General features: G+C 70.0%; 50 protein-coding genes and 1 rRNA gene (1 of these 51 running past the window's edge). 27 read left to right on the top strand and 24 right to left on the bottom strand.

What is annotated here, in order from left to right:
* From WG212_RS18645 to WG212_RS18625, 5 genes are all read right to left on the bottom strand, one after another.
* Nucleotides 1-487, bottom strand: the 5' portion of a protein-coding gene (locus tag WG212_RS18645) for a PEPxxWA-CTERM sorting domain-containing protein (RefSeq protein WP_337188621.1). 149 nt of this gene lie to the left of the window's left edge; only the first 487 of its 636 coding nucleotides appear in the window; the start codon lies at nucleotides 485-487; its stop codon lies off the left edge, out of view.
* 102 nt (nucleotides 488-589) lie between these two features.
* On the bottom strand, nucleotides 590-2,053 hold the full coding sequence (locus WG212_RS18640; RefSeq protein WP_337188620.1) for an MFS transporter: 1,464 nt from the start codon (nucleotides 2,051-2,053) through the stop codon (nucleotides 590-592).
* 117 nt (nucleotides 2,054-2,170) lie between these two features.
* Nucleotides 2,171-3,598 (bottom strand): class I adenylate-forming enzyme family protein, encoded by a 1,428-nt coding sequence (locus WG212_RS18635; RefSeq protein WP_337188619.1) that lies wholly within the window; start codon nucleotides 3,596-3,598, stop codon nucleotides 2,171-2,173.
* Complete coding sequence (locus tag WG212_RS18630) at nucleotides 3,591-5,057, bottom strand: class I adenylate-forming enzyme family protein (protein ID WP_337188618.1); 1,467 nt, start codon at nucleotides 5,055-5,057, stop codon at nucleotides 3,591-3,593. Before WG212_RS18630 ends, WG212_RS18635 begins: the two co-directional genes overlap by 8 nt.
* Before the next feature lie 95 nt (nucleotides 5,058-5,152).
* Nucleotides 5,153-6,520 carry an MFS transporter gene (locus WG212_RS18625; RefSeq protein WP_337188617.1) on the bottom strand — a complete coding sequence of 456 codons (1,368 nt, stop codon included), beginning with the start codon at nucleotides 6,518-6,520 and terminating at the stop codon, nucleotides 5,153-5,155.
* A 111-nt stretch (nucleotides 6,521-6,631) separates the two neighbouring features.
* On the opposite strand from WG212_RS18625, the gene WG212_RS18620 reads away from it, so the two are divergent.
* Together WG212_RS18620 and WG212_RS18615 are read left to right on the top strand one after the other, a co-directional pair.
* Nucleotides 6,632-7,255: a glutathione S-transferase family protein gene (locus WG212_RS18620; protein WP_337188616.1), complete on the top strand. Its 624-nt coding sequence runs from the start codon at nucleotides 6,632-6,634 to the stop codon at nucleotides 7,253-7,255.
* Nucleotides 7,252-7,785, top strand: coding sequence for a DUF1697 domain-containing protein (locus tag WG212_RS18615; protein ID WP_337188615.1), 534 nt, complete (start codon nucleotides 7,252-7,254; stop codon nucleotides 7,783-7,785). Before WG212_RS18620 ends, WG212_RS18615 begins: the two co-directional genes overlap by 4 nt.
* A gap of 16 nt (nucleotides 7,786-7,801) precedes the next feature.
* Here WG212_RS18615 and WG212_RS18610 read toward each other — a convergent pair whose 3' ends face one another.
* Complete coding sequence (locus WG212_RS18610; protein WP_337188614.1) at nucleotides 7,802-8,242, bottom strand: helix-turn-helix domain-containing protein; 441 nt, start codon at nucleotides 8,240-8,242, stop codon at nucleotides 7,802-7,804.
* Between the two features lie 89 nt (nucleotides 8,243-8,331).
* Here WG212_RS18610 and WG212_RS18605 point away from each other — a divergent pair, with 89 nt between their 5' ends.
* The 8 genes from WG212_RS18605 to WG212_RS18570 all read left to right on the top strand — a co-directional run bounded on the left by WG212_RS18605 (nucleotide 8,332) and on the right by WG212_RS18570 (nucleotide 18,246).
* The gene (locus WG212_RS18605; RefSeq protein WP_337188613.1) at nucleotides 8,332-9,087 is read left to right on the top strand and encodes an SDR family oxidoreductase; all 756 of its coding nucleotides are present in this window, start codon (nucleotides 8,332-8,334) and stop codon (nucleotides 9,085-9,087) included.
* Between the two features lie 11 nt (nucleotides 9,088-9,098).
* Nucleotides 9,099-9,725, top strand: coding sequence for a 2-hydroxychromene-2-carboxylate isomerase (locus WG212_RS18600; protein WP_337188612.1), 627 nt, complete (start codon nucleotides 9,099-9,101; stop codon nucleotides 9,723-9,725).
* A complete protein-coding gene (locus WG212_RS18595; RefSeq protein ID WP_337188611.1) occupies nucleotides 9,718-10,503 on the top strand; it encodes a crotonase/enoyl-CoA hydratase family protein in 786 nt (261 codons plus the stop codon). Before WG212_RS18600 ends, WG212_RS18595 begins: the two co-directional genes overlap by 8 nt.
* Before the next feature lie 95 nt (nucleotides 10,504-10,598).
* Nucleotides 10,599-11,189 carry a gamma carbonic anhydrase family protein gene (locus WG212_RS18590; protein ID WP_337188610.1) on the top strand — a complete coding sequence of 197 codons (591 nt, stop codon included), beginning with the start codon at nucleotides 10,599-10,601 and terminating at the stop codon, nucleotides 11,187-11,189.
* Nucleotides 11,190-11,284: 95 nt separating this feature from the next.
* Nucleotides 11,285-12,121: a metalloregulator ArsR/SmtB family transcription factor gene (locus tag WG212_RS18585; RefSeq protein WP_337188609.1), complete on the top strand. Its 837-nt coding sequence runs from the start codon at nucleotides 11,285-11,287 to the stop codon at nucleotides 12,119-12,121.
* 115 nt (nucleotides 12,122-12,236) lie between these two features.
* On the top strand, nucleotides 12,237-12,974 hold the full coding sequence (locus tag WG212_RS18580) for a hypothetical protein (protein WP_337188608.1): 738 nt from the start codon (nucleotides 12,237-12,239) through the stop codon (nucleotides 12,972-12,974).
* Nucleotides 12,975-13,026: 52 nt separating this feature from the next.
* Nucleotides 13,027-14,643, top strand: a complete 1,617-nt coding sequence (locus WG212_RS18575; RefSeq protein ID WP_337188607.1) for a GMC family oxidoreductase — start codon at nucleotides 13,027-13,029, stop codon at nucleotides 14,641-14,643.
* A 120-nt stretch (nucleotides 14,644-14,763) separates the two neighbouring features.
* Complete coding sequence (locus WG212_RS18570; protein WP_337188606.1) at nucleotides 14,764-18,246, top strand: PAS domain S-box protein; 3,483 nt, start codon at nucleotides 14,764-14,766, stop codon at nucleotides 18,244-18,246.
* Between the two features lie 7 nt (nucleotides 18,247-18,253).
* On the opposite strand, the gene WG212_RS18565 is transcribed toward WG212_RS18570, so the two are convergent.
* Complete coding sequence (locus WG212_RS18565; protein WP_337188605.1) at nucleotides 18,254-19,297, bottom strand: HWE histidine kinase domain-containing protein; 1,044 nt, start codon at nucleotides 19,295-19,297, stop codon at nucleotides 18,254-18,256.
* A 53-nt stretch (nucleotides 19,298-19,350) separates the two neighbouring features.
* On the opposite strand from WG212_RS18565, the gene WG212_RS18560 reads away from it, so the two are divergent.
* Nucleotides 19,351-20,682 (top strand): HWE histidine kinase domain-containing protein, encoded by a 1,332-nt coding sequence (locus WG212_RS18560; RefSeq protein WP_337188604.1) that lies wholly within the window; start codon nucleotides 19,351-19,353, stop codon nucleotides 20,680-20,682.
* A 21-nt stretch (nucleotides 20,683-20,703) separates the two neighbouring features.
* Here the strand turns inward: WG212_RS18560 and WG212_RS18555 are convergent, their stop codons facing one another.
* Entirely contained in the window at nucleotides 20,704-21,690 is a 987-nt protein-coding gene (locus tag WG212_RS18555) for a hypothetical protein (RefSeq protein WP_337188603.1), read from the bottom strand.
* Nucleotides 21,691-22,043: 353 nt separating this feature from the next.
* Here WG212_RS18555 and WG212_RS18550 point away from each other — a divergent pair, with 353 nt between their 5' ends.
* From WG212_RS18550 to WG212_RS18540, 3 genes are all read left to right on the top strand, one after another.
* Nucleotides 22,044-22,997, top strand: a complete 954-nt coding sequence (locus tag WG212_RS18550; protein WP_337188602.1) for an SPOR domain-containing protein — start codon at nucleotides 22,044-22,046, stop codon at nucleotides 22,995-22,997.
* Nucleotides 22,998-23,255: 258 nt separating this feature from the next.
* The gene (locus WG212_RS18545; protein WP_337188601.1) at nucleotides 23,256-23,627 is read left to right on the top strand and encodes a hypothetical protein; all 372 of its coding nucleotides are present in this window, start codon (nucleotides 23,256-23,258) and stop codon (nucleotides 23,625-23,627) included.
* Nucleotides 23,627-23,977: a hypothetical protein gene (locus WG212_RS18540; protein WP_337188600.1), complete on the top strand. Its 351-nt coding sequence runs from the start codon at nucleotides 23,627-23,629 to the stop codon at nucleotides 23,975-23,977. Before WG212_RS18545 ends, WG212_RS18540 begins: the two co-directional genes overlap by 1 nt.
* A 157-nt stretch (nucleotides 23,978-24,134) precedes the next feature.
* On the opposite strand, the gene WG212_RS18535 is transcribed toward WG212_RS18540, so the two are convergent.
* A complete protein-coding gene (locus WG212_RS18535) occupies nucleotides 24,135-25,010 on the bottom strand; it encodes an intradiol ring-cleavage dioxygenase (RefSeq protein ID WP_337188599.1) in 876 nt (291 codons plus the stop codon).
* 174 nt (nucleotides 25,011-25,184) lie between these two features.
* On the opposite strand from WG212_RS18535, the gene WG212_RS18530 reads away from it, so the two are divergent.
* Together WG212_RS18530 and WG212_RS18525 are read left to right on the top strand one after the other, a co-directional pair.
* On the top strand, nucleotides 25,185-26,246 hold the full coding sequence (locus tag WG212_RS18530) for a DUF2157 domain-containing protein (protein ID WP_337188598.1): 1,062 nt from the start codon (nucleotides 25,185-25,187) through the stop codon (nucleotides 26,244-26,246).
* The gene (locus WG212_RS18525; protein ID WP_337188597.1) at nucleotides 26,243-26,860 is read left to right on the top strand and encodes a GDYXXLXY domain-containing protein; all 618 of its coding nucleotides are present in this window, start codon (nucleotides 26,243-26,245) and stop codon (nucleotides 26,858-26,860) included. Before WG212_RS18530 ends, WG212_RS18525 begins: the two co-directional genes overlap by 4 nt.
* Before the next feature lie 41 nt (nucleotides 26,861-26,901).
* Here the strand turns inward: WG212_RS18525 and WG212_RS18520 are convergent, their stop codons facing one another.
* A complete protein-coding gene (locus WG212_RS18520; RefSeq protein WP_337188596.1) occupies nucleotides 26,902-28,152 on the bottom strand; it encodes a serine hydrolase domain-containing protein in 1,251 nt (416 codons plus the stop codon).
* A 266-nt stretch (nucleotides 28,153-28,418) separates the two neighbouring features.
* On the opposite strand from WG212_RS18520, the gene WG212_RS18515 reads away from it, so the two are divergent.
* A complete protein-coding gene (locus WG212_RS18515; protein WP_337188595.1) occupies nucleotides 28,419-29,747 on the top strand; it encodes a dicarboxylate/amino acid:cation symporter in 1,329 nt (442 codons plus the stop codon).
* Here WG212_RS18515 and WG212_RS18510 read toward each other — a convergent pair whose 3' ends face one another.
* The 3 genes from WG212_RS18510 to WG212_RS18500 form a co-directional block, all read right to left on the bottom strand.
* Nucleotides 29,748-30,176: a response regulator gene (locus WG212_RS18510; RefSeq protein WP_337188594.1), complete on the bottom strand. Its 429-nt coding sequence runs from the start codon at nucleotides 30,174-30,176 to the stop codon at nucleotides 29,748-29,750.
* 563 nt (nucleotides 30,177-30,739) lie between these two features.
* On the bottom strand, nucleotides 30,740-32,197 hold the full coding sequence (locus WG212_RS18505) for an HWE histidine kinase domain-containing protein (protein ID WP_337188593.1): 1,458 nt from the start codon (nucleotides 32,195-32,197) through the stop codon (nucleotides 30,740-30,742).
* Nucleotides 32,198-32,303: 106 nt separating this feature from the next.
* A complete protein-coding gene (locus tag WG212_RS18500; protein WP_337188592.1) occupies nucleotides 32,304-32,678 on the bottom strand; it encodes a hypothetical protein in 375 nt (124 codons plus the stop codon).
* Nucleotides 32,679-32,933: 255 nt separating this feature from the next.
* Here WG212_RS18500 and WG212_RS18495 point away from each other — a divergent pair, with 255 nt between their 5' ends.
* The 4 genes from WG212_RS18495 (at nucleotide 32,934) to WG212_RS18480 (ending at nucleotide 35,171) form a co-directional block, all read left to right on the top strand.
* On the top strand, nucleotides 32,934-33,194 hold the full coding sequence (locus WG212_RS18495) for a hypothetical protein (protein WP_337188591.1): 261 nt from the start codon (nucleotides 32,934-32,936) through the stop codon (nucleotides 33,192-33,194).
* A 184-nt stretch (nucleotides 33,195-33,378) separates the two neighbouring features.
* Nucleotides 33,379-34,020: a hypothetical protein gene (locus tag WG212_RS18490; protein ID WP_337188590.1), complete on the top strand. Its 642-nt coding sequence runs from the start codon at nucleotides 33,379-33,381 to the stop codon at nucleotides 34,018-34,020.
* Entirely contained in the window at nucleotides 34,021-34,431 is a 411-nt protein-coding gene (locus tag WG212_RS18485) for a phage holin family protein (protein WP_337188589.1), read from the top strand.
* Nucleotides 34,428-35,171: a DUF3618 domain-containing protein gene (locus WG212_RS18480; protein ID WP_337188588.1), complete on the top strand. Its 744-nt coding sequence runs from the start codon at nucleotides 34,428-34,430 to the stop codon at nucleotides 35,169-35,171. Before WG212_RS18485 ends, WG212_RS18480 begins: the two co-directional genes overlap by 4 nt.
* Nucleotides 35,172-35,218: 47 nt before the next feature.
* Here the strand turns inward: WG212_RS18480 and WG212_RS18475 are convergent, their stop codons facing one another.
* Genes WG212_RS18475 through WG212_RS18465 form a run of 3 tightly spaced genes read right to left on the bottom strand, consistent with a single transcriptional unit; the run spans nucleotide 35,219 to nucleotide 38,255 of the window.
* Entirely contained in the window at nucleotides 35,219-36,211 is a 993-nt protein-coding gene (locus WG212_RS18475; protein ID WP_337188587.1) for a copper resistance protein B, read from the bottom strand.
* Nucleotides 36,208-37,983, bottom strand: coding sequence for a copper resistance system multicopper oxidase (locus tag WG212_RS18470; RefSeq protein ID WP_337188586.1), 1,776 nt, complete (start codon nucleotides 37,981-37,983; stop codon nucleotides 36,208-36,210). Before WG212_RS18470 ends, WG212_RS18475 begins: the two co-directional genes overlap by 4 nt.
* Nucleotides 37,980-38,255, bottom strand: coding sequence for a metal-sensitive transcriptional regulator (locus WG212_RS18465; RefSeq protein ID WP_337188585.1), 276 nt, complete (start codon nucleotides 38,253-38,255; stop codon nucleotides 37,980-37,982). Before WG212_RS18465 ends, WG212_RS18470 begins: the two co-directional genes overlap by 4 nt.
* Before the next feature lie 115 nt (nucleotides 38,256-38,370).
* On the opposite strand from WG212_RS18465, the gene WG212_RS18460 reads away from it, so the two are divergent.
* Nucleotides 38,371-40,728 (top strand): heavy metal translocating P-type ATPase, encoded by a 2,358-nt coding sequence (locus WG212_RS18460; protein ID WP_337188584.1) that lies wholly within the window; start codon nucleotides 38,371-38,373, stop codon nucleotides 40,726-40,728.
* Nucleotides 40,729-40,782: 54 nt separating this feature from the next.
* Here WG212_RS18460 and WG212_RS18455 read toward each other — a convergent pair whose 3' ends face one another.
* The 3 genes from WG212_RS18455 to WG212_RS18445 form a co-directional block, all read right to left on the bottom strand.
* Nucleotides 40,783-42,006: an MFS transporter gene (locus WG212_RS18455; protein WP_337188583.1), complete on the bottom strand. Its 1,224-nt coding sequence runs from the start codon at nucleotides 42,004-42,006 to the stop codon at nucleotides 40,783-40,785.
* A gap of 118 nt (nucleotides 42,007-42,124) precedes the next feature.
* Nucleotides 42,125-43,084 carry an aspartyl protease family protein gene (locus WG212_RS18450; protein ID WP_337188582.1) on the bottom strand — a complete coding sequence of 320 codons (960 nt, stop codon included), beginning with the start codon at nucleotides 43,082-43,084 and terminating at the stop codon, nucleotides 42,125-42,127.
* Nucleotides 43,084-44,151: a beta-N-acetylglucosaminidase domain-containing protein gene (locus tag WG212_RS18445; protein ID WP_337188581.1), complete on the bottom strand. Its 1,068-nt coding sequence runs from the start codon at nucleotides 44,149-44,151 to the stop codon at nucleotides 43,084-43,086. Before WG212_RS18445 ends, WG212_RS18450 begins: the two co-directional genes overlap by 1 nt.
* A gap of 85 nt (nucleotides 44,152-44,236) precedes the next feature.
* On the opposite strand from WG212_RS18445, the gene WG212_RS18440 reads away from it, so the two are divergent.
* Complete coding sequence (locus WG212_RS18440) at nucleotides 44,237-45,385, top strand: saccharopine dehydrogenase NADP-binding domain-containing protein (RefSeq protein ID WP_337188580.1); 1,149 nt, start codon at nucleotides 44,237-44,239, stop codon at nucleotides 45,383-45,385.
* Nucleotides 45,386-45,541: 156 nt separating this feature from the next.
* On the opposite strand, the gene radC is transcribed toward WG212_RS18440, so the two are convergent.
* The 3 genes from radC to WG212_RS18425 form a co-directional block, all read right to left on the bottom strand.
* Entirely contained in the window at nucleotides 45,542-46,288 is a 747-nt protein-coding gene (radC, locus tag WG212_RS18435) for a DNA repair protein RadC (protein ID WP_337188579.1), read from the bottom strand.
* A gap of 211 nt (nucleotides 46,289-46,499) precedes the next feature.
* Nucleotides 46,500-50,078 (bottom strand): M1 family aminopeptidase, encoded by a 3,579-nt coding sequence (locus WG212_RS18430; RefSeq protein WP_337188578.1) that lies wholly within the window; start codon nucleotides 50,076-50,078, stop codon nucleotides 46,500-46,502.
* Nucleotide 50,079: 1 nt separating this feature from the next.
* A complete protein-coding gene (locus WG212_RS18425) occupies nucleotides 50,080-50,958 on the bottom strand; it encodes an ABC transporter ATP-binding protein (protein ID WP_337188577.1) in 879 nt (292 codons plus the stop codon).
* Nucleotides 50,959-51,193: 235 nt separating this feature from the next.
* Between WG212_RS18425 and WG212_RS18420 the strand changes: the two genes are divergently transcribed.
* Nucleotides 51,194-51,793: a hypothetical protein gene (locus WG212_RS18420; RefSeq protein WP_337188576.1), complete on the top strand. Its 600-nt coding sequence runs from the start codon at nucleotides 51,194-51,196 to the stop codon at nucleotides 51,791-51,793.
* A gap of 37 nt (nucleotides 51,794-51,830) precedes the next feature.
* Here the strand turns inward: WG212_RS18420 and map are convergent, their stop codons facing one another.
* Nucleotides 51,831-52,649, bottom strand: a complete 819-nt coding sequence (map, locus tag WG212_RS18415) for a type I methionyl aminopeptidase (RefSeq protein ID WP_337188575.1) — start codon at nucleotides 52,647-52,649, stop codon at nucleotides 51,831-51,833.
* A 107-nt stretch (nucleotides 52,650-52,756) separates the two neighbouring features.
* Between map and WG212_RS18410 the strand changes: the two genes are divergently transcribed.
* The gene (locus WG212_RS18410) at nucleotides 52,757-53,470 is read left to right on the top strand and encodes a rhomboid family intramembrane serine protease (protein WP_337188574.1); all 714 of its coding nucleotides are present in this window, start codon (nucleotides 52,757-52,759) and stop codon (nucleotides 53,468-53,470) included.
* Between the two features lie 100 nt (nucleotides 53,471-53,570).
* Nucleotides 53,571-53,999 carry a CBS domain-containing protein gene (locus WG212_RS18405; RefSeq protein WP_337188573.1) on the top strand — a complete coding sequence of 143 codons (429 nt, stop codon included), beginning with the start codon at nucleotides 53,571-53,573 and terminating at the stop codon, nucleotides 53,997-53,999.
* A 323-nt stretch (nucleotides 54,000-54,322) separates the two neighbouring features.
* On the opposite strand, the gene WG212_RS18400 is transcribed toward WG212_RS18405, so the two are convergent.
* The gene (locus WG212_RS18400; RefSeq protein WP_337188722.1) at nucleotides 54,323-54,799 is read right to left on the bottom strand and encodes an Rrf2 family transcriptional regulator; all 477 of its coding nucleotides are present in this window, start codon (nucleotides 54,797-54,799) and stop codon (nucleotides 54,323-54,325) included.
* Nucleotides 54,800-55,954: 1,155 nt separating this feature from the next.
* Between WG212_RS18400 and WG212_RS18395 the strand changes: the two genes are divergently transcribed.
* Nucleotides 55,955-56,420 (top strand): 16S ribosomal RNA (locus tag WG212_RS18395); the annotation flags it as partial.

Below are 56,420 nucleotides of genomic sequence, written 5' to 3'. Positions count from 1 at the left end.
CCACCACGGAATCGGGAAGAGGGCTGAAGGCAGGCGGCGCCAACGAGACCGGGCTTCCGCCGAACCCGGCAAACCCGCCGCCCCCGCCCGCCTGGGGCAGGAGGAGTTCGACCCTGACGGTCAACTCGCCCAACGCGCCATCCCAGTCGAATGACTGGCCGCGCAGGGTGACGACGTCGCCGCCCAGGACGCCGACCACGAACTTGCCCCAGTCGATCACCGTTCCGTCAGCCAGCTCGAAACTGATGCGCACGGCATGGTGCTGCATGTCGCCCACGATGCCGCGACTGAACGCGAGGGCCGAGACGCCCTTCAACCCGCCGGTCCCGGGGGAGAAGGTCTGGCTGAAACTGCGCCGGCTTTCGGACAGGCAGCCGCCTGAACCGCACAGGCTGTCGGGTCCCACCGACAGGAAGGTGGCCGCGTCTGCGGACGACGCCACCGCGGTCATGACCGTGGCGAGCGCCAGCGCTCGGATTTTCTGCATGTCAGCCCCGCCGTGTCTTGAGGTTCCGGACATGCCTTCAACTTCGCAGGCGCAGCAAAGTTTCCGTCACCGTGCGACGACGGTGAAGTTTTTTTCAGCCTGTCACGCCTCTCCCCGGGCGCGGGCCATGTCGCGGGGCAGGGTGATCGCCGCCAGCAGGTAATGGACGCCCGCCCAGGCATAGATCAGCAGGTTCGAAACGATGCCCATCCGCGTGCCTTCGGCCATGGCGGCCGGACAGGCGGCGAGCAGCTCGGGCGACGAGCCGGCGGGCGCCATGCCGCCTTTGCAGACCTCCAGGAAGTCGCCCACCATCCCCTTGGCCGTGAATGCGGCGCGCGCGAACTGGTCGATGCACCAGCCGCAGAAGGGGGGGCCGAAGCCCAGCGCGATCAGGTTCAGCACGAAGAACAGGACGGCGACGGCGGTGGCCCGCATCCGCACGTCCATGACGTTCTGGACCACCCCGAACGTCGGTCCGAGGTAAGTGTAGTGCAGGATGCCCGGGATCAGCAGGATCGCCCAGGCGACCTGGTAGCTGTCACGGGTGAAGGCCAGGATGTAGATCGGCGTGGCCAGGATCAGGCCGATGGCCGGCACCAGGGCGTACCAGCGGGCGCTGCGCTTCGAGGCGAAGTCGGTGAGGAAGCCGCCCAACAGGGTGCCGGCGCCGTTCGAGATCCCCGAGATCAGGCCGATGGCCATGCCCACCAGCCCGAGCCCCAGCCCGAACTCGCGGATGAAATAGGCCGGGACGTAGTTGCCCGTGCCATAGCCCGCGAAGCTGGCCAGGGTGATTCCCGCCGCCATGTGGAACATGCCCCAGCTTCCGAACAGGCGCTTCGAGACCGCCATGATCGAGGGGGGCGGCTCGGCGGGCGCTTCCGCGGGCGCGCCGGCCACCGACGCCTCCTGTCCCAGGGCCGCGGGCGGCTCGTCGGCGAGCGCCTGCCGGTCCGCCCAACCCCGCGGCGGCTCCTTGATCACCAGCTTGATGGCGATGGCCACCAGGATGCCGGGCAGCCCCACCACCATGAACGCGGCCTGCCAGGAGAGGTTCTCGGCGATCCAGCCGCCGGCCATGGCCCCGAACATGGTCCCCAGCGGAATGCCGAAGGCGTAGATCGAGAGGGCGGAGGCGCGCTTCTTCGGCTCGAAATAGTCGCTGATGAGGCTGTGCGCCGGCGGCGATAGGCCGGCTTCGCCGACCCCGACCCCGACCCGGAACAGCAGGAGCTGCAGGTAGCTGGTCGCCGTGCCGCAGAGCGCCGTGAAGGCCGACCAGACCACGATCGCGATCGAAATGATGTTCACGCGGTTCGTACGCTCGGCCAGGCGCGCGATGGGGATGCCCAGGGTGGTGTAGAGGAGGGCGAAGGAAAGCCCGCCCAGCCAGCCCAACTGCTGGTCGGTCAGTTCGAGGTCGACCTTGATGGCCTGCCCGATGGTCGAGATGATCGTGCGGTCGATGAAGTTGAAGGTGTAGGCCACGACCAGCAGCCAGAGCACCGTGTTCCGGTAGGCCGGCGTGAACGTCGGCTGGGCCGGCTGAGCATTGGCGGTCATGTGCCATTCCCCCAGGCCGGTTCCCGCCGGCCCGCTGTCGGCGCGGACGTTAGGCTGAACCCGGGTCGCCGGATAGGGGGCCGTAGCGGCGCCCGGAGCTCTCCCTGCAGACGCTTTTCAGGGGTCTCCGCCGAGGAGGGCGGCCAGCAACTGGCCGCGCAGCAGGCCGCGTTCCACCTTGCCCATGGCGTTGCGCGGGATCGTGTCGATCCAGGCCAGATGGACAGGCGGCAGGTCGGCCCGAGCCGCCAGGAGGGCGGCCAGCCGGTCGCGCTCGCCGCCGGGGGCGGCCACGACCGCCAGCCAGCACTGCTCGACGCCGTCGGTCCCGGGCGCGGCGAAGGCGGCGCAATCCGCGACGCCGCCGGCGGCGTAGGCGGCCTGCTCCACCACTTGCGGCATCAGCTTGAGGCCGCCCAGGTTGAGGCGGTCGTCCACGCGCCCCTCCAGGATCAGCCGGCCGTCGGGCAGGCGGCGGCCGAGGTCGCGGGTGTGGAACCAGCCGTCGCGGAACCGCTCGGCCGAGGCCTCGGGATCGTCGAGGTAGCCCTGGCTCATCCGCTCGGACGTGATGCGGAACTCGCCCGTCTCGCCGTCGGGCAGGGGGCGGCCGTCGTCGTCCACGACCTCGAGGATCGCGCCGGCGGGCGTGCGGCCGACGAGGCCGGGATGTTCCTCGAGGTCGGCGGCGTGACCCACGGCGAGCAGGCTGGCCTCGGTGGAGCCGTAGATGATGCGCACGTCGGGTGTCAGGCGCAGCCGCGCCTCGTGCGCCAGCGGCGCCGGCAGGAGCGCCCCGGCCGCGCAGATCCGCCACTCGGGCCGGGCCAGGAAGCCGTCCGGCAGGACGGTCAGCAGCTCGCGGAGCTGGCGCGGTGTCAGGCCGATGATTCCCGGCTCGACCTGTTCCATCAGAGCCGGGATGTCGCGGATGCGGAAGCCCCAGGCGACCGCGCCGCCGACGCTCCACGCCGCGACCGACATGCTGAAGCCCAGCATGGAGTCCACGCCCGTCACCGGCGCCCAGGTCCCGGCCTTGCCGGCGGCGTAGCTGCGCAGGTTGGCGTGGTTGCCGGCCTCGAGCCGCCGCCAGGTGAGGCCGACGCGCCGCGGCGACCGGGTCGTGCCCGACGACAGCATCACATGCCCCAGCGCGTCCGGGTCCAGCTCGAGCTGGGGCAGGTCAAAACGGGGTTCGGCGGCCAGGATCGCGGTGACCTCGTCGGGGGTCAGCCGCAGGACGGGCGGCCCCTCGCCCAGGCCGTCACTGTCCGTCAGACGCAGGTCGGCGCCCGGGTCCGCGCCGGGCGCGCCGCAGATGCCCAGGCGGGCCAGGGCGGCCATCGTCAGAAGCTGGAGATAGGGGGAGGCGATGGCCACCGCCACGACCCCGCAGACCGGGCCGAGGCCTCGCTCCGCGAGCGCGCTTCCGAGACGGTCGATGTCGGCGTCGAAGGCGGCGTAGCTGTATCGCCGGCCGGGAAGGATCACCGCCGGCGCGCGCGGGGTCCAGGCGGCGTTGTCGCGGATGAAGCCGTCAAACATCAGGGGCCTTTCCGGCGGCCGGCGGGCGGGTCGCCGCCAGGACGGCCTCGCGCAGCGCGTTGCGGTCGACCTTGCCCATGGCGTTGCGGGGGATGTCCCGGGTCCAGGCGTAGCGGGGCGCCGGAAGGTCGCCGTGGCCGGCGAGGTGGCGGGTGAGCCTGCCCCCGTCGAACCCCGGCTCGGCCACCACAGCCAGCCAGCAGGCGTCGAGCCCGTCCGGCGTCGGCACGGCGAAGGCGGCGCAGTCGCGCACGCCCGGGCAGGAGAGGGCTGCGGCCTCCAGGACCGCCGGCATGATCTTCAGGCCGCCCAGGTTCATGCGGTCGTCCCGGCGGCCTTCCAGCACCAGACGGCCATCGGGCAGGCGGTGGCCGATGTCACCGGTCAAGTACCAGCCGTCCCGGAACCGCTCCGCGTCGGCCTCGGGATCACCGAGGTAGCCCTGGATGACCCGGGGGCCGCGGATGCGCACCTCGCCCGACTGGCCCTCCGGCACGGGGCGCCCGTCTTCGCCGACGATGGTCACGATCGCGCCGGAAGGGGTGATGCCGACCTGACCGGGCGCGTCGTCCAGACCGGAGGCGAGGCCCTGCCCGCCCGCGCCGCCTTCCGTGGAGCCGTACAGCGTGCGGATATCGGGGGTGATGCGCGCGCGGGCTTCCCGGGCAGTCTCGGGCGGCAGGACGGCGCCGCCCACCATCAGGCGCCACCTGGGCGTGGGCCGGAAGCCGGGTGGCAAGGCGTCCAGCACGCGGCGGAGCTGGATCGGCGTCATGGCGACGATTCCCGATTCCAGGCGTTCGAGCCACCGGGGCAGGTCGTCGGCCTCGAACGAGGCGGTCACCGCCGCGCCGACGGCCCAGCCGCACATGGCCATCGTCAGTCCCATCATGGCGTCGATGCTCACCAGCGGGATCCAGGCGCCCAGGCGGCCCCCGCCGTATGAGCGCAGGCTGAGATGGTTGCCATGTTCGATCCGCCGCCAGGTGTAGCCGACCCGTCGCGGCCGGCCGGTCGTGCCGGACGAGAGCATCACGCGGCCGAGATCCAGGGGGGCATATGCCCGGGATGGCCAGGGTCGGGGCTCCCGGGCGTACATCGCGCGTAGCCAGGCTTCGTCGATCCGATGGACAGAAGATCCTTCCGGAGATCCCCCGGGCGGAACGTGGCCGTCGCTCAGGTGGGCGTCGCTCAGGCGGGCGTCGGCGCCCCAGTCTCCGGCCGGCGAGGAGGCGACGCCCAGCCGGGCGAGCGCGGCCGTGGCCACGAGCTGGATGTAGGGGGCGGCCAGGGCGACCGAGACCACCTGGCCCGGTCGCAGCTCCAGTTCGGCCAGGGCGGCGGCGCAACGGTCCACGTCGGCGTTCACCTGGGCATAGGTGAACGTTCCGCCGGGTGTCACGATGGCGGTGGCGCGCGGCGTCCACCCGGCGTGGTCGCGGATCGGTCCGTCGAACATGTGGTGAAGCTAGCCAACCCATGCCGCCGGGGGGAAGCCTCTCCCGGCCGGATGCGGCCCGCCGGCTTGTCCAGCCCGCCTTCGAGCTCGGTTCCTCAGCTCACCGTGTCTTCCCGGATCGTCCTCCGCGCCAGCCAGAAGCAGGCGAAAGCGGCCAGCCCGAAGAGGGTCGAGATGATCAGCGCCCAGCGGACGCCCTCGGCCGGGCCCATGCCCAGGCCCGTGTTGAGGTAGTCGGACAGCATGCCCACCGCGAGCGGCCCGAGGCCAAGGCCGACGAGGTTGATGACGAAGAGAAGGATGGCCGAGGCGGTGGCGCGCATGTGCGGCGGCACGACCGACTGGCCCGTGCCGTAGACCGGGCCGTACCACAGAGTTCCAAGGAAGGCGTTGATCCCCAGGATGAAGAGGGCGGTCGTCGCCGAATCTATGGTCACCGCCAGGATGTAGATGGGGATCGTGATCAGGCTGGCCAGGGCCGGGGTCACCATGTAGGCGCGCAAGTCGTTGCGGCCGAAGCGGTCGGCGATCACGCCGCCCACCCAGGCGCCGAGGGCCCCGGCCGTTCCGCTGATGATGCCCAGAGCCAGCCCGAGGAAGCCGACGGGACCCAGGCCGAAGCCGTCCGCGAGCCGGCCGATCTCCTCGGCGTGGTTGCGCAGGAAGAACGAGGCCGTGAACGGCGCGTGGCCATAGCCGATGAACGCCTTCACGGCGGCGGCGAAGGCGATGAACCAGAAGGTGCGGCGCTTGGCCAGATAGGCCATCGTCTGCCCGAAGGTGGCCGAGGCGGCGGCGACCTGCTGGGCGTGCTGCGCCATGATCTTCCGGGGTTCCTTGAGCGTGAAGATCGCCAGGATCGCGAAGACCAGACCGGGGGCGCCGGCCACGAGGAAGGCGGCGCGCCAGCCGTAGGCGTCGGCGATCAGGCCGCCCATCACCAGGCCCAGGAGGCTGCCGATGGGCGTGCCCATGGAATAGAAGGCGAGGGCTGAGGCGCGCTTCTCCTTCGGGACGTAGTCGGCGATCAGCGAGTGGGCGGGCGGGGTGCAGCCGGCTTCCCCGACGCCGACCCCGATCCTGTAGATGATGAGCTGCCAGAAGTTGCCGGCGGTGGCGCAAAGCGCGGTGAAGCCGCTCCACACACCCACCGCCGTGCCGATGATGACCGCGCGGTTCTTGCGCTCGGCCATCCGCGCGATCGGGATGCCGAGGAAGGTGTAGAAGACCGCGAAGGCCAGGCCGCTCATCAGGCCGAGCTGGGTGTCCGAGAGGCCCAGATCGCGCTTGATCGGTTCGGCCAGGATGTTGATGACCTGCCGGTCGAGGAAGTTGACGACATAGATGCCCAGCAGCAGCCACATCGCATAGCGCGTGTAGCCCTTGGAGAAGGGCGTCGCCCCTTCGGCGGGAACGGCCGGCTTGGCGGTCGGTGTCACCTCGGGGGAGACGGCTTCGGTCATCTTGGACGCGTTCCTCGGAGTTTTTTCTTGTGGGCCGCCGCGACTAGATGGCGCCCGGCGGCGCGCTGCAACCGTTGAAGTGTTTCAGGTCAGCAGTATGGAGGCGAAGGAATGGAGCTGGTGATCGGGACCAAGAAATGGTCGACATGGTCGTTGCGACCCTGGCTCGTCCTCAAGCGCACAGGCCTGCCGTTCGACGAGACGCTGATCGCGCTCCGCCAGGAGGACAACCGCACCGAGTCGGCGATCCGGCCGCATTCCCCGTCGGGCCTCGTGCCCTGCCTGAAGGACGGCGACCTGACGATCGTGGATTCCCTGGCCATCTGCGAGTACCTGGCCGAGAAGGTCCCGGGCCTGTGGCCCGCCGACCCGGCGGCCCGCGCGCTGGCGCGGTCGGCGGCGGCCGAGATGCATTCCGGCTTCGCCTCGCTGCGCGGAGAGTGCCCGATGGCCCTGGAGACCGAGCCCCGGGTGGCGGCGATCTCGCCGGCCACGCAGAAGAACGTGCGCCGGATCGTCGAGCTGTGGCGGAGCATGCTGGCGCGCTTCGGCGGACCGTACCTGGGCGGGGACTGGTCGATCGCCGACGCCTTCTACACGCCGGTGGCCACGCGGTTCCGCACCTACGGGATCCATCCCAGCGACTACGGCGACGATGGCCGGGCCGGCGAATACATGCAGCGCCTGCTCTCGACGCCCGAGTTCCTGGAATGGGAAGCGGCCGCCCGGGCATGAGACGTGTCGCGGCGCTCCTGCGGGCGGTCAATGTGGGCGGGCAGGGGGCGATCCCCATGGCCGACCTGCGCGCCCTCCTCTCCGAGGCCGGCTTCGAGGGGCCCGAGACCCTGCTGGCCAGCGGCAACGCCCTGATCGGCACGTCCTGGGACGACGCCCGGACCGAGGCGCGGTTCGAGTCCGCCGTGGCCGAGCGGTTCGGGTTCAAGACCGATGTCCTGGTCCGCGGACGCGACCAGCTCGCCGCCACGATGGCGGCGAACGCCTTCCCGGAGATGGCGGCGGACAAGCCCAATCTCCTGATCGTGATGTTCCTGCGCGGCGAACCCCAGGAGCGCCTGGACGTGCTCGAGTCCTACTGCACCTCAGGCGAGCGGGTCGCCCTGGGGCCGGCCTGCCTCTATCTCGCCTATCCTGCCGGGTCGGGGACGTCGAAGCTGTCGGGCGCGGTGATCGAGCGCAAGCTGGGCGTGCGCGGCACGGGCCGCAACTGGAACACCGTGGGCAAGCTGTTGACCCGGCTCAGCTAGGACCGGCCCGGTCAGGTCAGGACGCGCGGACCTCGACCTCGCGGGCGGTCACGGACTCGCCACAGGCCGAGCAGGTCATGACCGGTGTGAAATCGCAGCCGCAGGCCCTGTGCCGGTGCAGAAGCGGCGGTCCTGCCTCGTCGGCGTAGTGGACATCGCCCCAGTGGACGATCGCCATGATCACGGGATGCAGGGCCAGGCCCTTGTCGGTCAGGCGGTACTCGTGGCGGACGGGGCGGTCCTGATAGGCCTCGCGGCGCAGGACGCCTTCCTCGACCAGATGCTTGAGGCGGTCGGCGATGATGCTGCGCGAGATGCCCAGCCGCGCCTCGAAGTCGTCGAAGCGGCGCACGCCCAGGAAGCAGTCGCGCAGGACCATCAGGGTCCAGCGGTCGCCGATCACGGCCACCGACCGGGCCACCGAGCAGCGCACCGAGCCGAGTTCATTCCACTTCATCGTGCGGGTTCCATGTCGCCCGGGATGATCCCATTGACTGGGTTCGGATTCAAGACGAACATGAGTTCTGTTTTCGAACGGAGGTGGCGATGGGTGATCCGCCAGGGGACGAACGACCCGGCGTGTGTCTCGTGGTCGGCGTGGGCGAAGGGCTGGGCTCGGCCCTGGTCCGGGCCTTCGCCGCCGAGGGCTATGCGGTGGCGATGACGCGGCGGCCGCGCAACGTCGAGGCGCTCGAACCGCTGGCCGGCGAGATCCGGGCGGCGGGCGGGTCGGCGTACCCGTTCGGTGTCGACGCCCGCTCGGAAGAGGAGATGGTCGCGTTGTTCGACACCATCGAGCGCGACGTCGGCCCCCTGGAGGTGGTGGTCTTCAACATCGGGGCGAACGTGCGCTTCGGCATCCGCGAGACGACGGCGCGGGTCTTCACCAAGGTCTGGGAGATGGCCTGTTTCGGCGGCTTCCTGGCCGGGCGGGAGGCGGCGAGGGTGATGGTCCCGCGCGGGCGGGGCACGATCCTGTTCACGGGCGCGACGGCCAGCGTCCGGGGCCGCGACGGCTTCGCGGCGTTCGCTTCGGCCAAGCACGGCCTGCGGGCGGTGGCCCAGAGCATGGCGCGCGAATTGGGGCCCCAGGGAATCCACGTGGCGCATGTGGTGGTGGACGGTCCGATCGACGGCGTCTTCATCCGCGGCCTGCGCGGCGGCGACGTGGACGAGGCGCTGGCCCGGGACGAGATCCTGAAGCCCGAGGAGATCGCCGCCAGCTTCGTGGCGGTCCACCGCCAGGGCCGTTCGGCGTGGACGCACGAGCTGGACCTGCGGCCCTGGAAAGAGACTTGGTGAGGAGACGCCCCGTGGCGACCATCGACTTCATCTTCGATTTCGGCAGCCCGAACGGCTACCTGTCCTGGAAGGTCCTGCCCGCGGCGGCGCAGCGGGCGGGCGCCGAGGTCAACCTGATCCCCTGCCTGCTGGGCGGCGTCTTCAAGGCGACCAACAATCGCTCGCCGATGGAGGCCTTCGGCGAGGTGAAGGGCAAGCTGGCCTACGAGGCTCTGGAGACCAGGCGCTTCGTCGAGAAGCACGGCCTTTCCGCCTACCGCCCGAACCCGCACTTCCCGGTGAATACGCTCCTGATCATGCGCGGCCTGGTCGCCGCCCGCCGGATGGGCGTGGGCGAGCCCTATCTGGACGCCGTCCTCAAGGCGATGTGGGAGGACGGCGAAAAGATGGACGACCCGCAGGTCGTCGCCCGGGTGCTGTCGGCCGCCGGCCTCGACGCCCCGGCCCTGTTGGCGGCGACCCAGGATCCCGAGGTCAAGGCCGAACTGGTCGCCAACACCGAGGCGGCGGTGGCCCGCGGCGTCTTTGGAATCCCGACCTTCTTCGTCGGCGACGAGATGTTCTTCGGCAAGGAGCGCCTGGAGCAGGTGGAGCAGGAAGCGGCGCGGCAAGGCGCCCGAGGAGGATCGCATGACTGAAGCCGCCGCGGGCCGGGTCCGCACCGAACGCCACGACCGCATCCTGCAGATCGTGATCGACAATCCGGCCAAGAAGAATTCGTTCAGCCCGGAGATGATGGCCGAACTCTCGGACGCCCTGACCCAGCTGGACCGTGATGAGGAACTGTGGGCCGGCGTGATCTGCGCCGTCGGCGACAACTTCACGGCCGGCCTCGACATGCCGAAGTTCTTCGGCCCGGGCGCGCGGCCCGCGCCGATCCCGGACGACAACATCGATCCGTTCGGCCTGCGCAACGTCTGCCGCAAGCCGGTGATCACGGCGGTCCAGGGCATATGCTTCACCGTGGGGATCGAGATGGCCCTGGCCGGCGACATCGTCGTGGCCGCCGAGGACACCCGGTTCTGCCAGATGGAGGCCAGGCGAGGCATCGCGCCGCTGGGCGGGGCGCACTTCCGCTATGTGACGCGCGCCGGGTGGGGGAACGCCATGTACCACCTGATGCTGTGCGACGAGTTCGACGCCGCCGAGGCCTATCGGATCGGGCTGGTTCAGGAGGTCGTGCCGGTGGGGGCGCAGACCGAGCGGGCCATGGAGATCGCGCGCCGGATCAACGCCAATGCGCCGCTGGGCGTCCAGGTCACGAAAGAGGCGGGCCGCATGTTCATCGCGGCGGGAGAGGCGGCGGCGGTCGCCGCGATCCCCGGCATCCGCGAGCGTGTCATGGGAACGGCCGACGCCGCCGAGGGCATCCGTTCGTTCGTCGAGCGCCGGGCCGCGGTCTTCCAGGGCCGATAGGCGGCCGTCCCCATTCACAGGGGCTCCGGCCACAGGGGCTTCGGCGCCGCTACGTCAGCCGGGTCACAGTCGCCCGAAACTCAGGGGAGGCTGGAATGGAGCGGGGATCGGCGCGGGCTTTCGGGCCGGAGGTGGCGGTGGATCCGGCCGCCTTCATCCACCCCACGGCCCAGCTCTATGGCCGGGTGACGATCGCCGACGGGGCGTCGATCTGGCCCAACGTGGTCGTTCGCGCCGAGTCGCAGGAGGTGATGATCGGCGCGCGGACAAACATCCAGGACTTCGTGATGATCCACGTGGGCGCGGGGACGGGCACGATCGTTGGCGAGGACTGTTCGATCACCCACCACGTGACCCTGCACGGTTGCCGTATCGGTGACCGGGTGCTGGTGGGAATCGGGGCGACGGTGATGGACGGCTGCGAGATCGGCGACAATTCGATCATCGCCGGCCACGCGTTCCTGAAGGAGGGGACGGTGATTCCGCCGAACGCCATCGTCATGGGCGCGCCCGCGAGGGTGGTGCGGGAACGCGACAGCGCGGCCGCCAATGCGTTCAACGCCTGGATGTACCGCGAGAACGCCGAGGCCTATGCGCGCGGCGAGCACCGCCTGTGGAGCACGGCCGCCTTCGGAGAGCGGGCGCGCGCGGAACGGGCGCGGCTGGAGACGCTGCATCACCCGTGAGCGGGCTCGTCGGCCGCGCTGAAGCGCGGGCCTGGAGGCCGCGCCGTCGTCTGACCGTCGCAAACTTCGGATACTCCGGAAGCGTGGAAACACGGGTGGCGATCGCGGCGCTGTCGGCGCTGGCGCATGAGGGGCGGATGGCGGTCTTCCGCCTGCTGGTCCGGGCGGGACCTGCGGGGATGCCCGCGGGCGAGATCGCGCGCGCCGCCGGCATGCTGGCCAACACCCTGTCGAGCAACCTGAGCATCCTGGTCGCAGCGGGACTCGTCACGTCCCGGCGCGAAGGCCGGTCGGTCATCTACGCCGCCGTCTATGGCGAGGCGCGTCGACTGCTCGAGTATCTGGTGGACGACTGCTGTGGCGGGCGTCCCGAGATCTGCGCCGCGCTGCCGCCCGCCGCGCCGCTGGAGGCGGCTCCCCGACCGGCGATCGAGGCCGTGTTCGTCTGCGCCGGCGACCCGGCGCGGGCGGTGCTGGCCGCCGCCCTGATGAACACCCTGTCCGATGGCCGCTTCCACGCGCGGGCCGCGACGCTTTCGGGCCAGACGCGGGCGAACCCGCACGTCGAGCCGCTGCTCCGGGCGCTGGGCGTTGAGGAAGGCGAGGTGGCGCCTGTCCCGGTGGCGAACCTGACCGGTCCGGATGCGCCGCCCCTGGCGTTCGCCATCACCGTCTGCGCCGAGGCGGCGCGGGCCCCCAGGACGGTGTGGCCTGGCCAGCCGATCACGGCCCAATGGGACATCCCCGACCCTGCTGCCGCGACGGGCACGCCGGCCGAGATGGCCGCTGCGTTCCGCGAGGCCGCGCGGCGGCTGCGCAATCGGATCGAGTTGTTGCTCGCCCTGCCGATGGAGAAGCTGGACCGCCTGGCGCTGCACGCGCGGACTTACGAGATCGGCCGTGGAACCGACCTCGCCGACGGCGAAACCTGAGGCGCCCGCCAGGCCGGCGCGACGGCCTGTCCCAGGGGTGTGTGTCGGATTCTTCTGGACAGACCAGAGGAAAGCCCTCGCCATAGCTCCGGGAACAGGGACGGAGACAAGCCGGATGTCGACGACGCCCGCAAACGACGACGCGCGACCGAAGGGTCGACTGAACATCTCGGACCAGGACCTGGAGGCCTATGTCGCCGACCGCCTGGGAGACGGACGGCGGCTAGAGGTCGAGGGCTTTCTGGCCTGCAATCCCGATCTCGCCGCACGCGTGATGACCGAGCGGCACAGGCGCGGCCGTCGTCAGACGGGGCGGCTTGGGCCGTCGTGGGGCCGTGTGGCTGCGGCGGGGGTCGCCGCCTGCGTGATGTCGGCCGCCGTGGGTTGGCACGCCGCCGCCCAGCCGCCGGTGACGGCGCACTGGCGGGAGGCGGATGGGGACGCCGCGCCGCGCTACGTGGAGGACGCCCTGGAGTCACGGCTCGCCGCCCGCGTCCGCGCGGTGATGGTGTCGCAGACCGACACGCCGGTGCTGGACGCCGCCGAGGTGGAGCGCACGCTCAAGGTGCGGATTCCACGGCTGCCGGAGGGGTGGCGGGTGGTGGACGCCCAGATCTATCCGTCGGACGATGGGCCGGCGCTGAACGTGATCGTCACGACGGTTCCCGGCGCGCGCCTGCACCTCTTCGTGGTCAAGGCCAACGCGTCTGTCTCGGCGTCGCCCGTGCTCGCCCGCAACGGGCGCGACGCCGTCGCCTACTGGGAACGGGGGGTTTCGGCGTATGTGTTGCTGGCCGACTCGCCGGGCGTGGACCTGTTGCAGGAAGCGCGCACCCTGGCCCGATCGGGATGACGGGCGGTGGGCCGGGGTTGGCCCCGGCCGCGTCGCCGCCTAGCTAAGGGACATGCACCTTGATCTTCATGCCGGCGACAATGCGGCCGAACTGACCGCCGAAGCCTGTGTGGTGGGCGGCGGGGTCGCGGGAATCACCACCGCGCGTCGCCTGCTGGAACTGGGCTGGTCGGTGGTGCTGTTGGAGAGCGGCGGGCTGGACTACGAGCCGGCGACGGCGGCGCTCAATGCCGGTGAGAACATCGGCGAGACCTATTACGACCTCGAGGACGCCCGCCTCCGGTTTTTCGGCGGCACGACGGCCATCTGGGGCGGCCGCGTCGCGGAGCTGGACCCCATCGACCTCGAGCGCCGGGACTGGGCGCCCCATACGGGCTGGCCGATCGCCTGGCGTGACCTGGAGGCCTACTACCGGCCTGCGCGCCGGATGTTCGGTGTTGCGGAAGAGGCCGCCGCGGCAGCCGACCTGCTGGCCGCCGGCGCTGCGCCGCCCGCCCTGGATCCGTCGCGCCTGGAGCTGGGGGTCTGGAGCTTCGACCGGAAGTTCAACCGCTTCGTCTTCGCGGAGTGCCGCGACCTGATCGCACATCCGCGGTGCCGGATCGTGACCCATGCGACGGTGACCGAGATCGAACTCGACAGCGGCGGTCAGCAGGTGGCCGGGCTCAAGGTCGCCTCGCTGTCGGGCCGCCGGCTGACGGTGCGCGCGCGGGCCTACGTCCTGGCCGCCGGCGGCATGGAGAATCCGCGCCTGCTGCTGGCCTCCAGGTCGGTGGCTCAGGCGGGGATCGGCAACGGCCACGACCAGGTCGGTCGCTACTTCATGGAGCATCCGCACGCGCGAGGCGGCCGGGTCCTGGGACGCGGGGTGTGGAGCCTGCTGCGGGCCTTCGGCCGCACCCATCGCCTGGGCGCGCAGGAACTGGCGGGGCTGATCAAGCCCAGCGCGGCGCTGCAGGCCGAGAAGGAAATTCTCAACAGCTCGCTGACCATTGCTGCGCGGCAGCCGGCGGGCTCGGCCGAAGCCTGGGGCATGGCGACCTACAATCGTATCAAGCACAACGTCGCACCCACCCGCGGCGGTCGTGCTGTGTGGATGGTGACCAAGACCGCCGCGCGCTGGGCGCAGCAGCGAATCGACCCGGCGCGGCCGTGGTTGCTGCACCAACTGGGCCTCCGCGACGTGGCCCTGGTGGTCCGCGCCGAGCAGGCGCCAAATCCCGAGAGCCGGGTGCTGCTGACCGACCGCACCGATCCGCTGGGGGTGCCGCGCGTGGCGCTGGACTGGCGGATGACCGAACTGGACGTGCGCAGCGTGGCGGTTCTGGTGGAGACGCTGGACGCCGAACTGCGCCGCCTGGGCATGGGCCGGATCGACGTGCCGGACTGGCTCGGGGACCCGGCCGGCGGCTGGCGGACCGATCCGCTGATCAGCGCCCACCCCATCGGCGGCTATCATCACATGGGGACGACCCGGATGTCCGCCGATCCCCGCTCGGGCGTCGTGGACCCGCACGGCCAGGTGCATGGCGTCGCGAACCTCTTCGTGGTGGGCAGTTCGGTGTTCCCCACCTCGGGCTGGGCCAACCCCACCCTGACGATCGCTGCGCTCGCCTTGAGGACGGCCGACCGCATCGAAGGCCGTGCGGCGGCCTTCCGCGCCGCCTGATCCGGACCTGCGGCGAGAGGTCGCGGCGCACACGACACCCCCATCACCCCCGGCGTTCACGGTGTCGAAACCGGTTGCACGCCTAGGCTGCGCGGCGCCGGCAGCGCGCAGGGAGACGTGGTGGACCGCCAATACGCCGATGCGGAGGCGCTCGCCTTCATCGCGGAGCACGCGAGCGACGTGATCGTGCGGACCAACCGCGCGGGTGTCCTCACCTATGTGTCGCCCTCGATCCGGCGGTATGGCTATGAGCCCGGCGACATGATCGGCAAGGCGTACTCGGCGTTCGCGCACCCGGACGACCTGGCGGTCCTCTCGGCCAACTCCGAAGCGCTGTTGGCCGGGATGAAGGACCCGGACGCCAACCGCCTGCACCGCTTCCGCGCCGGCGACGGTCGCTGGGCCTGGGCGGAAGGCGCACCGCACGTGGTGTTCGACGACAACGGCGAGGTTGTCGAGATCATCAATATCTTCCGGGATGTCACCGCACGCGTGGCCCAGGCCGAGGCTGCCTCCGAGGAGGCGCGTCAGTTCGAGGCCGCCTTCCGCTATGCCGCGATCGGAAAGGCGCTGGTGGGTCTGGACGGCGGCTTCATGCGGGTGAACGACGCCTTCTGCCGGCTCGTGGGCTACACCGAGGCCGAAGCCCTGGCGCTCGACTTCCAGACCTTGACCCATCCTGCCGACCTCGACGCGGATCTGGAGCAACTCGGGGCGCTGACCGCGGGTGCGATCGACAGCTACCGCATGGAAAAGCGCTATGTCCGAAAGGACGGTGGCGAGGTTTGGGTTCACCTGACGGTGTCGATCGTGCGGGGGGATGACGGGACGCCGCGGCACTACGTGGCCCAGGTCGAGGATCTGACCGAACGGCATGCGGCCCAGGCCGCGCTGCGGGACAGCGAAGCGCGCTACCGGCTGCTGGCGGAGAACAGCGAGGACGTGACGGTTCAGCTCTCGCTGACCGGCGAGATCCGGTATGTTTCCCCGGCGGTGCGGGCCTATGGCTATGCCCCCGAGGCGCTGGAAGGTCGGCTGATCCGCGAGTTCATCCACCCCGACGATCTCGAGCAGGCGGGGGCCAACCTGGCGGCCGCCCTCGGCGGCCAGCCCTCGCCGAATCATCTTCGCCAGCTCCGCTTCCGTAGCGGCCGCGGCGACTGGGTCTGCATGGAGGGCAACGCGCGCGCGCTCCGTGACGCCGCCGGCGCGCCCGAGGGCTTTGTCACGACCCTGCGCGACGTGACCGAACGTCTGGAGCAGGAGGCCCTGTTCAAGGCCGCGTTCGAGCATGCCGCCATCGCCAAGAGCATGGTGGGGCTTGACGGGCGGCTGCTGTGGGCGAACGAGGCGGCCTGCCGGCTTACGGGATACGGGCGCGAGGAACTGATCGGCACGGCGTTCGCCGACATGGTCCATCCCGACGAGGCGGGCATGGACGGCCCGAAGATCGAAGCGCTTCGGCGGGGAAGGATCGCCAGCTACGAGTCCGAGCGGCGGTTCCGCCGGATCGACGGCGGTTACGTCTGGGTGCGCCAGACCGTGTCCCTGGCCCGCCACGCCGACGGTCGGCCGAAGTATTTCCTGGCCGAAGTCGAGGACCTGACCGAGCGTCACGCGGCCCAGGCGGCGCTGAGCCGCAGCGAGGAGCTCTATCGCCTGATTGCGGAGAACACCTCGGACATGATCGTGATGTCCGACCTGAACGGAGTGGCGACCTATGCCAGCCCTTCGGTGCGCGCCGCGGGCCGACAGCTCGGCGAGGTGCAAGGGCGCAGTTTCCGCGACAACGTGCATCCAGGCGATATCGCCGTCCTTTCGAAGGCTTTCGTCAGGCTGCTTTCGGGCGCGCACATCCAGCAGGTGCGCTGGCGCGGCCGCAACGCGGCGGGCGACGGATGGGTGTGGCTGGAATCCAATCCCAGCCTGGTCCGTGACCCGCGCACGGGCGAGCCGACGGGATTCCTGGACGTCATCCGCAACGTCCAGCATCAGGTCGAGCAGGAGGAGGCGCTGGCGCGCGCCCATGCCGAGGCGCAGACCGCGGCCCGGGCCCTGCAGGAGAGCGAGGCGCGGTACCGCCTGATCAGCCACAATACCTCGGACATCATCGTGATGGCCGAACCGACCGGCCGCATCTCGTTCATCAGCCCCTCGATCGCCAGCCTGGGCTACACGCCCGAGGAACTGGTGGGGACGGCGTTCACGAAGCAGATGCATCCTGACGACCTCCCGAGGGTGTGGGGCGAACTGAAGGACCTGCCGGCTGGAGCGACGTCCACGCGCATGCGCTGGCGCGCGCAGCACAAGGTGACCGGCGAGTGGATCTGGGTGGAATCGCAGCCCACCATGCTCCGCAATCCGGAGACAGGCGCCGCGGCGGGTTTCCTCGACGTGGTCCGCAACGTCACCCAGCAGGTGCAGCAGGAGCAGGAGTTGGCCGCCGCCCGTGCGGCCGCCGAGGCCGCGGCGGCGGCGAAGTCGCAGTTCCTGGCCAACATGAGCCACGAAATCCGCACCCCGCTGACGGCGGTCCTGGGCTTCACCGGCCTCCTGGATGGCATGGCGGACCTGCCTCCCGCCGCCGCTGGCCACGTCGACCGGATCGCAGCGGCGGGCAAGGGGCTGCTGGCGATCGTCAACGACATCCTCGATTTCTCGAAGCTGGAGGCCGGGAAGTTCGAGATCCGGCCTGCGCCGACCGACCTTGCCGCCGTCTGCCGGGAAAGTCTTCTGCTGTTCTCGGGTCAGGCCGAGACCAAGGGGCTCACGCTCGCCTTCGAGGCGACGCCGGACCTGCCCCATGCGGTCATGATGGACGGCGACCGCCTGCGCCAGACGCTGATCAACCTCGTTGGCAACGCGGTGAAGTTCACCGAGGCGGGCGGGGTGACCCTGTCGATCGGCGAGGCGGCTCCGGGTGTCGTCTCGGTGGCGGTTTCGGATACGGGCCCGGGCCTGGACGCCGAGGCCCAGGCGGTGCTGTTCCAGCGGTTCACGCAGATCGACGGCTCGATGACGCGCCGGCACGGCGGCACGGGGCTGGGACTGGCGATCTGCCGGGGTATCGCCGAAGCCATGGGCGGAGAGATCGCCGTGGAGAGCGCGCCCGGCCGCGGCGCGACCTTCCGCCTGACCCTGCCGGCTCCGCCCGTGGGCGATCGACAGGCCGAAGATGATGCGGCGCCGGCGCTGTCGGTCGAGGGACTGCGGGTGTTCCTGGTGGACGACAATGCGACGAACCGCGAACTGGGGCGCCGCATCCTGGAAGCCGCCGGCGCCATCGTGCACGAAGCCCAGGACGGAGCCGAAGCCGTGGCCCGCCTGGGCCTGCTTCCTGCCGACGTGGTGCTGATGGACCTGCGGATGCCGGGGCTGGACGGTCGGGGCGCCCTGGCGCGTCTGCGGGCCACTCCCGGTCCCAACCAGCGGACGCCGGTCCTGGCGTTCACGGCCGACGCGGACGTGCGGACCGATGGGGACCTGGACGGCTTCGACGGTCTGGTGCGCAAGCCCATCCAGCCAATGGAGATGTATGCCGCTATCGCCGAGGCGGCGCTGCTGTCCCGGGGCTGCACGATCGACATGCGGGCGGCCGGCTGAGGCCAGCTCAGGCGGCCGGCGCACGCAGGCGGCAAACGAGCCCCAGGGGATCGTATTCGACCTCGGCGGCGGCGCCCAGTTCGGCGCCGAGGCTTCGCAGCAGGCGGGAGCCGAAGCCCTGGGTCGCCGGCCGTGACACCGGGGGGCCGCCGGACTCGCGCCATGTGAGGACGCTGGCGGCGTGATCGGCGGTAGGGCGGGTCCAACTGAGGTCGACGCGTCCCCGCAGCACCGACAGCGCGCCGTACTTCTGGGCGTTGGTGGCCAACTCGTGCAGGGCCAGCGACAGCGCCAGCGCCACATTGGGGGCGATCCGAAGCGAATCGCCGGTGGTCACGATCCGCGCACCGCCGGGCTCGTGCCAGGGGCGGACCGCCTCGCGCACGATGTCCTGGAGGTCGGCGCTTTCCCAACGGTCGCGGGTGAGGACGTTGTGGGCGGCGGACAGCGCCATGAGCCGCTCGGTCAGGACCTGCCGGGCCACCCGCATGGGGACGTCGTCGCGAAGCGTCTGCCGCGCGAGCGACTGCACGGTCGCCAGGGTGTTCTTCACCCGGTGGTTCAACTCGTTCATCAGCAGGCGCTGCTGCTCCTCGGCGCGCCGGCCGTCGGTCACGTCGCGCGAGATGAGGCCGAACCCGCCCTGCAGCGGAAAGGCGCGCAGATAATACCAGCGGCCCCGGTGGATCTCGGACGGGACCTCGGCGTCGACGGCGGCGCCCAGGGCGGCCGCGCGTTCCACGAAGGTCCGCAGTTCGGTGTCGTCGCGCAGGCCCGGCAACGCCCAGGCGACCTGGCCGATCATCTCACGAGGGGCCAACCCGTGATGGGCCGCGCCGCCTTGGTTGCAGTAGGTGATGCGCCACTCGAAATCGAACGCGATGAAGCCATCGCCGAAGCTGTCCAGCATCTCGGCGAACGGATCGTTTCCAGTCGCGTCGTCCCCGCCGCTGATGGCGAAGGTCTCCCATGCCGCTGTAGGCCCGGTGTTTATGGCCGCCCCGCGGGGCGTTCCACAAGTCGCGGTGATATCTTCACGGATGACGGTCACGTGTGCCTGTGGCTTGATCGCGGGCAAGGCCCCGGAGGCGCAGGTCCGGCAACTTGACGAAGTCCACGCCCACGCTCGATCCCGATGAACGGCTGATCGCCGTGCTCGACAGCGTGAGCGACGTTTTCTACGCGCTGGACCGCTCGTTCCGCATCATCCTGTTCAACAGGCGCGCCGAGGAGTTCTTCGGCCGGCCGAGGGACCAGATCCTGGGGCAGGTCGTCTGGAACCTCTATCCCGTGGAGCAGGGGCCGGTCTTCGCGCAGATGATCCGCGACACCATGGGCGATGGTGTGCCGCGGACGCTGAACGCGGGGTCGATCCTGCAGCCTGGGCGCAGCCTCGAGGTGCGCATCGCCCCGATCGGGAACGAAGGGGTAGGCGTCTCCATCAACGACGTGACCGAGCGCGCCCGCGCCGAGCGCGAACTGCGTCGCAGCGAACGGCGGCTCAATCTGGCGGTGGGCGCCAACAGGATCGGCATCTTCGACTGGCACATCCCGAGCGGATCGACGGTCTGGAGCCCGGAGATGGAGGACATCTTCGGCCTCCGGCGCGGCGGCTTCGAAGGGCGCGCCGAGGATTTCCGCCGCCGTCTCATGCCCGAGGACCTGTCGCGGTTCGAGGCCGAGATCGACGAGGCGCTGGCCACGGGCGCCGAGCATGTCACGTTCGAGTTCCGCATCCTCCGCGCCGACGGGGCGATCCGCTGGCTGGGGGGCGCGGCGCAGTTCGTCAGGAGCGAAGACGGACGCCCCGTCCGTATGGTGGGGACCAACGTCGACATCACGGACCGCAAGGTGGCCGAGGCGCACCAGCGCCTGCTGATCAACGAGTTGAACCACCGGGTGAAGAACACGCTCGCCATCGTTCAGGGGATCGCCTGGCAGTCCTTCCGCATGGGCGGCGTTCCCGCCGAGGTGCGCCACGCCTTCGAGGGGCGGTTGGCGGCGCTCTCCGCCGCCCACAACGTCCTGACGCGGCAGAGCTGGGAAGCGGGGGCGATCGCTCACATCATCGAGGAGGCCACGGCGCCGCATCACGCCGGAGATGGCCGGCTCACCCTGTCCGGGCCGGGCCTCGACCTGGAGCCGAAGACGGCCGTGGCCCTCGGCCTGGCCATGCACGAACTGGCGACCAATGCGGTGAAGCACGGCGCGCTCTCGGAGCGGGACGGGCGTGTGCAGATCACCTGGACGGCGGGCGAGGGCGTGCTACGCCTCACCTGGCGCGAGTCCGGTGGCCCGCCTGTCCGGGTCCCGGCCGTTCGGGGCTTCGGGACACGGCTGCTGGAGCAGGGACTGGCGGCGGACTTGGGCGGCCGCGTGAATCTGGACTTTCGCGCCGACGGTCTCGTCTGCACCGTCGAGGCGGCGCTGACCTGAGCAATCGGGGATCGGCCCGCGTCAGGCCGCAGCGGCTTCGGAGGTCTCGGAGCCGAGGCTCAGCTCGAAGTCCTGCAGCGTGTCCATGAGCTGGATGACGTTGGCCGCCAGCGGACGCCCGCGCGGGAACTGGTAGCGCCAGTAGGTGGCGATGTGGCTGACCAGGCCGCAGCCTTCGCCAAGCGACAGGAACATGTCGGGCGACTTCAGCAGGAAGTCGCGGAAAGCCAGGGCGTTGCCGTCCTGGGTGAGCTGGCCGAACACCTCGTCGTAGGTGTTGAGGTGGTTCATCACCGATTTCACCTGCCGCTCCATCTTGTGCCGCAAGCGTTGTTTGAGCTGTTCGAGCTCGACGGCCGTCTCGGAATCGACCGGGCCGATCACCCGGACCTTGCCGAGTTCGGCGAAGACGTCACGCAGGTTGGCCCACAGGGTGTTCAGCACCCACTTGTAGTAGAGGAAGCCCTTCCAGGCGAAGATGCCCTCCTTGTAGTGCTCCTTCTCCAGGCGCAGCGTCAGCCGCAGGGGTTCGAGGCGTTCGTCCGTTCGAGCGGAGAGCAAGGCCTCCACCAGCCGCGTGATGTTGCCCTCCTGGCCGTCGCTGTCGCGGTAGGCCAGCTCGATCAGCTTGGCGATCTCGGAGCCGACAAAGCGCTGCATCCGGGAGAGGTCGGGCGCGGAGATCTCGAAATAGGTCGTGCTGATGTCGAAGCCACGTCGCTTCAGGTGCTCGCGCAGGAGGAAGGGATCGAGCGATGGCAGTTCATCCACGGCCTCCAGCACCGCCACGTCGCGGGCGAAGTCGGGAAAGTCGCCGCGGAGTTCCTCGAAGATGTCGAGCCAACCGACCTCGCCCACGAACAACGACCGCCCGCCCAGGCCCAGGTCCGAGCGCTCGAACGGGATGATGAGCTTCGTGGCCGAGAAGCGGATGCGGTCGAAGGCTTCGCGCTCCTGCTCGCGCAGACGGTGGCGCACGATCACCGAGCCGTTGAGGCTCTGCCCCACGAAGAAGGGATTCTTTTCGTGCTCGGGGTTGCCGTCGTTACGCGCCGCGAGAGCGGCCAGATTCAGGACGCGGCTCGTCGAAGCGGTCTTTTCCAGACCGCGTAGGCTGCGAAATGTCCTGTCGGATCCCCTACCCACGTCACGCACCTTGAAAGACGGCGCCGCCGGTCTCGGAGGACCGCAGCGTCGGGTCCCAAAGTCTCAAGTCCGCGCTACCGAAACGTTGCCACGAAGCCGGCGATTCGCGACCCTCGGGTAGTCGCCCACCGCCAGGGGACTGGCTCTCTACCCATTATGGGGGGTTTGGTCGGCGGCGCGCGATTTCCAGCCATCCGGGACCGGGGGTCGGGCAGATGGGGAATTCACGCCTGCAGCCCCTTGCGCTCGGGCGGCATCGCGAACAGTTTGCCCGCGGTTTTGTGGGGGTGTGTATGACGGTGCGTGCGGGATTGGCGGCGGCGATCGCCGTTTGGAGCCTGGCCGCCGGAGGCATGGCCTTTGGCCAGGACGCGCCCGCGTTTCCCGAGTCGCTGAGCCGCGAATCCCTTCTGCGCTGGTTGCAGCGTGAGACCGACATCATGCCCGAACGGGTTCTCGCCGTGACGCCCCAAGCGGTCAGCTCGGTCGTCTCGACGTTTCCCGCAGGCGGCGGTCAGGGGCCACGGCTCGTCATCCGGGCCGAGGCGCTGTCGGCCGAAACCCTCATGCGCACGGGCGCGCTGTCTTGGCATGTTTCGCTACAGGCCGACTGCCAGGGACGCCGGCTGCGGCTGGGCGAGACCACGGGCTATCCGCAGCGGAACCTCCTGGGTGAGCGCATGCTCCTCCGGGTGGCCGAGACGGAGTGGCGGCGCCCCGAACCGGGAACGGCGCTGGAGAGCGCGTGGCGGGCCGCCTGCGAACCGAGCTTCAAGGGTCCGTTCCAAGCTTCCGCTGTCAACGTGACCCGGCCTGACGATCCCACGCCGCCGCCCGCTCCGGCCCAAGCAGCCAACGACCTGGGCGTCAAGGATCCCGCCGCCGCGTCGCCACCAGAGATTGCGCCGCCTCCGCCCCGCCAGGTCCGCACGGGTGGCTATGTCGTGCAGGTGGGCGCCTCGCCGTCCGAAGCCGAGGCGCGGGGCTTGCTGGCCTCGGTCCGCGATCATGCGGGTGGCCATGAGACCCGCATCGAGACCGCCGTGATCGGGGGACGCACGTGGCGCCGCGCCGTGGTGGCCGGCTTTGGCGATGCGGCGGAGGCGGGCGCTTTCTGCAACAATCTGAAGGCGTCCGGCCGCGAGTGTTTCGTGCGCCCGGCGCGCTGAGCCCGCCAGCGGTATCCCGCAAGCTGAGCCGTCTCATCGAGGGCTGCCCCTCCGGAACCGCATGTCCTCGGGGCTGATGACGGGCTGGGCGCCACGGCGTCGACTTTCCCTGTTGAGTTGAATTACGATGCGCGTGAAAGGCGAGTGGCGCAAATCTGAGCCGTAGTGGCCTGGACTGGACGGAACGGCCGGGCCTCGAAATGGTCACAGCGGCGCTATTCATTGGCGCCATCGGGTCGGCGCGACCCTGGAGGAGCCATGTCGGCGGGGCTGAAGCAGATTCTGGTGAGCCCGATCACGAGTTCGATCTCCCTCGCCCTGGCGGTGGCGCTCGCCGCGGCGCTGGGGATCTCGGCTGGCGCGTGGCAATCCGAGCGGGCGGGCTATCGCCAGCGCATCGCCGAGTTGACCGGCGCCGCCGACCGCGCCGAGGCCGGCCTTCGCCGCGAACTCACCGCCTGCCACGCCAAGCAGGTCGCGCGGGAAGCCCTCGAGGCCGAGTTCGCCGCCCGAGGAACCACCGTCGCCGACGAGGCCCGGCGCCTGCTGGCGCAACAGCCCGAGGGGATCGACGCCTGCGCCCGCATGGAAAGCGCCGACCGCGCGGTGTTGTCGAACCTGAAGAAGTGATGCGCGAACTTGTCCGTGTCGTCCTCCTGTCCAGCGTGCTGCTCGCCGCTGCCGGGTGCCAGAACCTCAAGCGCGCCGAACCGGCGCCCGCTCCCCCACCGCCGCCGGTTGTCGAGCCGGCGCCGGTGTTGCCCCTTCCGCCGCCTCCGCCGCCGCGCCCGCCGCCGCCGCCGGTGACCAAGAGCTGCGTGCCGAGGAACCTGCCGCCGCCCCCCCGCTACCCCGACACCGACGCGGCGCTGCGCGCGGCGGCCGGGGCGGCCGACCGCTACCAGCTGATGGCCGCGGGCCGCCTGCTGCGGCAGAAGCGGTTGGAGGATCTGGAGCGCGTCATCCAGAACTGCCGCTAGTGTCCCGCTTCCGAAGTTCGCAAGCGCCTGTGGCGGGCGCGGACGAACTCCGGAATCGAGAAGGACACTCGCAAGTGCGGGCTTCCAGCGTGCTTTCTGGATTTGAAGTTCGCTCCCACGCACGACCTCGACGCAGGCGAACTTCAGATCCAGCCCGCTAGAGGGCGAGGCCGACGGTGACCGAACCGGTGTAGCCGGCGCTCGCGGAGCCGGTGAGCGTCGGCGTCATGGCGGCGTTCTGGGCGGCGGTATTGTCTCCGAAGATCCCATCGCTCGACAGACTCGTGCGGGCGAACCGGGCCGCGCTCGTAGGATAGCCGCTGGTGGCGTAGACCGCATTGCAGACGTCGGCGGGCAGGGCGAACTGCGAGACCAACAGGCGGTTCGCATAGGCCGTGGCCGTGGCCAGGCTGCGGTAGACCTCGAAATGGATGTGGGGGTAGCGACCCTCGTAGCAGCCCGGGACGATGGTGGTGAAGGTCGCCTGGCCGGCGGTGGTCGTGGCCTGGACCCCGCGAAGGTAGTTCTGTTGCGGCAGGTCGTAGATCGAGTACCGGCCATCGGCGTCGGCCTGCCAGATGTAGATGGCGTACTCAGCCAGGGCGGCGCAGCCAGCGTTCACGTTCGCCAGGTTTATCGTCAGCGTCAGAGGCACGCCCGGCGCGGTCCCCGACAGGCCCGCGATGCTGGAGCGGATGTCGCTGCGCACGACCCCGCTCGTGGTCAGGATGTTGGACAACACCCCGTTGGCCAGGTTGGAGCCATCGGCGGGATAAGGGCCGTTGGTTTCCGTGGGCGTGGTGGAGCAGGCGGCCGACGCGGTTCCGGTGGTTCCCGAGCCGGTTCCCCCCGTGGTGGTCGTTGTCGTGGTCGAGGTGGAGGCGTTGGCGTTTGCATCCTCGGACCCGGAGCCGCCGCAGCTCTGAAGCAGCAGGCCTCCGCCTCCGGCCGCCATCAGGGTCAACATCCGGCGACGGCCCATAGCGGCCAGATCGAAAGGCAGGCCCCGGTCGTGGTCCTCGATATGGCGCATGCGTGCAGCGTCCTTCGTCACATGTCTGGAGCCTGACGATGACGGCGCGGATGGGACCGCCGAATGTCCCGCGCATTGCGAGCGCGTTTCACGTTGTCACGAACGAAAACGACGCGGCGGCGGCCGTTGCGATGGCCGCGCTGGCCGTTCAGACTGTTCGTCGGAGGAGACCTCATGGTCGGCTATCGCGAAAGGCTGGAGCGCGACCTGGACGGGTGGATCGCCGCGCGACTGGTGCCGGCCGAGAACCGCGCCGCGATTCTGGAGAGCGTCGCCGAGCCGCGGCGGTTGGATGCGGCGAGCGCCTTGGCGATCGTCGGCGGGTTGCTGGCTGGTGCGGCGGTGATCGCCTTTGTGGCCGCCAACTGGTCCGAGATTCCCCGGCTGGTGCGCTTCGCCCTGGTCCTGGCCGCGTTTCTCGGTGCGGCCGGCGGTGCGGCGTGGGCGTCGGACCGGGGTCGACCCGTGCTTTCGCAAGTGCTGCTGTGCGTGGCGGCGATGGTGTTCGCAGCCGCGATCGGGCTGACGGGCCAGATCTTCGACATCGCCGGGGATGCGAAGACCGCCCTGCGGGGCGCCGGCCTGGCCGCCGCCCTGCTGGCGCTGGCCGGGGGTTCGCCCTGGGTTGGCGTGGTGGCGCTGGTGTTCGTGGGGTTGGGCGACTTCGGCGGTCCGGGCCGCGGGGGCGATGGTCAGATGTGGCCGGGATGGCTCGTGGCGGCGGCGCCGCTGGCCGCTGCGGCCGCCCTGGCGACGCGGTCTTCCGCCTTGGCCCACGCCGCCGGGATCGGGGCGTTCGTGGCTGTCTTCACCCTGCAGGGATTCGCCGCCGGCCGGACGGAGGCCGTCTTCCTGTCCGCCGCCGCGATCCTCGGGGCGGGGGCGGCTGGCGTGCGCGCGCTGAGGCTCCGCTACGACGCGCCTGCGGGCGTACTCTACGGCTGGCTGACCTGGGGCGCGCTGGCGTGCTTCGGCGTGGCGGGGTTCGGCGACGGCCTGCAGGGCGTGGGCCACAGCGCGGCATGGATGGCGCTGTCCGTGGCGGTCATCGCCCTGGGTCGCCATGATCGTCACGCCCTGGTCACCGCCGCCGGCGTCGTCGGCCTCCTCGCGGCGGGGGTCAGCCTGCTGCACAACCTGGGCGTGGACCTGATGTTGACCGCCGGCGTCTTCGGCCTGGGCTCGCTGGCGGCGCTGGCGGTGGCCTTCGCCCTGCGGCGCAGGCGGGCGTCATGAGATTTCCTGCGCCTCGGGCGCGCATCCTGGCGGCGGCCGTCGTCCTGACGGTGACGCTGTGCGGGCTCGTGGTCAGGGAGGGCGTCGCGCGGGCGGGCGGGCAGGAGATCCGGTTGGCCATCACGGGCTACGATCCGCGCAGCCTTCTGAGCGGCCACTATGTGCGTTTCCAGATCCGAGGCGACGACCCGGGGGGGCTGGCATGTCCGCCGGGTTCCGAGCGGAACGCGGGCGCGCCGAGGCGATGGGTGGCGTTGCGCCGGCAGGGCGAGGCGCATGTGGCGTCGGGCGCCGCAGGCACCCGGACCGAAGCCGCGGCGCTGGGCGAGGTGGTCGTCCGCGGGAGCCTGACCTGCATGAGGGTCATGGACGAGACGGTCCTGCCGGACGGCGCCGTCCGTCGTGAGTCCGTGAGCCGTCTGGCGGCGATCGACCTGGGCGTCGATCGCATCCACCTCGACCAGGCGCAGGCCCAGACGCTGGAGCGCCGCCTGCAGGGCCGTGAAGAGGCCGCGGCCCGCGCCTTCGCCGTGTTCTCCGTCGACGCCGGAGGCAAGGCGCGGCTCAAGGGCCTGGTCGTCGACGGGCGGCGCTACGATCTCAACTGGTGGTGATCCGCATCCGGCCTCTCCGATGTTCGGTCAGGGGCGGTCAGTCAGGGGCGGCCGGTCAGGGCGGCGTAGACCGCGGCGGGCGAGATGTCGCGCACCGGCGGCGTCCCGGCTCCGGGGATCGAGCCGTTCAGGTTCTGGATCATGCCGATGAAGACGATGTCGTGGGTGGGGTCGATCCAGAACCAGGTGCCGAAGGCGCCGCCCCACCAGTAGGTGTCCTTGCCCTGAGGCAGGCCGCTGATCGACGGGTCCTCGTGGACCGCGAAGTCCATGCCGAAGCCGACACCCTTCTGCACCGGGCCATAGAGATCGACTCCGACCCCGGGCGTCAGGACGCTTCGACGCATCAGCGCCACGGTTTCCGGCCTGAGGATGCGTACGCCGGCCAGCTCGCCGCCCTGCAGGAGCGCCTGGCAGAAGCGGTAGTAGTCCGGCGCGGTCGAATAGAGGCCGCCCGATCCCGACAGGAAGCGGGGCTTGGCGGTCAGGACGGGGCTCTGCGGCAGGGCCGAGATCCTGCCGCCGCTGTCGTACGTGTGGATGCGCGCCACGCGGGAGGCCTTGGCGGAATCGACCCAGAACTGGGTATCGGTCATCTGCAGCGGATCGAAGATGCGCTTCTGGAAATAGTCCGCAAGATCCATTCCGGACATCTTCTCAACGAGATAGCCCTGGATATTGACGACAGGCCCGTAGGCCCAGTCGGTTCCGGGCTGGCTGGCCAGGGGCAGCGCGGCCAGCTTGGCGATCATGCCGGCAAGGTCGCTCTCGGCCAGGTTCTGTGAGGCGTAGGCGGCGCTGACGCCGAAGCCGGCCGTATGGCTCATGAGTTGGGCCATCGTCATGGGGGAGGCCTGGTCGACGAGGTCGCCGCCGGCCGTCCTCACCTTCAGGCCCGCGAATTCCGGAATGTGCCGGGCGACGGGGTCGTCCAGTTTCCACCGGCCTTCCTCCCAGAGCTGCATCATGGCGACGCCGGTCACGGGTTTGGTCATGGAGGCGATCCGGAAGATCGAGTCGGCCGCGACGGGATCGGGCGCGCCGGCGTCCAGGCGTCCGTAGGCGTCGAGGTTCACAACCTTGCCCCGGCGCGCCAGCAGGGTGACCACGCCCGCCAGTTTCTGCTGGTCGACCAGAGCGCGCATCTGGGTATTGAGGGCGGCCACGCCGCCCGCCGAAAAGCCTGCTGAAGCCGGAGGTTGTAGCCTGATCTTCGCCCATGCCGGCGAAGCGGCCAGGCCGAGTCCGCCGACAGCCCCCAGGATCAGTCCCCGGCGATCAAGCATCCGCATGGTGTCTCTCCCCAAAGTCTTCCGGAGCCCGCCGCACAGGTTCTCGTCCGGGTCGACGGCCCCAGCGTCCGAAATCTCGTCGGCCTGTTTTGCCGGCATGTTTCAGCAAGCAGGCCGCCGCCTTCCTGGAAGGGGAGGGTCGTGCGCAAGCTTCGGGATCGCAAGGACGAGATGCGCCGTGCGGGCCGGACGGCGAAAAAGCTCTCGGCGCAGTGGAGCCGCTGCAGCGGCGTTGATACGGTCGTCGCGACGAGGGGGAGAGTCGATTGGCGGGGATCAGGCAGGCGCAGACGCCGATCGGCCGACGGCCCTGGTGGACGCAGCTCTATGTCCAGGTGCTCGTCGCGATCACCCTGGGCGCCCTGATCGGGCACGTCTGGCCCACGACGGGCGAGGCGCTTAAGCCGCTGGGCGACGCCTTCATCAAGCTGGTGAAGATGATCATCGCCCCGGTGATCTTCCTGACCGTGGTTACCGGCATCGCCGGAATGCGGGACCTGAGCAAGGTGGGGGGCGTGGCAGGCAAAGCCTTCGCCTACTTCATCGTGGTGTCCAGTTTCGCCCTGGTGGTGGGGCTGGTGGTGGCCAACGTGGTCCGACCGGGCGCCGGCATGAACATCGATCCCGCCAGCCTCGATGCGGCGGCGGTGGCGGGCTACGCCAGCAAGTCCCACGACATGACCATCGTGGGCTTCCTGATGGACATCATCCCCTCCACGGTCGCCGGCGCGTTCGTGGACGGCAACATCCTTCAGGTCCTGTTCTTCTCGATCCCGTTCGGCCTCGCCTTGGCGATGATCGGCGACCGCGGCCAGCCGGCGCTGGACGTCTTGAATTCGGTCGGCGAGGCCTTCTTCCGGCTGGTGGCGATCTTCATGCGCGCCGCCCCCATCGGAGCCTTCGGCGCCTTCGCCTTCACGGTCGGCAAGTACGGCATCGAGAGCATCCTGAGCCTCGCTGCCCTGGTCGCGACCTTCTACGCCACGTCGCTGATCTTCGTGCTGGTGGTGCTGGGGGCGATCGCGGCGGCCAACGGCTTCTCGATCCTGAAGCTGATCCGCTACCTCAAGGAAGAACTGCTGCTGGTTCTGGGCACCAGCTCATCCGAGGCGGCGTTGCCGTCGCTGATGGAGAAGATGGAGCGGGCGGGCGCCGCCAAGCCGGTTGTGGGCCTGGTGGTGCCGACCGGCTATTCGTTCAATCTGGACGGCACCAACATCTACATGACGCTGGCCGCGCTCTTTATCGCCCAGGCCCTGGGGATTCCGCTGTCGCTCCAGGAGCAACTCCTCCTGCTGGCCGTGGCGATGCTGAGTTCGAAGGGGGCGGCGGGCGTCACGGGGGCGGGCTTCATCACGCTGGCCGCCACGCTTCAGGTGGTGCCCAGCGTGCCGGTGGCCGGCATGGCGCTGATCCTGGGCGTGGACCGGTTCATGAGCGAGTGCCGGGCGCTGACCAACTTCATCGGCAATGCGGTGGCGACGTTGGTGGTCTCGCGTTGGGAAGGCCAGCTCGACCGCGAGCGTCTGGCAGAGGTGCTGGCCGGGCGGCCCGGGCCCGTGGCCGCGCCGCCTGTGGAGGCTGACGCCGACTGATCAGCTCGCTCGGCTGAGGGTTTCCGCGGACGCCGGGGCGACGCACCGCCGGATGCTCGCCATCAGGCCCGCCACGAGGATCGGCTTGGAGACGAAATCGTTGAAGCCCAGGGCCACATACTCCGCCGGACGACGTGAATAGATGTCGGCCGTCAGGGCGATCACAGGGGTCTTGCTCTCGGGGCCGGGCAGGGCGCGCAGGCGCTCGATCACCTCGATGCCGGTCATGCCCGGCATATGGATGTCGAGCAGCATGATGTCGAAGGATTCGACCGAAAGGCGCTCCAGCGCATCGGCGCCGGAACACGCCATCACCGCCTGGTGGCCGAAGGCGCCCAGGATCTCCTGCACCACGCGCAGGTTCATCGGATCATCGTCGACGTGCAGGACCTTGAGTGGCCTGCCGACGTCCGCCGGGCTGTTTCGCACGGTTCGGCTCCGGAGGGGCGGCGTGACGGTACGCGCCCAACTTGCTCCTGGAAGCTGCACCCTGCGGTTTAAGGTAAGACTGACGGATGTGCTGAATCCTCGTTAACCCTGGTGATTTTCGTCGCCTAGACTTGGCTGGCGACAGTTCTCGCGCCGCAGCCGACTGGCGAAGACAGAAAATATCGCCAAGGTTGTGAATTGGGATCGTTAAATCCCAGGCGCCTCAAGCTGGCCGGGGTCAGACCACGCCCGCGGCCACGCAGATCAGGGCGGCCGCAGAGGCCAGCAGCGCCAGGGTCTCGGGCATACGCGACCAGCGGATGGCGTAGCGTTGACGCATGGGACCTCCCGTCAGGGCCAAGGGCTCGCCACCCGGACCCCCGCGTTCCGGGGGGAGGGAGTTCTTGCGGGTCGGACGTTTCACGGCTGGGGCGGCCGGGGTCCGTCGGCCCGGGTGACGAGGTCTCGATGTGCAGTTTCTGCATGTTTAGTATTTACTGTACGATCGGATGTCAAGCCGTTGTGAGAGGGGCGGCCTCAGTCGCGGTGACGCCTCCTCGCCTTCAGCTGAGATGGAGCGGCGGCGTCGCCTCCAGGGGCGCGGTGATCCGGCAGACGAGCCCGCCGGGCTCGAAGCTGAGCTCGGCCACGCCGTTGAGGTCGGCGCGGACGCCCTGGGTCAAGAGGCGTGAGCCGAACCCCTGCCGGGACGGGGGCGTGACGGCGGGACCGCCCGCCTCGCGCCATTCCAGCTCCAGGAAGGCCTGGCCCTTCTCGCGCCGGGCGCGCCAGGCCAGGCTCACATGGCCGGTTTCGTTGGACAGCGCTCCGTACTTCGCGGCGTTGGTGGCCAGTTCGTGAAGGGCCATCGACATGGCGAGCGCCGCGCGTGCGCCCAGCCGGACATCCGGGCCCAGCATGGCGATCCGCGGCGCGTCGAAGGGCGCCATCGCCACCTCGATGATCTCGCGCAGGCCGGCGCCTTCCCAGCTCTCGCGCGTCAGCACATTGTGGGCGGCCGAAAGCGAGACCAGCCGGGCGGTGAAGATCTCGCTCATCTCCTGCGGATCGCGATCACGACGCAGGCTCTGCCGGGCGATGGACTGGACCGCGGCCAGAGTGTTCTTCACGCGATGGTTCAGCTCGTTGATCAGGAGAGCCTGACGCTCGTCCGCGCGCCGGCGTTCGTCGATGTCGCTGGCGGAACTCAGGGCCTTCACGACCCGCCCTTCGGCGCCGCGCTCGAACGCGATCGCCCGGATCAGCAGCCAGCGATAGGTCCCGTCACGCCGACGCGCCCGAATCTCGAACTCCGCCACCGTGCCGTCGGGCAGGGTGCTCAGCGCCTTCATGTGGGTGTCGATCCGGTGGCGGTCGTCCGGGTGGATCAGATCGCGGACTTCAGCCGCACTCAGGGCCATCATGTCTTCGGGCGAGATGTCGTAGACGGCGTCTATGCGACCGGAGACCCAGAACGCCCGGCCCGTGACGAAGTCGAAGACATGGTAGGCGCTGGGCGCGACCGCGTTCATCCGGTCGAACCACGCCTCCTTCTCCCGCACGGCCTCGAGGGCGCGCGTCCATTCGGTCATGTCGTAAACGGTGACGACGAAGCCGGTGATCCCCATCGCGCCGGCCGCGCGAGGCGCCACCTGGACCCGGATGTGACGGAGGTCGCCGGAAACGTCGGCGACGTCGGCTTCCAGCATCTTCACATGACCCGCGCGGGCCTCGGCCAGGGCAGGGAGAAGCTGCGTCAGCAGCGGGGGATGCACGACGGTCTCGAAGTGGGTCCCGATCGCGGGGGCGGTCGTCCGCAGCCAGGGCTTCAGCGCCGGGTTCGCATAGTCGACGCCACCCTCGAGATCGGTGACCAGGACGCCCCACGGCGCACGGTCGGTCAGGCGGTAGAGGCTGCTGCGATCCGCCGGCGGCCGGCCCATCATGGCTTCGAGTTCCGCCACGCGCGCTCTCAGGCGAACATTCTCGGCCTCGAAATCGGGCGTGTCGGAGGGCTTCATCCGTTCCTGCGACGCATGTGGTGCGCAGGATGCATAGCTCGGCTATCGCCCTCTGACGAGCCGGGCGACGGCGGCGATCGCGCGAAGCCCCGTGCGTCCCGCGCCGTCAGCAGGCGTAGCGGCGCTCCACCGTGACACGGCGGCCGACGTAGGGATCGTACACGCGGTCGCGAACCACGCAGGTCCGGTAGCGCGGAGCCCGCTCGTAACCGCGATAGTAGCCGCCCGAATAGCGATCGTAGCGGGGGTCGTACGAGTAGCCGTTGTAGTCGTAGCCGCGATCCCTGCGTCCGTTTCCGGCCAGGGCCGCGCCGAGGGCCAGGCCCGCGACGCCGCCGATGATCGCGGCGGCCACCTCGTCGTTGCCGCGGTCGTGGTGGCGGTGATGGTAGCGGCGGTCGGCGTTGGCCGGGCCTGCGGTCGCCAGCACGGCGCCCGCGGCGACGACGGCGGCCAGGGCCGAGGTCATGACTTTACGCATGCAGGTCTCCTCACTGTCTGAAGAGTTGGCGCGCGGGCCCATGAACCGCGCCTGAACGCCGCTGTCAGCCGGCCACGGCAGCGTCGCCGACACAGAAATCCCGCGCCTGAGGGCTGGAGCGGTAAAGAGACGCATCATAAATCTGCTGTAGAGTGTGGGTTGGCCGGCGCCTTGTGATCGCCATCAAGGGGACCGGTGATGGAGCCGACACGCCAGGAGAGACGCGGGCGGGTCCGAGGGGATAGGATACGATCGATGGGACTGTTCGACGACACCACCCGCAAGCTCGGCGACGACGCCTGGGGCCGGCATGTGAAGCCGGAACGCCTGGCCGGACACTATGAGATCTATGAAGGCTACGACGAGAATCCGCTGAGCCGGGTACGTCGGATCTCGCGTTCCGCCCGGCGCAGCCTGCAGGCGGCGATGGACCGGGAGGCCTTGGCCATGGGCGCGCTGGGGTTGGCGATCGGCCTGGCCATCGGCGCGGCGATGTTCAACCGTCACCGGCGGTAGCGGCCGCGATCCGGCGGTTTCCCGGCGCTCCCCGAGTGTCGGACGCCCGACGCAACTCCCGAAAAAATCGAGATTCCTTGTCGATCTGAAGCGACCTTCCGGGCTCTTCGGCGTTTAGGTCCGGACGCCGGCGTGAGGTTCTGCGGCCCTGCGCTGCGCGTCCAACCCGGACGCGGAGAGGAAGATGAGCGACTTCGGAACCACGACCCAGCCCGCCGGCGCGTCGCGTGGCGGTCAGGCCCGAGAACTGATCGATCAGGCGGGCAGCACGCTGAAGCACGAGGCCAGGAGCTTCGCCCACGCGGCGCAGGACCGGGTGCGCACCGAGGCCCACCGCGGCGCCCAGGCGGCGGGCAGGACGCTGGGTGACTTCGCCAATGCGGTGCGCCGCGCGGGCGACGACCTGGGCCAGTCCGACCATAGCCCGGCCTCGCGGCTGGTCATGAAGGCGGCCGACGGCCTGGAGACCTTTTCACGCTCGCTTGCCGACAAGGATCCCGGGGACCTGCTGAATGCGGTGCGCGATTTCGGCCGCCGCAATCCGATGGCTTTCATCGGCGGCGCCGTCCTCGTGGGGCTGGCCGTAGGCCGGTTCGCCCGGGCTTCGGAGCGCCAGGGCGAAGTGCGGCGCTTCTCGGACGATGATGAAGCCACGGTCGAGCCGATTCATCTGGCCGAAAGCCCCTACGATCCCACCCTGGTCCCTTCGGGCGACGCCGACCTTGCCGCGCCCGCCGATGCGGCTGCGTCTGGGCCGATCCCTGACTCCACGTCGGACTCGGCATCCACGCCTGACTCGGCGCCATCCGCGTCGGGGAGCCGCTAGATGGACGGGGGTCAACCGCCGCGTGCGGGCATCGTCGATCTCGTGACTCAGCTTGTCGACGACGTTTCGGGCCTGCTTCGGAAAGAGGCCCAGTTGATCAGGACCGAGGTGGCCGAGAAGGTGCGCAGCGCCGGTCGGGCCGTGACTGACATCGCCGCGGGCGGTCTCCTTCTGATCGCCGCGCTTCTGATTCTGCTCCAGGCGCTGGTCCTCGCTCTATCGAAGGTGATGGATCCCATCTGGGCCGCCCTCCTGGTGGGACTCGGCGTCGCGGGCGTGGGCTATCTCCTGGTGCGTTCGGGGATGCGCGCGATTTCGCCCCGGAACCTGTCGCCCGATCGCAGCACACGCCAGCTCGGGAAGACGGCCGGCCTGATGACGTCCGGCCTCAGGAAGGATGCGCAGCCATGACCCGCACATCCGCCGAACTCGAGCGCGAGGTGGAGGACGCCCGCGGCCGGCTGAGTCAGACAGCCGAGGCGCTCAAGGAGAAGATGCAACCCCAGGACCTGTTGGACGAGGCGACGAAGATGATGGGCCAGACCGGAGAGAAGATGCTGACCACGGCGGTGGACCACCTGCGTGAGAACCCGATCCCGATCGCGCTGATCGGTCTTGGCGTGGCATGGCTCGCGCTGGAGAGCGGGCGACGGGGACGTCGGGCCGCCGATGCGGAAATGCGCTACGCCACCTACGAGGGCTATGACGTGGGTGACCACGACGGCGTCGGGGCGCGGGCGAAGGCCGGGGCCGAAGCGGCGAAGGCAAGGCTGTCGAAGACCGCGGAGACGGCCAAGGCTCATCTGGCGGAGGCTCAGTCTCAGGCGGAAGAGGGACTGTCCGCCATGCGCCACAAGGTGACCGACTACGCCCATGCCGCCCAGGCGAAGGCGGAAGCGTACGGTCGGGCGGCCAGGACGCGTTTTGACGAAACGCTCGACCATGAGCCTTTGGTCATCGGCGCCATCGGCGTGGCCGTGGGCGCGGCGATCGGCGCCTCGTTGCCCGCGACCGAGGCCGAGCGGCGCTATATCGGTCCCGCCCGCACCAAGGCCGCCGAGCGGGCCAAGGAGTCGCTGGACGGAGTCCGTCACGTGGCCGAACGCACCTACGCCCAGGTCAAGGACGAACTGCGCCGCCAGACGGGGTGACCGGTGACACACACGGCTCCGGACACCCAGAGGTCAGAACCCGGCGGTCAGAACCAGGCTTTCAGGCCCACCACGGCGCGGGTGTCTTCCACATGCTCGCCGGCGGCGCGGGCGAAGTCGGCGGTCCGGCCGACTTTTCGCGCCCAGTGGACGCCCACATAGGGTGAGACCTCCGGCTGGATGTCGTAGCGGATGCGCAGCCCGGCTTCGATCTCGGAGAGGCCCGAGCCTACGCCCACCGCCCGGTCTGAACTGGCGGCGAGACTGGCTTCGGCAAGCGGCTCCAGGATCAGCTTCTGTGTCAGCCGCAGGTCGTAGGCGGCCTCCAAGCGCGCGGAGAGGTCGCCCTTGCTGGACAGGAAGGCGGTAGCGCCCACCTCGAACCAGTACGGGGCGACGCCCTCGATCCCGAGGGCGGCGTACGTCCGCCGCGGCCGAGGCTGGAAATCCTGGCGGACGCCGCCCTGCACGTTGAAATAGGGGCCGATGGCGCGCCGCCACAGAGCGTGGACCTCGGCGCTTTCGAGATCGCCGGCGTTCCCTTCGCCCTCGGTCTTGACGACCAGGCGGTCGACGTCCCCGCCCCACGACACCTCGCCCTCCCACGCATAGCCGTCGGAGCCGGACTCGGGGCGTATCTCGGCCGTCTCGACCCTCACGGTGGTCCAGCGCATGCCGCCATGCTCGTGCCGCAGGCGTTCGCGAGCCGCCGCCATCCGGTCGGCGGGAAAGATGCGTTCGGCGGCATGGTCGGTGGGGACGGGCGGGGGCGTTCCCTGAGACGCCGCGGGGGCGTTGTGGCCCGCATGCGGATCGGGCGTGTGTCGGTGATGGGCGTGGGGGTCGGCCGCAGGGGGTGCGTGCGCGGCGTGAGGATCGGCGGCGACCCCTGGTGACACCGGCTGATGATGCGCGTGAGGGTCGGCCGGCGCAGCCGGCGCCGAAGCCTGCGGCGCGGGGCGGTGGTGGGCGTGTGGGTCCGCGGGCTGGGCGAGGGCTGGCGCGGCCAGGCCGGCGATCAGGAGCGACAGGCGCTTCACGCCGACTCTCCGTCCAGCGGGCGGACCGTCACCACCTTGAACATGCCGGCGTGCATGTGCAGCAGCATGTGGCAGTGGAACGCCCAGTCGCCGGGCGCGTCGGCGGTCAGGTCGAACGTCGCCTTGCCGCCGGGCTGGACGTTGATCGTATGCTTGCGGGGATGGCGGCCCGCATGGCCGTTCACCAGTTCCATGAAGTGGCCGTGCAGATGGATCGGGTGGTTCATCATGCTGTCGTTGACCAGCGTGACGCGCACCCGCTCGTCGCGGCGGAAGGGGATCGGCCGGGTGACCTCGTGGAACGCTTCCCCATCGAACGCCCACATGAACCGTTCCATGTTGCCGGTCAGGTGCAACTCCAAGGTCCGCGAAGGCGGTCGTGTATCCGGATTGGGCTCCAGCGCGACCAGGTCGGTGTAGACCAGCACCCGGCCCGGAACGTCGGCCAGTCCCGTGCCCCGCTCGCCCGTCCGGTCGGCCGGCATCGGCGAGATCATCTGTACGCCCGGCCCGGCCCTCACCTGAGGCGCGTTCCTCGGGTCCAGCATCGACATGCTGTGGTCGCTTCCGTGGCCGGCATGGCCCGACATGTCCATCCCCATGTCCTTCATGCCCAGCAGGGGCCGCTCGCGCAGGGGCGGGACCTCGGCGGTCATGCCGGGCCGGGGCGCCAGGGTGGCGCGCGCCATCCCCGAGCGATCGATCGCCTCGGCCACGAACGTATAGGCGCGGTCTTCCTTCGGCGTGACGATGACGTCGTACGTCTCGGCGTTGGCGATCTGGAGTTCGTCCACCTCCACGGGCCGCACGTCCAGGCCGTCGGCCTGGACGACGCTCATGGCCAGGCCCGGGATGCGGATGTTGAAGATGGTCATGGCCGCGGCGTTGATGATGCGCAGCCGCACCCGCTCGCCCGGCTGGAACAGGCCGGTCCAGTTCTCCTGCGGGCCGTGGCCGTTCACGAGGAAGGTGTAGCTGGCCCCGGTGACGTCCGAGATGTCGGTGGGGTCCATCCGCATCCCTGCCCAGGCGATACGGTCGGCCATCCGCTGGTCCCTGCCGGCGAGCAGCCCGGCCACCGTCTGCTTGCGCCGGTTGAAGTAGCCCGCCTTCTGCTTGAGCTTCATCATCATCCGGTGCGGGTGCATGAAGCTGTAGTCCGAGAGCACCAGCACATGCTCACGGTCGTAGGGCGCGGGCTCGGACCCCGCCGGGTCGATGATCAGGGGGCCGTAGTGGCCCAGCAGCTCCTGCAGGCCCGAGTGGGAATGGTACCAGTAGGTGCCTGCGTGCCGGATCGGGAACTCGTAGACGAACGTCTCGCCCGGCGGGATGCCGGGGAAGCTGACGCCCGGCACGCCGTCCATGTGGAACGGCACGAGCAGGCCGTGCCAGTGGATCGAGGTGTCCTCGCCCGACAGTCCGTTGTGGACCGCGAGCTGGACGGTCTGGCCTTCGCGCAGGCGGATGAGGGGCGCGGGGACGGTTCCATTGACCCCGATCCCGTGGCCCGTGCGTCCGCCGATCCGGATCGGCACATGGCCGATGGAAAGCTCGATCCGCTCGCCGGAGAGCGTCCTGCCCGAGGGGATCCCCGAGCTGAACCCCGGGCGGGGCGCCGGGGCGTTCCCCGGCCCATGACCTGACATGTGACCTGAGGCCAGCCCCGGGGCCTGGCTGCGGGCCCAGTCCGGGAGGAGGCCGGCCGTGGCCAGGGCGACCGCGCCGGTCAGCATGCGGCGGCGATCCGGCCGTCCGTTTGAGGGGGTCATCGGGCCGTACGCTCCAGGAGTTGGATCAGTTCGGCGGCCTTGCGGCGCTGTTCGTCCTTGTCGCCCGAGACGATCGCGCCCTCGACGCAGTGGCCCAGGTGGTCGCGCAGCATTTCCGTCTCCACCTTGGCCAGGGCGGCTCGCACCGCCTGGATCTGGGTCAGGACGTCGATGCAGTAGCGGTCATCCTCGACCATGCGGGCGACGCCCCGGACCTGACCCTCGATACGGTTCAGGCGGTTCAGGAGGCGGGGCTTGTTCTCACGCTTCAAGGTGACCTCCTCATTCTGTTCGAGAATATACCCCTATAGGGTAATTGCAATATGCCCATAGGGGGTATATCCGGACTTGCGGGCGCACGCTCGATCGGCGCGCCGGGGAGGGCTCATGTCGCATCCGCATCACCAGCCTCACGCCGATGGCGGCCAAGAGCGCGACGACGCCTGCTGTGGCGGCGGGAAGGCCCTCGATCCGGTCTGCGGGATGACGGTCGATCCAGCCAAGACGCCGCACCGGACCCGACACGAGGGGCGGGATGTCTTCTTCTGCTCGGCGGGCTGCCGCACGAAGTTCGAGGCGGACCCGGCCCGATACGCCGGCGGCCCCCCCGCCCCGACGGCGGGGGAAGCCCCGCCCGGCGCCATCTACACCTGCCCCATGCATCCCGAGGTTCGCCAGGTCGGCCCGGGAAGCTGTCCGATCTGCGGCATGGCGCTGGAGCCCGAACTGGCGACAGCCGACGCCGGCCCCAATCCCGAACTCGTGGACTTCACCCGCCGCTTCTGGGTGGGTCTCGCCCTGACCTTGCCGGTCTTCGTTCTGGAGATGGGCGGCCATCTCCTGGGCCTGCATCTTCTGGCCCCTGCGACATCGAACTGGGTCCAGTTCGCGCTGGCGACCCCGGTGGTGCTGTGGGCCGGCTGGCCGTTCCTGGAGCGCGGCTGGCGGTCGCTGGTCACCCGCAACCTCAACATGTTCACCCTGATCGGCATGGGAGTGGGCGTCGCCTGGCTCTACAGCGTCGTGGCGACGCTGGCGCCCCAGGTCTTCCCGGCGGACTTCCGGCAACACGACGGGGCGGTGGCGGTCTATTTCGAGGCGGCGGCGGTGATCACCGTGCTCGTGCTGCTGGGCCAGATCCTGGAACTGCGCGCGCGCGAACAGACCTCGGGCGCCATCCGCGCCCTCATGGACCTTGCGCCGCGTACGGCGCGCCGCGTCCGGGACGACGGAGACGACGAGGAAGCGGATCTCGATCAGGTCCGGGTGGGCGATCGCCTCCGCGTGCGGCCGGGCGAGAAGGTTCCCGTCGACGGCGTGATCCTGGACGGCCGGGTGGCGATCGACGAGTCGATGGTGACCGGCGAATCCATGCCCGTCGACAAGGGCCCAGGCGACAAGGTGGTCGGAGGCGCGCTCAACACGACCGGCTCGTTCGTCATGCGCGCCGAGAAGGTGGGCGCCGAAACCCTGCTCTCACAGATCGTCCAGATGGTGGCCCAGGCGCAGCGCAGCCGCGCGCCGATCCAGCGGCTGGCCGACCGGGTCGCGGGATGGTTCGTGCCGGCGGTGGTCCTCGTCGCCGTCGCCGCCTTCGTCGCCTGGGCCGTCCTGGGGCCGGACCCTAGGCTGGCCTACGCCCTGGTGGCGGCCGTGTCGGTGCTCATCATCGCCTGTCCTTGCGCGCTGGGCCTCGCCACGCCGATCTCGGTGATGGTGGGGGTGGGACGGGGCGCCCAGGCCGGCGTGCTGATCCGCGACGCCGAGGCGTTGGAGCGCTTCGGCGCCCTCGACACCCTTGTGGTCGACAAGACCGGCACCTTGACCGAGGGGCGGCCCGTCCTGTCCGACATCCGCGCCGTGGACGGCCTCGAGCCCGCGGAGGCGCTTCGCCTGGCCGCCAGCCTGGAGCGGGGCAGCGAGCACCCCATCGCCACGGCCATCCTCCGCGCGGCGTCCGAGCGGGGCGTGGCCCTGGCCGAGCCCGAGGCCTTCGACTCGCCCGTCGGGCGCGGCGTCGAGGGCCGTGTCGAGGGCCGCGCCGTGCTGCTCGGGTCGCGGCGCTTCCTGTCCGAGCGCGGCGTGGACGCCGCCGCCCTCGACGCGGAAGCGGACGCCCTGCGGCGCGAAGGCGCCACGGTCGTGCTGATGGCGCTCGACGGGCGGCCCGCCGCGACCCTGGCCATCTCCGACCCCGTCAAGGCGACGACGGAAGCGGCGCTGAAGGCCCTGCGCGCCGACGGCGTCCGCGTGGTGATGATGACCGGCGACAACCGCGCCACGGCCGAGGCGGTCGCCCGCCGCCTGGGGATCGACGAGGTCGAGGCCGACGTCCTGCCCCAGGACAAGGCCGCGGTGGTCCAGCGCCTGCGCGACGAGGGCCGGCGGGTGGGCATGGCGGGCGACGGCGTCAACGACGCCCCTGCGCTGGCGGCCGCCGAGGTGGGCGTCGCGATGGGCGCAGGCGCCGACGTGGCCATCGAAAGCGCGGGCGTCACCCTGCTGAACGGCGATCTCCAGGGTCTGGTGAAGGCCCGCACCCTGTCGCGGGCCACGATGCGCAACATCCGCCAGAATCTGACCTTCGCCTTCATCTACAACGCCGCGGGCGTGCCGCTGGCGGCGGGTGTGCTCTACCCGGTGTTCGGCCTGCTGCTGTCGCCCGCCGTGGCCGCCGCGGCGATGGCGTTGTCGTCGGTCAGCGTCGTGGGCAATGCGCTGCGGCTCCGGGCTCTACGGCTCTGAAGGTCATTGCCGGCGTCCCGACTCCAGGAGGGGGATGTCGGGCGAAGCCGGAAGTCAGCCGTCGACCTCGCGCCGGAGGGCTTCCACCGCCCGCCAGCCCAGCCAGGCGGCGGGCAGCATGAAGAGCCCCGCGAAGGCGATCGGCGCCCAGGGGCCGATGGCCGAGAACAGGATTCCGCCCGCCACCGGCCCGGCGACCCGCGACAACGCTCCTGAGGCGCCGGCCGCGCCCAGCATGGCGCCCTGGCGGTCCAGGGCGGTGGCGCGGGAGACGATGGTGGTCGCCGCCGGCTGCCAGACGGCATGGCCGACGACCGAGGCGGTGAGGAACAGCACGGCCATCCAGCCCCAGGGCGCGGCCGCCATGACGAACAGGCAGAGCGAGGCCGAGACCAGCCCGGTCACGATGGTCGGGCCAAGGCCCAGGCGACGCACGGCGATGCCTGACAGGAGGCCCTGTGCGCTGGCGGACGCGACGCCCGTGGCGGCCATGACGAGGCCCATGTCGCGCGGGCCCCACCCGAATCTCGCCAGGGCCCACAGGCCCAGCACCGACCACATGGCGGACGAGGCGAAGAAGCCCAGGGCGGTGACGCCGAAGGCGCGGGCGAGGATCGGATGGCGCAGGGCTTCACCCAGCGCGGCCAGGGGGTTGCGGCCCCGGGCGGCGTCGCGCCCGCCAGTACGGCTTTCCCGGACGAACCCGAGCAGCCCCGCGACCGCGAGGGCGCAAAGGGCCGCGGCCAGGATGAGCGGGGGCCGGAACCCCGCGGCGCCCTGGCTCGGGTCCGCCATCATCCCGCCGATGGCCGGTCCCACCACGAAACCCACCCCGAACACCGACCCGATCAGGCCCAGGCGTCCCGCCAGTTTCTCGGGCGGGGTCACATCAACGATGTAGCCCTGGATCACCGAGATGTTGCCGGCGAAGAAGCCGGACGCCAGCCGGACGGCGATCGCCACCCAGATCGCCGGCGAGAACGCCAATGCCAGGTAGCCCAGGCCCGAAGCCACCACCGTCATCAGCAGCACGGGCTTGCGCCCGATCCGGTCGGACAGGCGGCCCCAGTAGAGCTCGCCCATGAACTGGCCCGAGGAATAGGCCGAGAACATCAGGGTCACCTGCCAGGCCTCGGCCTCGAACGCGGTCGCGAAGAAGGGGAGCAGGGGGATCACCACGCCCCAGCCCACGAGGCTCAGGAAGACGAGCAGCAGCAGCACCGGCACCGCGGCCGGCGACGGACCGGCGCCTGGAGTTGTGGATGAGGGTTCGCTCACCTTGTCCGCATACAGGGCTCCGTGGAGCCTCGCGAGGTCCAAAAGGCCGTGTGAAGGTCTCTGTCGGGTGTTGTCGCCACCCTTCTCCTGGCTCGTGACGAGCGGAGTGTGCGCGCTCTCACCGAGGTGTGGGCGCCATGATCACGCCGGGGGGCGAGAGGTGCAGGCGATCGCCCGGAAGGTCCAGCGCCATCCGGTGGCGGCGGAACAGGCCCGCGCCCAGCAATCCGTCGGGGGCGGGCGCGCCGGCGCCTGGTCGGAAGATGAACACGTCCACGTCGCGCAGCGCCAGCGGCCCGACGCCGATCCTGTCGACCGTGACCACCCGGTTGAGGCCGAGGCCGCCGAGGCTGACCGAACGGCCCTCGCGCACCTGGGCGTCGGCGTGGAGAAGCCCCAGGCGCAGCGCCGCATCCTCCGACACGGCCAGCACGTTCGACGATCCGGTGTCGATCAACGCCTCCACCGATCCGGCTTCGCCGACCTGGACGGATGCGAGAGGCGCGCCGCGCCGCCAGGTGACCGGCAGGCTGTGGGCGTCGTACGGGACCCGGAAGGCCTCGGGGGCCACCAGCCGGGTGCGCCGGGCCGGCAGGTCCGCCTCCAGCACCACCCGACGCAGGAGGTCACGGCCGATCAGAAGGCGGAATTCGCGCCCGGCCAGTTGCGCCACCTGGGCCAGGTCCAGGGCCGCCGCGCGCAGGCCCGGCGCGGCAAGGCCCGGAACCTCCAGGTCCAGCCGGACGGTATGGGCCATCGTGGGGCCGCCGCTGACGCCATAGACGATCAGCGGCGCGGCGACCGGGCGCGGCAGGCCCAGCGCCTCGGCGGTCTGCCGGTCGATGGCGGTGAACTCGGCGCCGGAGTCGATGACGGCCGACAGCGTGCGCCCCCGGATCACGGCCTCGATCTCGATCAGGCCCGAGCCGTCGCGGACCGGCAGCCAGGAGGTGGAGCGGCCGTTGGCGAACCGCACCTCCTGCGGCGGCCAGGGCAGGCGGTCGCGGACCAGGAACAGCCCGCCGCCGGCTGCGGCGACCAGCAGCGCGCGGGACAGGAACGCGCGGCGCGAGGTCACTATTGCGTCTGAAGCTCCTGGGCGCCGATGGCGAAGGCGCCGTCCAGCCAGGCCAGGATCTCACGCGCGGCGGGATGGTCGAAGGCGCCAAAGCGCTCGCGGAGGCGGCCGACACGTTCCGGGTCCAGCCCGTCCAGGCCGGTGTCTTCCAGGAGCAGCAGGGCGCGCTCCACCGCGTCGGCGAGTTCGGCGCCCAGCACCGTCGTCGCGGCGCGCCGGAAGGCGGCGAGGTACTCGTAGTCGGCGCCCCTGGCATAGCTCTCGGCCAGGGTGAGCGCCGGGATACGCGAGAGCACGGCCTGGGAGGCGGTGTTGATCCCGTGCGCGGCGACTTCGGCGCCCATCCCGGCCGGGCGGCCTGTGAAGGCGCGCAGGTGCAGGTGACGGCTCATCCGCGGGCCGTCATTGACCGGATAGTTGTCCCAAAGGAACGGCTTGCGTCGCATCTGATCGGCCACGCGTGCGAGGTGACCGGGGGAAAATTCCCTGGCGCACACCTCTTCGCCCGTCCACATGAGATGGATGGCGGGATCGAGCCCTGCGCCCAGATCCTCCAGGTAGTTGTCGGGGCGTTGGCCGAACACCCGGTCCAGCACCGGGTCGTCCGTATAGTAGCTGGGACAGACGATCAGGCGATCCGCGCCCGTGCGGCCGGCGATCCAGTCCACGATCTCCACCTGCCGCCCGGCGAGGTCGGGTAGGTCGCCCTTCATGTCGTCGAAGAAGACGCCCAGGTCGTCCAGGCCCAGGCTCTCCAGTTGCGCCAGCTTGACCGACAGAGCCTCGCGGGAGGGGCCGTCGAAGTCGAGGAACAGCTCGTACGGGCTGAGGCCCACGCCGAAACGGACGCCTTCCTCCCGGCAGGTTCGGGAGAGGGCCGTCAGCGCCGCCAGTTCGGTGTCGGGGTACGGTTCGCGCCAGCGGCGGCGCAGATAGCCGTCGGCCTTGGGCGCATAGAGGTAGAAGCCGTAGCCGGCGGGCGCCAGGGCGCGCACCATGCCGGCGCGCTCGTCCCACGAGTAGGGCCGCCCGAAGAAGCCCTCGATGATCCCCAGTTCCGGTGTCATGGCTTCCTGCATAGCCGAGCGGTTGCGATAACGCCGTAAATTCGTAAGGTCCGAGCCGAGACGCCGCCGGGACGGAGGAGCCCCCATGAACCCCAACGCCGAGTTCGACATCATCGTCTATGGCGCCACCGGCTATACCGGCCGCCTGGTGGCCGAGCACCTGGCCCGGCGCTACGGCGTGGGCGGCGAGGTGAAATGGGCCATGGCGGGCCGCTCGGCGTCGAAGCTGGCGGCGGTGCGCGACGAGATCGGGGCGCCGGCCGACACGCCGCTGGTGACCGCCGACGCGGCCGACCCCGGCGACCTCAGGGCGTTGGTCGCGCGGGCGAAGGCGATCATCACGACCGTCGGGCCGTACCAGCTCTATGGCTCGGACCTGGTCGCGGCGTGCGCGGCGGCGGGGACCGACTATCTCGACCTGTCGGGCGAGCCCAACTGGATGCGGCGGATGATCGACGCCCATCATGCCGAGGCGCAGAAGACGGGCGCGCGCATTCTCCATTCCTGCGGCTTCGATTCGATCCCGTTCGAGGCCGGCGTCTGGTTCTGTCAGGAGACGGCGAAGGCGAAGCTGGGCGGGCCGGTCCCTCGGGTGAAGGGCCGGGTGCGCGCCATCAACGGCGGCCTGTCGGGCGGTACGGCGGCCAGCGGCGCGGCCACCATGGCGGCGATCCAGAAGGACCCGGCGCAGCTCGCCGTGATCATGAGCCCCTTCGGTCTGACGCCCGGCTTCGAGGGGCCGCCCCAACCGCCGGGCAATGCGCCGGAGGAGGACCCCGACGTGGGGCCGGTGGCGCCCTTCATGATGGCGATGATCAACGTCAAGAACGTCCACCGCTCGAACCTGCTGATGGGCCATCCCTGGGGCCGCGACTTCGTCTACGACGAGATGGCGGTGGGCGGCCCGGGCGCCCCGGCCTTCACCGACCTGGGCAGCCTGCCGGGCGGCGTGCCGAAGCCCGGCGAGGGGCCCTCGAAGGAAGAGCGCGAGGCGGGCTTCTTCGACGTCCTCTTCATCGGGATCGCCGCCGACGGCCGACAGGTGCGGGTCGCCGTGAAGGGCGACAAGGACCCCGGCTATGGCTCCACCTCCAAGATGCTGGCCGAAACCGCCGTCGCCCTGGTCCGCGCCCCCGACGTGCCGGGCGGCGTCTGGACCCCCGCCGCCGCGCTCCAGGGCCGGCTGGTGGAGCGGCTGTCCGCGAACGCGGGACTGACGTTCGAGGTGGAATGAGGGTGGGCATGCGCCCCCTCCGTCTCGGCCTTTCAGGCCGATCCACCTCCCCCGCTTCGCGGGGGAGGAACTGAGAGGCGACAGGTCCTCCCCCGGGGAACGGGGGAGGTGGCTGGCGGCAAAGCCGTCAGACGGAGGGGGCGTGAAGCCCCGTCCTCACATCAGCCCCAGCGCCTTGAAGCTGGCCACGCCGTCGCGGCCGGCGACGAGGTGGTCGTGGACGGCGATGCGCAGCGGCCGCGCGGCCTCGACGATCTGGCGGGTCATGTCCACGTCGGCGGGCGACGGCGTCGGGTCTCCCGACGGGTGATTATGACAGAGGATGATCGCGCTGGCCGACAGCTCCAGCGCCCGGCGCACCACCTCGCGCGGATAGACGGGCGCGTGGTCGACCGTGCCGTGATTCATGATCTCGTCGGCGATCAACGCGTTCTTCTTGTCCAGGAACAGCACCCGGAACTGCTCGCGCGGCTCATGCGCCAGGGCGGTCTTCACATAGGCCAGCAGCGCGGCCCAGGATGAGATCACCGGCCGGCGCGCCACCTGCTCGCGGGCCGCGCGCAGGCCGGCTTCGTGCAGCAGCTTGAGGTCGAACGCCGCTTCGGGGCCGACGCCCTTCACCGTGCGCAGGTCCTCGGCCGTGGCGCCCAGGACGCCGCCCAGCGAGCCGAACCGGGCCAGGAGCTGCTTGGCCAGGGGCTTCACGTCGCCGCGCCGGATCGAGCGGAAGAGGATCAGCTCCAGCACCTCATAGTCGGGCAGGGCGGAAAACCCGCCGCCGGCGGCGCGCTCGCGGAGCCGGTCGCGGTGGCCGATGTAGTGGGGCGGGGGCGGGCGCGACGGCGCCCGCCACAGGTCGGCCTGAGGCGCGGCGTCTTCCACGGCGGCGGGCGGATGCGGCATGGCGTCGAATGTTCCTGAATTGTTCGGATCGCGCAAGGCCTTGAAAAAGGAGCCCCCAAACGGGGGAGGGCGCGCAGGTCGCCGTCTGGCAGCTTCACCGTGGAGGTGGGGGTATGCGGGTCGGAACCTTGCTGGGCGTCTTCGGCGTGGCGATCGCCACGGTGCTGATGCTGATCGTCGCGCCCGGCTGAGCCGCGATCGAGGCGCGCCCTCAGTCGCCGCTCACCCGGATCGCGTTGTCGTCGGAATTGCGGTCGATCTGCTTGTTGTAGGGGTCGATCCCCGCGAACGTCGGCGGCTTCTCGACGGTCAGCGTCAGGGTCTGGACCCCGGCCTTCAGGGGGACCCTGCGGAACGCCAGCACGTTGGCGGCCTTGAAGCCGGGCTTGCCGGGCTCGGCGTCGAACACGCCCACGTCGAACACTTCGCCTTCGCCCACGGGCGCGGGCGTTTCGGCGCCCTGGCCATCGGCATAGGCCTTGGCGACCTCCAGGGTCAGCACGACGTCCCATTTGCCGTCGGCCCGCTGGCGCACGGTCGCGGCCTTGGTCTTGAGGTCATAGAGCGTGATCCTCTCGAAGAGGTCGGTGATGAGCCGCTGGGCCGCCGGATCGGTCCTGGCTTCGGCGCGCAGGGCGTCGATCAGGTCTTGCGAGCGGGGGTAGGGCGCGCCCTTGAACGCGTACTGCGCGATCACGCGGCGGAGCGCGGCGTTGACCTTGTCCTCGCCGATGCGATCGCGCAGCAGGTACATCACCAGCGAGCCCTTACGGTAGTGGATGTAGGGCTGGTTCTCCACCCGGGCCAGCGGCAGCTCCTCGACCAGCTCGCCGCTGCGGCTGCGCAGGTAGCTGTCCAGTTCGTACTTCAGGAATCGGCGGATGGCGTCGGGGCCGTAGGTCTTCTCCATCACGATCAGGGCCGAGTATTGCGCGAGCGTCTCCGAGAGCACGGTGCCGCCCTGCATGTCGGCGCCGATCACCTGATGCGCCCACCACTGATGCGCCAGCTCGTGGGCCGTCACGTAGGTGACGTAGTCGATCTTGTCGGGTTTCGTATTGTCGGTGACGAAGCCGATGGCTTCCGAATAGGGCATCGTGTTCGCGAAGGCCTGGGCGAAGGTCTCGTAGGCCGGGAACTCCAGGATGCGGGCCTGGCGGAACTGGTAGGGGCTGAAGTTGGCCTGGAAGTAGTCCAATCCCGTCTTCAGCGCCGCGATCATCCGCTGGACGTTCCAGGGGTGCTGGGGATCGTAGTAGATCGCCAGCTCGACCCCCTCGTGAGTCTCGACCGCAATGGCGTAGCGCGCCGACTGCACCGAGAAGAAGTTCAGCACCGGCGCGTCGGTGCGGTATCGGATGGTGCGCCGCCCGTCGCGCGTGGTGTCCGAGATGCGGTAGCCGGGCGCGACGGGCGTCTGGTCGGCGTCGGTGGTCACGCGGATGTCGGCGTTCACCCAGTCGGCGTTGGCCAGGTAGTTGCGGTTCCGCGCGTTCAGGTCCTCCAGCTTCGGCGGGCGCAGTTCGGGCGGCAGGCCGTACTTGCGGCGCTTGGCGCGGTCCTGGAGCAGCCGGCTGCGGTCCATGCCCACGACGGGCGCGAACTCGAAGTTGTTCACGAAGGTCCCGTTGTCGACGATGCGGGTGGTGTTGCCGCTGTTCTTGAACCCGCGCTGGCTCATCACCGTCTCGAACGAGAGCGCGGTGCGCTCGCCGGGCATCAGCGGGCGGTCGAAGGTGAAGATGCGGTAGTTGAACCGGTCGAAGGCGCGGACGGACCGGGCGCCGTTGACCGTCATCTGCAGGGCCTTGGTGTCGCGGTCCAGGCGCACGTGCAGTTGCCGGATGGGAACGGCCTGGTCGTTGACGAGCTGGTAGACCCCTTGCGCCTGCGCCCGCGGCGCGCGGGGATGGAGGTCCACCTCCAGGAACACGTCGGTCACCGACGGCTGGGGCAGGGTCTCGAAGGCCAGGAACTGCTTCTCGTAGTCGGCCAGCCAGCGCTCCTGGTCCCGGGTGGTGCGGTATTCGTTCCAGACGTTGGTGTTCGTGTAGATGTAGGCGCCCAGGCCCACGAAGGCGCCCAGCGCCACGCCGCCGATCAGGCCTGCGGGGCTGGCCAGCCGGCGCGGCAGGCGCTTGAGCCGCGGCGCGAGCCGGACCTCGGTCCCCCGCCGCCACAGGCCGTAGGCCAGCACCAGCAGCATGACCGCGAACGCCGTCCAATAGGCGCGGAACCAGGCGGCGAAGCCGGCGTAGTCGCCCTGGCCGTTCATGTCGGACAGCGGCGTGGGCGGGGTCGCGCCATAGAGGTAGAGCCGGTGCTCGAACCCCATCTGGAACAGGGTCTGGGTGGCGACCAGGTAGAGCGCCATCAGGCCCCAGCCGATGAACTTGTGGGGCGAGACGGCCTGGAAGAAGATCGCCAGCACCGCCACCAGCACCCAGTCGATGGTCGTCGGCAGCAGGTACCAGAGGAGGTACTTCCCGGGCTGGATGTCGACGTAGCCCTTGAAGAGCTGCACCAGGACCCCGGCGAGCGCGCTGACCAGCAGGGTGGCCAGCAGCACCAGGGCCAGGGCCAGGGTCTTGGGGACGATGAAGGTCCAGTCGGGCGCGGCGGTGGCGTCGACGATCTCGTGGGTCTTGCGGTCGCGGTCGCGCCAGACCAGCTCGCCGGCGTAGTAGATGGCGATGATGATTACCACGAGGGTGAAGCTGCCCTGGAGGATGGTGATCACCCAGCGGGTCACCGGGTAGAGCGCGGCCCCCTGCAGCTCGCCGCCCAGGAGCAGGCCGCCGACGGAATTGAACAGGCCGATCAGGATCAGCACCACGAAGGCCGGGCTCTTGAAGACCTGGGCCATCTCGAAGCGCGTGCGCTGCGCGAGCTGGGCCCAGGCGGCGGCCGCATCGGCGCGGGGGCGGGCGAGAGGGCGGAGTGCGGGCGGTGATGCGCTCTCGGCCTCGACCTTGGGCGGCTTCGCGCGGCGGCCCTTCTGCTCGAAGCCGTAGGCGAAGTAGGCGAGCGCCAGGATGGCCAGGGCGACGGGCGTCCAGATCAGCCGGTTCCAGAGCAGCGGGCCTTCGATGGGCGGCAGGCGGCTGTTGGCCTCGGCGGCGGTGAAGTAGCGGGTGGCCAGCTCCCAGGCCGCCAGCCCGAACGGCTCGACGTAGGCGGCGAACTGCAACCGCTCGGCGTCGGCCAGGAGCGCGTTGCCCACGAGGTAGAGCACCAGGAAGGCCGCCACGCCCAGGTAGGTCGCCATCATCGAGCGCGTCGCCGTCGCCAGGGCGAAGAAGATCGCCGAGACGAGGAAGAGGCCCGGCAGCGCCAGCCACACATAGGGGACCAGGTAGTAGCCCAGCCGGTTCGGCCCCATGGTCTCGGGATCGACCCAGGGCATCACCGAGCCCACGGCGATGGCCAGCGGCACGAACAGGAACGCCAGCGCCACCGCGGCGAAGGCCCCGGCGAAGCGGCCGTAGAGGTAGTCGAACCTGCTGATGCGGGTGGAGCGGATGATCGGGCCGAAGCCCGTCTCGTCGTCGCGCACGACCACGTTCGCCACGAACGCCGTGGAGGCGAACATGAAGAACACGGTCATCACCAGCATGATCTCGCCGATGGCGCGGGGCGCGTTCTTGTGGACGTTGCCGCCCGAGCCGATCTGGATCACGTCCACCGCGATGGCGGCGAAGACCAGCAGGAAGAAGACGGCGCCGGTGATCCAGAAGATCGGCTGGCGGAGCTGGTAGCGCAGCTCGAAGGCGGCGATCCTGCCGAACACGTCAGGCGGCCCGGCGCGAGGCGGCGAGGGTGGAGAAGTAGACGTCCTCGAGGCTGGGCGCTGTGGTCTGGAACCCTGCGTCGGGGGCGGCGTCGGCCAGGACGTGGATCACGGTGCGGCCGCCGGCCAGGCGCGTGGAGATCACCGAATTGCGGGCGCGTTCGCCCTCCAGCTCGCCCCGGTCGATGGCCTTTCGCCACACCTTGCCGTCCAGGCCGGCGATCAGCTCGGCCGGCGCGCCCTCGGTCAGGATCCGGCCGCCGGCCAGGATGGCCATGCGCGGGCAGAGGTCGGCCACGTCGTCGACGATGTGGGTGGACAGGATCACCACCACGTTCTCGCCGATCTCGGCCAGTAGGTTCAGGAAGCGGTTGCGCTCCTCCGGGTCGAGGCCGGCGGTGGGCTCGTCGACGATGATCAGGGCGGGGCGGCCGATCAGCGCCTGGGCGATGCCGAACCGCTGGCGCATGCCGCCGGAATAGCCGGCGACGGCCTTCTTGCGCACGTCCCACAGGTTGACCTGGTGCAGCAGGGTCTCGACCGTGTCCTTGCGCTCGCCCCTGCCGGCGATCCCCTTCAGCACGGCCATGTGGTCCAGGAGGTCGAGGGCCGAGACGCGCGGATAGACCCCGAAGTCCTGGGGCAGGTAGCCCAGGGTGCGGCGCAGCGCCTCGGGCTGGGCGATCACGTCGATGTCGCCGAAGCGGATCGTCCCGCCGGTGGGCGCCTGGAGGGTGGCGATGGTGCGCATCAGGGTGGACTTGCCGGCGCCGTTGGGGCCGAGCAGCCCGAACATGCCCTTGCCGATCTCGAGGTCGACGCCGTCCAGCGCGCGCGTCCCGTTCGGATAGACGTGCGTCAGCCCTGTGATCGAAAGCATGCCGGTCGAGACTCCACCCACCCTGGGCAAAGCTGCCCGGAGCGCGCGGCGGTAGCAAGTGAGGGATGCGTAACGAAGCGTGGTGACGGGTTACGTCGCCCCTGGCGCATCCGCCTCTCCCGCGTGTGCTGGTCGTCTCCGGCCGCCGGACAGCGCCCACGTGCAGCGGCGCCACTTGGCGTTGCAGGGACGGCCCGATCATGATGCTCTGTCGGCGCGAGCAGGAGGACCAGCGGTGTCCGACACGTCCGGTGACAAGCCGCGAGGCGGGATGAGTCCCGCCGCCTGGGCCGCCGTCAGCGCGATCGCCGTGGCGGCGATCGGGGCGGTCGTGACGCTCACCACCAACTGGTGGCAGCGATCGCCGCCGGCGCAGCCCGCCGCAGCCGTGGCGAAGGCCGCGGAGACGCCGGCCGACGCCCCGGCGGCGCAGCCTGGCCCGGGCGCCTCGACCTTGTCCGACGCGGAGCCAGACGCCGGGCCAGACGCGCGGCCAGACCCTGGGCCCGACCCCGCGCGATGGGCGGGCGCCTGGAGCGGCTCGTTCCTGGAGGGCGGCCAGCGGCGGCGGATCGAGCTGACCATCACGCCGGGCTGCGCGAAGGGGAAGGCGTGCGGGACCATCCGCGTGCCGCACGTGCCCTGCGCCGGCGACATCAGCCTGCACGACGTGCGCCCCGACGGCGCGGAGTTCAGCGTCGACCGCTTCGAGCCCGGCAGCGCGGCGGCCTGCCAGCCCGGCGCCGGCGAGGTCTTCCGCGAGACCCCCGAAGGCGCCCTGGCCTACACCGCCACCTACTCCGGCGCGACGGGCGTGCTGACGCGGGCGGACTGAAGCGCTCGCCGAGGCGGCGGAGCGCGCGGGAGGAGGATCAGGCCGCCTGGATCGGCGGCTTGAACTGGCCGGTGGGCGAAGCGGTGAAGATTTCGACGCCGTCCTCGGTGACGCCCACCGAATGCTCGCACTGGGCCGACAGGGACTTGTCGCGGGTGACCGCCGTCCAGCCGTCCGAAAGCAGCTTCACCGCATGCTTGCCCAGGTTCACCATCGGCTCGATGGTGAAGAACATGCCCGGGCGGAGTTCGGCGCCTGTGCCCTTCTGCCCGAAATGCAGGATGTTGGGCGCATCGTGGAACACGCGGCCCAGCCCGTGGCCGCAGAAGTCGCGCACCACGGAACAGCGCATGCTCTCGACATAGTGCTGGATGGCGTAGCCGATGTCGCCGGTCGTGGCGCCGGGCTTCACCTGGGCGAGGCCGCGCTCAAGAGCCTCATAGGTGACGTCCACCAGCCGCTTGGCCCGCGGAGCCACCGTACCCACGCCGTACATCCGCGAGGTGTCGCCGTGCCAGCCGTCGACGATCACCGTGACGTCGATGTTGACGATGTCGCCCTCGCGGAGGGTCCGCTCGCCGGGGATGCCGTGGCAGACGATGTGGTTGGGGCTGATGCAGACCGTCTTGGTATAGCCGCGATAACCCAGGCAGGCCGGCAGGGCGCCGTGATCCAGGATGAACTCCCGGGCCAGGTCGTCCAGCTCGCCCGTCACCGCGCCGGGGACGACGTGCGCGGTCAGCATGTCGAGGCACTCGGCGGCGAGGCGGCCCGCCTTGCGCATGCCGTCGAAGTCTTCGGGCTTGTGCAGCTTGATCGCGCCGGTGCGGTATTCGCTGTCGAGGGTATCGGTCATGAGCGGCTCCAGAGCGCCTATGTCGCGATCCTGGCGCGGAAAATCAACCGAGGCGGATCGGCGCGAGCGCTCGCGTGCGGGCGCGACACGCCTTACATAGCGGTGACATGCACGCCGTCCATTTCGAAGCGCCCCTGCCGGGCGGATCGCAAACCCCGACGCCGGGCGATCCCGAGCTGCGGCGCCCGCCGCCCGAGCCGATCGTCAATGCGCCGTGGCCGGTGGTGACGCTGACGGTCGCGATCGTGGGGCTGTACTTCCTCCAGACGCGGTTTCCATTCGTCGCAGATCTGCTGGCGTTTTCGCCGCACGATCTTCTGCGCGGGCGCTATGAGGGGCTGATCACCTCGCAGTTTCTGCACGGCGGCTGGCCGCACGCCCTGATGAACGCGGCGTTCGTCCTGGCCTTTGGCGCGCCGGTGGCCCGGTTCTTCGGGCCGCGGCCGGGCGGCGTGACGGCGTTCTTCCTGCTCTATCTCGTATGTGGAGTGCTGGCGGCCCTGGGATTCGCGGCGTTCCACTGGGGTCAGTACGCTCCGATGGTCGGCGCGTCGGGCGCCGCCTCGGGCCTGATGGGCGCCGCGGCCCGGCTGCTCGGCGGGCCGAATGCGAACGGGGGGCGGGTGGGCCCGCTCCTGTCGCAGCCCGTGACCGGCATGGGCCTCGCATGGATTGTCATCAACCTGATCCTGGCCTTCACCGGTGGTGCGTTCATGCCTGGGGCGGGCGAGGCCGGCGTGGCGTGGGAAGCGCACCTGGCGGGTTTCGCGGCCGGGGTGCTGCTGATCGGCCCCGTTGGCTGGCTGGCGGGACGACGGTAGGCCAGGCCCCGCCTCACGCGTGCGTGACGCCCGCACGGATTGTATCGGTCGAGAAATTGCGCAACCCTGTTCTCCGACATAGACGGGAACAGGAGGCCCCATGCTGGTCTCGCAGATTCTCCGGACCAAGGGAGATACGGTCTTCACCGTAAAGCCGTCCGATACGGTCGGCGAGGTGGCCGAACTGCTTCACACTCGCCGCGTGGGCGCGCTGGTGGTGCTCGACGCCGAGCGGGTGGCCGGAATCGTCTCCGAGCGCGACGTCGTGCGGGCGGTGGCCACAGGCGGCGCCGGCGCCCTGGCGCGTCCGGTCTCGGACTTCATGACCGCCAACGTACTGTTCGCCGAACCGGGCGAGACGGTGGACAACTCCCTCTCGCGGATGACCGACCGGCGCATCCGCCACCTGCCGGTCTGCCAGACCGAGCGGCTGGTCGGCATCGTCTCGATCGGTGACCTGGTGAAGTGGAAGATCTCCGAGGTCGAGGCCGAGGCCGATGGCCTCAAGGCCTATATCGCGGCGAGCTGAAGATCTGCGGACCCCCTCCGTCCACCGGAGGGCTGAAAGCCGGCGGTGCGTCGGCGAAGGGGCGGGGATGGGGCGACGCCCTTCTCCGCCCCGGTTCGTTGGCGGGGTCGCCACAGGCCGTACGACGGCGCGTCGTGGAGGGCGCGTCGTGGAGAACGCCCCGCGGCTGACCGGAGAAGCTGGCGAGGCCAGCTTTGCGCTCGGACCGGGTCTGACAGCCAGGCGGATCATCGCGCGAAGGCGCCGGCGGCTGGTGTCGGTTGCGGCCGCAACCGAAGTTGGGAGAGCGGCCTGGGGACAGCGCTGTCCTGGGCGCAGGTCCTTCAGGAACGGGTCGGGGCGAGGCCCATGTCGAGCGCCGCCCCCGAACGGGCCGCCTCGGCCAGGCTGTAGGCCTCCAGTACGTCGGCGGTGGCGTCACGCGCCTTGAGGAGGGCCTCGCGCAGGGTGCAGGCCTCGAGGCTCGCGCAGTCGGCGCACTTTCGGAATCCCAGACGGGGCGACACGCAAGGGGCCAGGGCCAGGGGGCCGTCGATGATGCGGATGATCTCGGCGAAGCTGATGCTGGAGGCGGGGCGAGCCAGGGTGTAGCCGCCGAACTTGCCGCGCCGACTGACGACGACCTGATTGCGGGACAGTTCGAGAAGAATCGCTTCCAGGAACTTGCGCGGCGCGCCGGCGCGCGCGGCCAGTTCGCCCGCGCTGAGCTGGGCGACGCCTTCCGACTCGCCGGACGCGCCCGAGGCCCTGGCCAACTCCACAAGGGCCCGCAGGCCGTATTTCGCCTTCTGCGACAGCATCGCCACCTCTCTCGCCCCCTTGTGGCCCGGCGCGGCCTCGGTGCGCAAGGAACGGACCTCCGGCGAAAAATCCGGGAACCATGAAAAACACGAAGGGACACGAAAGGGCGTGCGCCGCGCGAGGCCGCGAAGCGGCGGCTTCCAAAATCAAGGAACCGCGGAAGGACGCGGAAGGCGAAGCTTTCGATTCCGCGCTCTTCCGCGTTTTCCGTGGTTTGCATGATGGAGGCTCCGTTCAAGCGGAGGCTCGACGCACGGCCCGCCCTTTTTCGTGTTCCTTCGTGTCTTTCGTGGTTTGAATGACGACGCTCCCCGCCGGGGCGGCGGGGCGGGCGGCTGCGGCATTCCGCCGGTCTGCGAGATTCTTTGCGCGAGCCTGTTGACGCGGCCCCGACCCCCGCATAGATAGCCGCCTCCGCTCGGGACGGGGCGGCGACGAAGGGATCGAAGAGGCTGCAAGCCTTTGAAAATCCTGGAGAAGCCGCATCGGATCGGGACATCGACAGCTCCGCTTCGAACGTGGGAAGAGCGCAAGTTCCTCCAGCCGACGTGGCGGGCCCGGTTCGAAGATCCGAAGCTTTTCGGAGATCAGCCGGGGTCCTCCAAAAGGATCGGTTGACACTCCGGGGGACGGCCACTAGTTAGCCGCCTCCCGCTCGGGCGGGGCTCAGATCGGAACGACGGCAGGGGCCGAAAGGCGCTTGATCTTCGGACTGAAATGAGTATGTTCCCGAGCCTCAATCGAATCGTCACGGACTTGAGGGAAGCCCCTCGGCGGCCCGGGACGGTTTTTGCGGCCAAATTCTGAGGGTTCTCGGAATTGTCGCAAATGCCCGAAAAGGCCGGTTGACACCAAAGAGGTCGGTCACTAGATAGCCGCCTCCGCCGACCACCGGCGCTAAACAGTGGGCTCGGCGGAAGCCGGTGCGGGTCTTTGACATCGTTGATTTGGAAAGAGAAACGCAGGCGGCGGCGTCCTGGCGACAGTCCTAACCAGACTGTCTCGACGCTGACTGTGACTGCGGTCTCTTGAAGACACCATGAATATGGTCGGCTTCGGCCGGCCACGATTTGTGGGAACTCGTCAAGAACTACGCAGACTATAGCCAGCCGGCTCGTTGAGGGTCGGTTACGCAGAAAGTCAGAACGTCAACTCAACCTGAGAGTTTGATCCTGGCTCAGAGCGAACGCTGGCGGCAGGCCTAACACATGCAAGTCGAACGCCCCTTCGGGGGAGTGGCGGACGGGTGAGTAACGCGTGGGAACGTGCCCTTTGGTTCGGAACAACACAGGGAAACTTGTGCTAATACCGGATGTGCCCTTCGGGGGAAAGATTTATCGCCATTGGAGCGGCCCGCGTTGGATTAGGTAGTTGGTGGGGTAATGGCCCACCAAGCCGACGATCCATAGCTGGTCTGAGAGGATGATCAGCCACACTGGGACTGAGACACGGCCCAGACTCCTACGGGAGGCAGCAGTGGGGAATCTTGCGCAATGGGCGAAAGCCTGACGCAGCCATGCCGCGTGAATGATGAAGGTCTTAGGATTGTAAAATTCTTTCACCGGGGACGATAATGACGGTACCCGGAGAAGAAGCCCCGGCTAACTTCGTGCCAGCAGC

This window comes from Phenylobacterium sp., assembly GCF_037189685.1.
GTDB lineage: Bacteria > Pseudomonadota > Alphaproteobacteria > Caulobacterales > Caulobacteraceae > Phenylobacterium.
Note: the sequence above shows the minus strand (reverse complement) of the source record. Positions and strands in the feature narration are given on the sequence as shown.

Coding starts and splice junctions, on each gene's coding strand:
- WG212_RS18575 (WP_337188607.1), top strand. CDS start 13,027: ATGCACCTTGATCTTCATGCCGGCGACAATGCGGCCGAACTGACCGCC.
- WG212_RS18620 (WP_337188616.1), top strand. CDS start 6,632: ATGGAGCTGGTGATCGGGACCAAGAAATGGTCGACATGGTCGTTGCGA.
- WG212_RS18635 (WP_337188619.1), bottom strand. CDS start 3,598: ATGTTTGACGGCTTCATCCGCGACAACGCCGCCTGGACCCCGCGCGCG.
- WG212_RS18440 (WP_337188580.1), top strand. CDS start 44,237: ATGAACCCCAACGCCGAGTTCGACATCATCGTCTATGGCGCCACCGGC.
- WG212_RS18500 (WP_337188592.1), bottom strand. CDS start 32,678: ATGCGTAAAGTCATGACCTCGGCCCTGGCCGCCGTCGTCGCCGCGGGC.
- WG212_RS18540 (WP_337188600.1), top strand. CDS start 23,627: ATGCGCGAACTTGTCCGTGTCGTCCTCCTGTCCAGCGTGCTGCTCGCC.
- WG212_RS18535 (WP_337188599.1), bottom strand. CDS start 25,010: ATGCGCCATATCGAGGACCACGACCGGGGCCTGCCTTTCGATCTGGCC.
- WG212_RS18625 (WP_337188617.1), bottom strand. CDS start 6,520: ATGACCGAAGCCGTCTCCCCCGAGGTGACACCGACCGCCAAGCCGGCC.
- WG212_RS18460 (WP_337188584.1), top strand. CDS start 38,371: ATGTCGCATCCGCATCACCAGCCTCACGCCGATGGCGGCCAAGAGCGC.
- WG212_RS18640 (WP_337188620.1), bottom strand. CDS start 2,053: ATGACCGCCAATGCTCAGCCGGCCCAGCCGACGTTCACGCCGGCCTAC.
- WG212_RS18520 (WP_337188596.1), bottom strand. CDS start 28,152: ATGCGGATGCTTGATCGCCGGGGACTGATCCTGGGGGCTGTCGGCGGA.
- WG212_RS18495 (WP_337188591.1), top strand. CDS start 32,934: ATGGGACTGTTCGACGACACCACCCGCAAGCTCGGCGACGACGCCTGG.
- WG212_RS18505 (WP_337188593.1), bottom strand. CDS start 32,197: ATGAAGCCCTCCGACACGCCCGATTTCGAGGCCGAGAATGTTCGCCTG.
- WG212_RS18445 (WP_337188581.1), bottom strand. CDS start 44,151: ATGACACCGGAACTGGGGATCATCGAGGGCTTCTTCGGGCGGCCCTAC.
- WG212_RS18630 (WP_337188618.1), bottom strand. CDS start 5,057: ATGTTCGACGGACCGATCCGCGACCACGCCGGGTGGACGCCGCGCGCC.
- WG212_RS18470 (WP_337188586.1), bottom strand. CDS start 37,983: ATGACCCCCTCAAACGGACGGCCGGATCGCCGCCGCATGCTGACCGGC.
- WG212_RS18615 (WP_337188615.1), top strand. CDS start 7,252: ATGAGACGTGTCGCGGCGCTCCTGCGGGCGGTCAATGTGGGCGGGCAG.
- WG212_RS18610 (WP_337188614.1), bottom strand. CDS start 8,242: ATGAAGTGGAATGAACTCGGCTCGGTGCGCTGCTCGGTGGCCCGGTCG.
- WG212_RS18580 (WP_337188608.1), top strand. CDS start 12,237: ATGTCGACGACGCCCGCAAACGACGACGCGCGACCGAAGGGTCGACTG.
- WG212_RS18405 (WP_337188573.1), top strand. CDS start 53,571: ATGCTGGTCTCGCAGATTCTCCGGACCAAGGGAGATACGGTCTTCACC.
- WG212_RS18400 (WP_337188722.1), bottom strand. CDS start 54,799: ATGCTGTCGCAGAAGGCGAAATACGGCCTGCGGGCCCTTGTGGAGTTG.
- WG212_RS18490 (WP_337188590.1), top strand. CDS start 33,379: ATGAGCGACTTCGGAACCACGACCCAGCCCGCCGGCGCGTCGCGTGGC.
- WG212_RS18545 (WP_337188601.1), top strand. CDS start 23,256: ATGTCGGCGGGGCTGAAGCAGATTCTGGTGAGCCCGATCACGAGTTCG.
- radC (WP_337188579.1), bottom strand. CDS start 46,288: ATGCCGCATCCGCCCGCCGCCGTGGAAGACGCCGCGCCTCAGGCCGAC.
- WG212_RS18550 (WP_337188602.1), top strand. CDS start 22,044: ATGGGGAATTCACGCCTGCAGCCCCTTGCGCTCGGGCGGCATCGCGAA.
- WG212_RS18605 (WP_337188613.1), top strand. CDS start 8,332: ATGGGTGATCCGCCAGGGGACGAACGACCCGGCGTGTGTCTCGTGGTC.
- WG212_RS18480 (WP_337188588.1), top strand. CDS start 34,428: ATGACCCGCACATCCGCCGAACTCGAGCGCGAGGTGGAGGACGCCCGC.
- WG212_RS18425 (WP_337188577.1), bottom strand. CDS start 50,958: ATGCTTTCGATCACAGGGCTGACGCACGTCTATCCGAACGGGACGCGC.
- map (WP_337188575.1), bottom strand. CDS start 52,649: ATGACCGATACCCTCGACAGCGAATACCGCACCGGCGCGATCAAGCTG.
- WG212_RS18485 (WP_337188589.1), top strand. CDS start 34,021: ATGGACGGGGGTCAACCGCCGCGTGCGGGCATCGTCGATCTCGTGACT.
- WG212_RS18590 (WP_337188610.1), top strand. CDS start 10,599: ATGGAGCGGGGATCGGCGCGGGCTTTCGGGCCGGAGGTGGCGGTGGAT.
- WG212_RS18530 (WP_337188598.1), top strand. CDS start 25,185: ATGGTCGGCTATCGCGAAAGGCTGGAGCGCGACCTGGACGGGTGGATC.
- WG212_RS18525 (WP_337188597.1), top strand. CDS start 26,243: ATGAGATTTCCTGCGCCTCGGGCGCGCATCCTGGCGGCGGCCGTCGTC.
- WG212_RS18595 (WP_337188611.1), top strand. CDS start 9,718: ATGACTGAAGCCGCCGCGGGCCGGGTCCGCACCGAACGCCACGACCGC.
- WG212_RS18410 (WP_337188574.1), top strand. CDS start 52,757: ATGCACGCCGTCCATTTCGAAGCGCCCCTGCCGGGCGGATCGCAAACC.